This window comes from Mucilaginibacter sabulilitoris (assembly GCF_034262375.1).
GTDB lineage: Bacteria > Bacteroidota > Bacteroidia > Sphingobacteriales > Sphingobacteriaceae > Mucilaginibacter > Mucilaginibacter sabulilitoris.
The window spans coordinates 980,418-1,038,088 of sequence record NZ_CP139558.1; the positions used below are offsets into that span (position 1 = coordinate 980,418).

Annotated in this window: 60 protein-coding genes (2 of these 60 cut by a window edge); 44 read left to right on the forward strand and 16 right to left on the reverse strand. The window is 43.3% G+C overall.

All coding sequences use genetic code 11. The features are described 5' to 3' along the window. The 4 genes from SNE25_RS04345 to SNE25_RS04360 form a co-directional block, all read left to right on the forward strand. A protein-coding gene (locus SNE25_RS04345) for a glycoside hydrolase family 2 protein (RefSeq protein WP_321563865.1) crosses the window boundary here: on the forward strand, positions 1 to 1,334 show its final stretch. Its footprint begins 2,008 nt before the window's first position; 1,334 of the gene's 3,342 nt are visible here — the last part of the coding sequence; its start codon lies off the left edge, out of view; it ends in the stop codon at positions 1,332 to 1,334. A gap of 14 nt (positions 1,335 to 1,348) precedes the next feature. Then, entirely contained in the window at positions 1,349 to 3,589 is a 2,241-nt protein-coding gene (locus SNE25_RS04350; RefSeq protein WP_321563866.1) for a GH92 family glycosyl hydrolase, read from the forward strand. Continuing rightward, entirely contained in the window at positions 3,586 to 5,238 is a 1,653-nt protein-coding gene (locus SNE25_RS04355; RefSeq protein ID WP_321563867.1) for a hypothetical protein, read from the forward strand. Before SNE25_RS04350 ends, SNE25_RS04355 begins: the two co-directional genes overlap by 4 nt. A gap of 181 nt (positions 5,239 to 5,419) precedes the next feature. Then, complete coding sequence (locus SNE25_RS04360) at positions 5,420 to 6,985, forward strand: SGNH/GDSL hydrolase family protein (RefSeq protein ID WP_321563868.1); 1,566 nt, start codon at positions 5,420 to 5,422, stop codon at positions 6,983 to 6,985. A gap of 231 nt (positions 6,986 to 7,216) precedes the next feature. Here the strand turns inward: SNE25_RS04360 and SNE25_RS04365 are convergent, their stop codons facing one another. From SNE25_RS04365 to SNE25_RS04380, 4 genes are read right to left on the reverse strand one after another with little or no spacing between them, the layout of a single operon-like run. Beyond that, positions 7,217 to 8,749 (reverse strand): E2 ligase fold family C protein, encoded by a 1,533-nt coding sequence (locus tag SNE25_RS04365; RefSeq protein WP_321563869.1) that lies wholly within the window; start codon positions 8,747 to 8,749, stop codon positions 7,217 to 7,219. Continuing rightward, complete coding sequence (locus SNE25_RS04370; RefSeq protein ID WP_321563870.1) at positions 8,740 to 9,288, reverse strand: hypothetical protein; 549 nt, start codon at positions 9,286 to 9,288, stop codon at positions 8,740 to 8,742. The genes SNE25_RS04365 and SNE25_RS04370 overlap by 10 nt, the downstream gene beginning before the upstream one ends. Then, the gene (locus SNE25_RS04375) at positions 9,285 to 9,953 is read right to left on the reverse strand and encodes a putative metal-binding protein (RefSeq protein ID WP_321563871.1); all 669 of its coding nucleotides are present in this window, start codon (positions 9,951 to 9,953) and stop codon (positions 9,285 to 9,287) included. Before SNE25_RS04375 ends, SNE25_RS04370 begins: the two co-directional genes overlap by 4 nt. Before the next feature lie 4 nt (positions 9,954 to 9,957). Further along, the gene (locus SNE25_RS04380; protein WP_321563872.1) at positions 9,958 to 10,338 is read right to left on the reverse strand and encodes a DUF2604 domain-containing protein; all 381 of its coding nucleotides are present in this window, start codon (positions 10,336 to 10,338) and stop codon (positions 9,958 to 9,960) included. Positions 10,339 to 10,429: 91 nt separating this feature from the next. On the opposite strand from SNE25_RS04380, the gene SNE25_RS04385 reads away from it, so the two are divergent. The 3 genes from SNE25_RS04385 (at position 10,430) to SNE25_RS04395 (ending at position 13,389) form a co-directional block, all read left to right on the forward strand. After that, the gene (locus SNE25_RS04385; RefSeq protein ID WP_321563873.1) at positions 10,430 to 11,062 is read left to right on the forward strand and encodes a V-type ATP synthase subunit I domain-containing protein; all 633 of its coding nucleotides are present in this window, start codon (positions 10,430 to 10,432) and stop codon (positions 11,060 to 11,062) included. Next, positions 11,046 to 11,753: a hypothetical protein gene (locus SNE25_RS04390; protein ID WP_321563874.1), complete on the forward strand. Its 708-nt coding sequence runs from the start codon at positions 11,046 to 11,048 to the stop codon at positions 11,751 to 11,753. The genes SNE25_RS04385 and SNE25_RS04390 overlap by 17 nt, the downstream gene beginning before the upstream one ends. A gap of 346 nt (positions 11,754 to 12,099) precedes the next feature. Further along, positions 12,100 to 13,389: a spondin domain-containing protein gene (locus tag SNE25_RS04395; protein WP_321563875.1), complete on the forward strand. Its 1,290-nt coding sequence runs from the start codon at positions 12,100 to 12,102 to the stop codon at positions 13,387 to 13,389. A 222-nt stretch (positions 13,390 to 13,611) separates the two neighbouring features. Here the strand turns inward: SNE25_RS04395 and SNE25_RS04400 are convergent, their stop codons facing one another. The 4 genes from SNE25_RS04400 to SNE25_RS04415 all read right to left on the reverse strand — a co-directional run bounded on the left by SNE25_RS04400 (position 13,612) and on the right by SNE25_RS04415 (position 15,874). Continuing rightward, positions 13,612 to 15,063: an IS1182 family transposase gene (locus SNE25_RS04400; RefSeq protein WP_321563730.1), complete on the reverse strand. Its 1,452-nt coding sequence runs from the start codon at positions 15,061 to 15,063 to the stop codon at positions 13,612 to 13,614. Positions 15,064 to 15,203: 140 nt separating this feature from the next. After that, entirely contained in the window at positions 15,204 to 15,479 is a 276-nt protein-coding gene (locus tag SNE25_RS04405) for a putative quinol monooxygenase (protein ID WP_321563876.1), read from the reverse strand. A gap of 17 nt (positions 15,480 to 15,496) precedes the next feature. Further along, positions 15,497 to 15,697 carry an SDR family oxidoreductase gene (locus SNE25_RS04410; RefSeq protein ID WP_321563877.1) on the reverse strand — a complete coding sequence of 67 codons (201 nt, stop codon included), beginning with the start codon at positions 15,695 to 15,697 and terminating at the stop codon, positions 15,497 to 15,499. A gap of 27 nt (positions 15,698 to 15,724) precedes the next feature. Continuing rightward, positions 15,725 to 15,874, reverse strand: coding sequence for an SDR family NAD(P)-dependent oxidoreductase (locus SNE25_RS04415; RefSeq protein WP_321563878.1), 150 nt, complete (start codon positions 15,872 to 15,874; stop codon positions 15,725 to 15,727). A 160-nt stretch (positions 15,875 to 16,034) separates the two neighbouring features. Between SNE25_RS04415 and SNE25_RS04420 the strand changes: the two genes are divergently transcribed. The 9 genes from SNE25_RS04420 to SNE25_RS04460 all read left to right on the forward strand — a co-directional run bounded on the left by SNE25_RS04420 (position 16,035) and on the right by SNE25_RS04460 (position 20,828). Beyond that, positions 16,035 to 16,238, forward strand: coding sequence for a hypothetical protein (locus SNE25_RS04420; RefSeq protein WP_321563879.1), 204 nt, complete (start codon positions 16,035 to 16,037; stop codon positions 16,236 to 16,238). A 48-nt stretch (positions 16,239 to 16,286) separates the two neighbouring features. Further along, entirely contained in the window at positions 16,287 to 16,961 is a 675-nt protein-coding gene (locus SNE25_RS04425) for a peroxiredoxin-like family protein (RefSeq protein ID WP_321563880.1), read from the forward strand. A gap of 8 nt (positions 16,962 to 16,969) precedes the next feature. After that, entirely contained in the window at positions 16,970 to 17,425 is a 456-nt protein-coding gene (locus SNE25_RS04430) for a thioredoxin family protein (protein WP_321563881.1), read from the forward strand. Between the two features lie 108 nt (positions 17,426 to 17,533). Continuing rightward, positions 17,534 to 18,139 carry a sigma-70 family RNA polymerase sigma factor gene (locus SNE25_RS04435; RefSeq protein WP_321563882.1) on the forward strand — a complete coding sequence of 202 codons (606 nt, stop codon included), beginning with the start codon at positions 17,534 to 17,536 and terminating at the stop codon, positions 18,137 to 18,139. 1 nt (position 18,140) lies between these two features. Then, positions 18,141 to 18,428, forward strand: a complete 288-nt coding sequence (locus tag SNE25_RS04440; protein ID WP_321563883.1) for a hypothetical protein — start codon at positions 18,141 to 18,143, stop codon at positions 18,426 to 18,428. A 23-nt stretch (positions 18,429 to 18,451) separates the two neighbouring features. Beyond that, on the forward strand, positions 18,452 to 19,135 hold the full coding sequence (locus SNE25_RS04445; protein WP_321563884.1) for a cytochrome b/b6 domain-containing protein: 684 nt from the start codon (positions 18,452 to 18,454) through the stop codon (positions 19,133 to 19,135). Continuing rightward, entirely contained in the window at positions 19,122 to 19,901 is a 780-nt protein-coding gene (locus tag SNE25_RS04450) for a molybdopterin-dependent oxidoreductase (protein WP_321563885.1), read from the forward strand. Before SNE25_RS04445 ends, SNE25_RS04450 begins: the two co-directional genes overlap by 14 nt. Before the next feature lie 4 nt (positions 19,902 to 19,905). Continuing rightward, complete coding sequence (locus SNE25_RS04455; RefSeq protein ID WP_321563886.1) at positions 19,906 to 20,310, forward strand: hypothetical protein; 405 nt, start codon at positions 19,906 to 19,908, stop codon at positions 20,308 to 20,310. A 50-nt stretch (positions 20,311 to 20,360) separates the two neighbouring features. Next, positions 20,361 to 20,828, forward strand: coding sequence for a DoxX family protein (locus SNE25_RS04460; RefSeq protein ID WP_321563887.1), 468 nt, complete (start codon positions 20,361 to 20,363; stop codon positions 20,826 to 20,828). A gap of 424 nt (positions 20,829 to 21,252) precedes the next feature. On the opposite strand, the gene SNE25_RS04465 is transcribed toward SNE25_RS04460, so the two are convergent. The 6 genes from SNE25_RS04465 to SNE25_RS04490 all read right to left on the reverse strand — a co-directional run bounded on the left by SNE25_RS04465 (position 21,253) and on the right by SNE25_RS04490 (position 24,791). Continuing rightward, entirely contained in the window at positions 21,253 to 21,957 is a 705-nt protein-coding gene (locus SNE25_RS04465) for a hypothetical protein (RefSeq protein ID WP_321563888.1), read from the reverse strand. Beyond that, positions 21,941 to 22,480: a carboxymuconolactone decarboxylase family protein gene (locus tag SNE25_RS04470; protein ID WP_321563889.1), complete on the reverse strand. Its 540-nt coding sequence runs from the start codon at positions 22,478 to 22,480 to the stop codon at positions 21,941 to 21,943. The genes SNE25_RS04465 and SNE25_RS04470 overlap by 17 nt, the downstream gene beginning before the upstream one ends. Before the next feature lie 19 nt (positions 22,481 to 22,499). Continuing rightward, a complete protein-coding gene (locus SNE25_RS04475; protein WP_321563890.1) occupies positions 22,500 to 23,030 on the reverse strand; it encodes a DUF417 family protein in 531 nt (176 codons plus the stop codon). A gap of 595 nt (positions 23,031 to 23,625) precedes the next feature. Next, positions 23,626 to 24,207: a carboxymuconolactone decarboxylase family protein gene (locus SNE25_RS04480; protein ID WP_321563891.1), complete on the reverse strand. Its 582-nt coding sequence runs from the start codon at positions 24,205 to 24,207 to the stop codon at positions 23,626 to 23,628. Then, positions 24,197 to 24,517 carry a hypothetical protein gene (locus SNE25_RS04485; protein WP_321563892.1) on the reverse strand — a complete coding sequence of 107 codons (321 nt, stop codon included), beginning with the start codon at positions 24,515 to 24,517 and terminating at the stop codon, positions 24,197 to 24,199. The genes SNE25_RS04480 and SNE25_RS04485 overlap by 11 nt, the downstream gene beginning before the upstream one ends. A gap of 43 nt (positions 24,518 to 24,560) precedes the next feature. Beyond that, the gene (locus SNE25_RS04490; RefSeq protein WP_321563893.1) at positions 24,561 to 24,791 is read right to left on the reverse strand and encodes a hypothetical protein; all 231 of its coding nucleotides are present in this window, start codon (positions 24,789 to 24,791) and stop codon (positions 24,561 to 24,563) included. Between the two features lie 227 nt (positions 24,792 to 25,018). Here SNE25_RS04490 and SNE25_RS04495 point away from each other — a divergent pair, with 227 nt between their 5' ends. The 15 genes from SNE25_RS04495 (at position 25,019) to SNE25_RS04565 (ending at position 40,170) form a co-directional block, all read left to right on the forward strand. Next, positions 25,019 to 25,873 (forward strand): AraC family transcriptional regulator, encoded by an 855-nt coding sequence (locus tag SNE25_RS04495; protein WP_321563894.1) that lies wholly within the window; start codon positions 25,019 to 25,021, stop codon positions 25,871 to 25,873. Positions 25,874 to 26,006: 133 nt separating this feature from the next. Beyond that, positions 26,007 to 26,543: a DUF417 family protein gene (locus SNE25_RS04500; protein ID WP_321563895.1), complete on the forward strand. Its 537-nt coding sequence runs from the start codon at positions 26,007 to 26,009 to the stop codon at positions 26,541 to 26,543. A 44-nt stretch (positions 26,544 to 26,587) separates the two neighbouring features. Continuing rightward, positions 26,588 to 27,121: a carboxymuconolactone decarboxylase family protein gene (locus SNE25_RS04505; RefSeq protein ID WP_321563896.1), complete on the forward strand. Its 534-nt coding sequence runs from the start codon at positions 26,588 to 26,590 to the stop codon at positions 27,119 to 27,121. 76 nt (positions 27,122 to 27,197) lie between these two features. Further along, a complete protein-coding gene (locus SNE25_RS04510) occupies positions 27,198 to 27,557 on the forward strand; it encodes a hypothetical protein (protein WP_321563897.1) in 360 nt (119 codons plus the stop codon). An 8-nt stretch (positions 27,558 to 27,565) separates the two neighbouring features. Beyond that, complete coding sequence (locus SNE25_RS04515; protein ID WP_321563898.1) at positions 27,566 to 28,786, forward strand: bifunctional alpha/beta hydrolase/OsmC family protein; 1,221 nt, start codon at positions 27,566 to 27,568, stop codon at positions 28,784 to 28,786. Between the two features lie 18 nt (positions 28,787 to 28,804). Next, positions 28,805 to 29,047, forward strand: coding sequence for a hypothetical protein (locus tag SNE25_RS04520; protein WP_321563899.1), 243 nt, complete (start codon positions 28,805 to 28,807; stop codon positions 29,045 to 29,047). Between the two features lie 161 nt (positions 29,048 to 29,208). After that, on the forward strand, positions 29,209 to 30,168 hold the full coding sequence (gene trxB, locus SNE25_RS04525; RefSeq protein WP_321563900.1) for a thioredoxin-disulfide reductase: 960 nt from the start codon (positions 29,209 to 29,211) through the stop codon (positions 30,166 to 30,168). A gap of 693 nt (positions 30,169 to 30,861) precedes the next feature. After that, positions 30,862 to 31,413, forward strand: coding sequence for a TetR/AcrR family transcriptional regulator (locus tag SNE25_RS04530; RefSeq protein WP_321563901.1), 552 nt, complete (start codon positions 30,862 to 30,864; stop codon positions 31,411 to 31,413). 89 nt (positions 31,414 to 31,502) lie between these two features. Next, positions 31,503 to 32,042, forward strand: coding sequence for a TetR/AcrR family transcriptional regulator (locus SNE25_RS04535; RefSeq protein ID WP_321563902.1), 540 nt, complete (start codon positions 31,503 to 31,505; stop codon positions 32,040 to 32,042). 38 nt (positions 32,043 to 32,080) lie between these two features. Beyond that, the gene (locus SNE25_RS04540) at positions 32,081 to 32,947 is read left to right on the forward strand and encodes an alpha/beta fold hydrolase (protein ID WP_321563903.1); all 867 of its coding nucleotides are present in this window, start codon (positions 32,081 to 32,083) and stop codon (positions 32,945 to 32,947) included. Positions 32,948 to 33,184: 237 nt separating this feature from the next. Next, positions 33,185 to 34,054, forward strand: coding sequence for an alpha/beta fold hydrolase (locus SNE25_RS04545; protein WP_321563904.1), 870 nt, complete (start codon positions 33,185 to 33,187; stop codon positions 34,052 to 34,054). Between the two features lie 32 nt (positions 34,055 to 34,086). Beyond that, entirely contained in the window at positions 34,087 to 35,283 is a 1,197-nt protein-coding gene (locus SNE25_RS04550) for an MFS transporter (protein ID WP_321563905.1), read from the forward strand. Positions 35,284 to 35,327: 44 nt separating this feature from the next. Then, on the forward strand, positions 35,328 to 36,338 hold the full coding sequence (gene egtD / locus SNE25_RS04555) for an L-histidine N(alpha)-methyltransferase (RefSeq protein WP_321563906.1): 1,011 nt from the start codon (positions 35,328 to 35,330) through the stop codon (positions 36,336 to 36,338). Between the two features lie 17 nt (positions 36,339 to 36,355). After that, complete coding sequence (locus SNE25_RS04560; RefSeq protein ID WP_321563907.1) at positions 36,356 to 37,126, forward strand: SDR family oxidoreductase; 771 nt, start codon at positions 36,356 to 36,358, stop codon at positions 37,124 to 37,126. Between the two features lie 23 nt (positions 37,127 to 37,149). Continuing rightward, positions 37,150 to 40,170 carry a lantibiotic dehydratase gene (locus tag SNE25_RS04565; RefSeq protein WP_321563908.1) on the forward strand — a complete coding sequence of 1,007 codons (3,021 nt, stop codon included), beginning with the start codon at positions 37,150 to 37,152 and terminating at the stop codon, positions 40,168 to 40,170. Here SNE25_RS04565 and SNE25_RS04570 read toward each other — a convergent pair. Both SNE25_RS04570 and SNE25_RS04575 read right to left on the reverse strand, forming a co-directional pair. Then, positions 40,164 to 40,898: a LytR/AlgR family response regulator transcription factor gene (locus SNE25_RS04570; protein WP_321563909.1), complete on the reverse strand. Its 735-nt coding sequence runs from the start codon at positions 40,896 to 40,898 to the stop codon at positions 40,164 to 40,166. The two genes, SNE25_RS04565 and SNE25_RS04570, sit on opposite strands and share 7 nt — an antisense overlap. Further along, positions 40,895 to 41,995, reverse strand: a complete 1,101-nt coding sequence (locus SNE25_RS04575; RefSeq protein ID WP_321563910.1) for a sensor histidine kinase — start codon at positions 41,993 to 41,995, stop codon at positions 40,895 to 40,897. The genes SNE25_RS04570 and SNE25_RS04575 overlap by 4 nt, the downstream gene beginning before the upstream one ends. 343 nt (positions 41,996 to 42,338) lie before the next feature. Between SNE25_RS04575 and SNE25_RS04580 the strand changes: the two genes are divergently transcribed. The 13 genes from SNE25_RS04580 to traJ form a co-directional block, all read left to right on the forward strand. After that, positions 42,339 to 43,502, forward strand: coding sequence for a hypothetical protein (locus tag SNE25_RS04580; RefSeq protein ID WP_321563911.1), 1,164 nt, complete (start codon positions 42,339 to 42,341; stop codon positions 43,500 to 43,502). Between the two features lie 93 nt (positions 43,503 to 43,595). Then, on the forward strand, positions 43,596 to 44,429 hold the full coding sequence (locus tag SNE25_RS04585; RefSeq protein ID WP_321563912.1) for an RteC domain-containing protein: 834 nt from the start codon (positions 43,596 to 43,598) through the stop codon (positions 44,427 to 44,429). Between the two features lie 150 nt (positions 44,430 to 44,579). Continuing rightward, the gene (locus tag SNE25_RS04590; RefSeq protein ID WP_321563913.1) at positions 44,580 to 45,176 is read left to right on the forward strand and encodes a hypothetical protein; all 597 of its coding nucleotides are present in this window, start codon (positions 44,580 to 44,582) and stop codon (positions 45,174 to 45,176) included. After that, positions 45,157 to 45,498 carry a DUF4134 domain-containing protein gene (locus SNE25_RS04595; protein ID WP_321563914.1) on the forward strand — a complete coding sequence of 114 codons (342 nt, stop codon included), beginning with the start codon at positions 45,157 to 45,159 and terminating at the stop codon, positions 45,496 to 45,498. The genes SNE25_RS04590 and SNE25_RS04595 overlap by 20 nt, the downstream gene beginning before the upstream one ends. A gap of 10 nt (positions 45,499 to 45,508) precedes the next feature. Beyond that, entirely contained in the window at positions 45,509 to 45,982 is a 474-nt protein-coding gene (locus SNE25_RS04600; RefSeq protein WP_321563915.1) for a hypothetical protein, read from the forward strand. After that, on the forward strand, positions 45,955 to 51,513 hold the full coding sequence (locus tag SNE25_RS04605; protein WP_321563916.1) for a helicase-related protein: 5,559 nt from the start codon (positions 45,955 to 45,957) through the stop codon (positions 51,511 to 51,513). The genes SNE25_RS04600 and SNE25_RS04605 overlap by 28 nt, the downstream gene beginning before the upstream one ends. Positions 51,514 to 51,542: 29 nt before the next feature. Then, positions 51,543 to 51,857 carry a DUF4133 domain-containing protein gene (locus SNE25_RS04610; RefSeq protein WP_321563917.1) on the forward strand — a complete coding sequence of 105 codons (315 nt, stop codon included), beginning with the start codon at positions 51,543 to 51,545 and terminating at the stop codon, positions 51,855 to 51,857. A 2-nt stretch (positions 51,858 to 51,859) separates the two neighbouring features. Further along, positions 51,860 to 54,313: a TraG family conjugative transposon ATPase gene (locus SNE25_RS04615; protein WP_321563918.1), complete on the forward strand. Its 2,454-nt coding sequence runs from the start codon at positions 51,860 to 51,862 to the stop codon at positions 54,311 to 54,313. Between the two features lie 14 nt (positions 54,314 to 54,327). After that, positions 54,328 to 54,699 (forward strand): hypothetical protein, encoded by a 372-nt coding sequence (locus SNE25_RS04620; RefSeq protein WP_321563919.1) that lies wholly within the window; start codon positions 54,328 to 54,330, stop codon positions 54,697 to 54,699. Between the two features lie 52 nt (positions 54,700 to 54,751). Then, positions 54,752 to 55,426 (forward strand): conjugal transfer protein TraI, encoded by a 675-nt coding sequence (locus SNE25_RS04625; RefSeq protein ID WP_321563920.1) that lies wholly within the window; start codon positions 54,752 to 54,754, stop codon positions 55,424 to 55,426. Between the two features lie 46 nt (positions 55,427 to 55,472). Next, positions 55,473 to 56,105 (forward strand): hypothetical protein, encoded by a 633-nt coding sequence (locus tag SNE25_RS04630; RefSeq protein WP_321563921.1) that lies wholly within the window; start codon positions 55,473 to 55,475, stop codon positions 56,103 to 56,105. Positions 56,106 to 56,111: 6 nt separating this feature from the next. Then, a complete protein-coding gene (locus SNE25_RS04635) occupies positions 56,112 to 56,759 on the forward strand; it encodes a TerB family tellurite resistance protein (protein WP_321563922.1) in 648 nt (215 codons plus the stop codon). A 9-nt stretch (positions 56,760 to 56,768) separates the two neighbouring features. Then, positions 56,769 to 57,671: the 5' portion of a conjugative transposon protein TraJ gene (gene traJ / locus SNE25_RS04640; RefSeq protein WP_321563923.1), read on the forward strand. It continues 294 nt past the right edge of the window; the window shows 903 of its 1,197 coding nt (coding positions 1-903); it begins with the start codon at positions 56,769 to 56,771; the stop codon falls past the right edge of the window.

Here is a 57,671-nt window from a genome sequence, read left to right on the forward strand (position 1 = left end):
ATGATCCCGGGCTCCCCTTGTATAGAACCTGGCCGCTTTTTGAAGCCATTCGGGATGCTTCAGCGGACAAGCCCGGACCTTCCAGATGGGCTAAGGTGGAAGTATTAAAGCAGGTCACTCAGGCGCCGGATCGCAGCAAGACATTTCGTGTAATGGGCGGTGAGGGAAGTATTTTAGCGGAGCAATTAGCTACCGTCGGGCTGCTGACAGGGCAACAAGCCAACGGTAAAGAAGACCTCCTAATAATTGACGGACTGAATCCGCCAGGTAAAAAAATACTGAATGAGGTCAGGAGGATCCTAAAGCAGGGAGGAAAGATCCTGGTATGGGGAGGTGACCCAAAAAGCCTTTCAAAGCTAAACATGTTGCTTCCGGCACCGATGACGTTGGTGCCACGCAGTGCCTCTTCCCTGCTTATCAGAAACACTCATACTGCGGTTGCGGGCATGGGGCACGCCGATTTTTATTTTTCGGAACAAAGTCCGGCAGAGCTGATTGTCAATGGCATAGGCGGGCCACTGGTTCAGGGCGCAAAGGTTATCCTCGAAGATTGTAATACCGACTGGCTAAAATGGAATAAGCAGCCGGAATATGCTAAAACTGCTATGATCCTGCGTTCTGAACGGGAGAAAAAACCGGAAGGGCTCGTACTGCTAAGCCGGCAGTCGGGACAGGGTGAGTGGCTGATCACTACTTTTCCAACCGATTCACGACTACTGAAGGTCCAGCTTGCAATCCGGAAAATATTGGGCAATCTGGGACTTCCTTTAAATCAGGAGAATGCCGCTGCCGGCGCTTTAAAGGAAGGAGCGCTGGTTCATGTCCTGCGTTCGGATATATTAGAGGCTGCAAATACCGGTGAAGCCGTTAGCAAAAACCTCGTTGATTTTAATAAGGCGGCCGTGTTGAAAAATGGTGCAGCGATAGGTAATGGAAAATGGGCGCCGGTCTATAATGCCCAGGGCCGGTTCACTTTTGGTGGCTCTCCCGCCGGATCCCAAACCAATGTTATTTACCTGAGCTGCTGGATAGACAGCCCACGCTCACTGGAAGACCTGTTACTGGAACCTAACCTGCCGACTGTCAACCTGGAAGTAAACACTAACGGCATCACGCAAATCTGGTTGAATGGAGCAGTCGTTCTTCAAAATGTGGTCAAGGGAAGCCGGCTCCCGGTAAAATCACATTCATCGCCTTTGAAATTGCGTCAGGGCTGGAATCATCTGCTTATCAAACTGGTTCAAACACAAGCGGATTGGCAGTTTTCAGGAAAACTTTTGAGCAATCAGCCGGATTTCATCAATACATTGCAATCGGCTATTGAAAAACCCTGATGTAAATGAATAAAATGAGATCAATTAAATTTAATCTAAAATTAATGGTGGCCACCTGCGGGGTAATTTTCGGTTTGTCGAATTTTGCCAGTGGGCAGCAATCATTAAAATCTTATACGTCTTATGTTGATCCCTATATCGGTTCGGGCGGTCATGGACACGTTTTCGTTGGCGCCAGCGTACCATTTGGTGCAGTCCAGCTGGGGCCGGAGAATTTTTATAAAGGCTGGGACTGGTGTTCCGGGTACAATTATGGAGACAGCGTGCTGATCGGCTTTTCCCATACCCATTTAAGCGGAACCGGCATCGGTGACCTGTCAGATGTTTTGCTCATGCCTTATACCGGTTCAATAAAAACTGATAAAGGTCTGGAAACCGTTCCAGGGAGCGGTTACGCAGCGCACTACAGGCACAGGAATGAAAAGGCCAGGCCCGGATACTATGCTGTAAAGCTGGATGATTCTAACATCGATGTGGAACTAACCGCAACGGAACGGGTGGGATTTCATCGCTACCGTTTTCCGAAGGGTAAAGAAGCACATGTGATCATTGATCTGAAGGAGGGTATCAATGACAGTAGTACGGAAACTTTTGTCAGGCAGCTCAGCGCGACCACCTTGGTGGGTTATCGGTTTTCCAAAGGCTGGGCAAAAAATCAAATGCTGTTTTTTGCACTGGTAAGTTCTGAACCCTGGTCGAAACTGGAGGTCTTTGATGATAAGCAAAAGTTGGATGGAACGGCCGGTAAGGGTAGATTTATCAAAGGCTTATTGAGTTTTGATAAGGCGCCTGCGGACCTTAGACTTAAAGTTGGCATCTCTCCGGTGAGCAGCGAGAATGCCCTGGCGAATATTAAAGCCGAAATCCCGGGTTGGGATTTTGAAGGTATTGTTAAAACAGCTGAACAGAAATGGAACCATGAGCTGGGGAAAGTAGAAGTTACCTTGCAGACAACTGCACAGCAGAAGGTTTTTTATACTGCCCTGTACCACACCATGATCGACCCCGCGCTGTTCAACGATCATAACGGCGATTACCGGGGGGCTGACAAAAAAATCTACCATGCCGAACATGATGTTTATACGGCATTTTCAACGTGGGATACTTACCGGGCCGAAAATCCGCTTCTTGTTCTTACTCAGCCAAAACGTACTGCGGATATGGTCAATACCCTGGTCGATATCGCCAATCAACAGGGGAGGTTGCCGCTCTGGCATCTGATGGCAAATGAAACGGGTACAATGGTAGGGATCGCGAGTCGCCAGATCATCGCAGAAGCTTATTTAAAGGGAATAAAAGGGTTCGATGCCGATAAAGCGTACCAAGCACTGCAGGTCACTTCCCGCATGGATACCCTTGGCATGGCTTACGTGAAAAATTTCCGGGCTATCCCTGTGGAAAAGGAGAGCCGGTCTGTGGCGAAAGCTATGGAATATGCAATCGGTGACGGCAGTATTGCGTTGATGGCAAAAGGAATGGGGAAAATGGATGACTACCTGTATTATAAACAACGATCAGAGAACTACCATTTATATTATGATCCGACAGATGGATTTTTCAAAGGAAAAATGGCTGACGGCAGTTGGATAAAGGACTTTAACCCCCTCGCCAGTAAAAACAACCCTTATGCTGAGGGCAATGCCTGGCAATACCTGTGGCTGGCGCCACAGGACATCCCGGGGCTAATCAGGCAACAAGGCGGTGAGCAGCGCTTCACCAGACGACTTGACGAATTCTTTCAGCTAAAGTCCGGGGAAGAAGGCCCCTTAGCCGACCTGACGGGATTAATCGGACAATATGCACATGGAAACGAGCCCAGTCATCATATCGCTTATTTATATAATTACGTCGGCCAGCAGTGGAAAACAGCTGAAAAAGTCCGGTTTATAATGGAAACCATGTACAAGGATTCGCCGGACGGGATTATCGGGAACGAAGATTGCGGCCAGATGTCGGCCTGGTATGTTTTTTCAGCTATGGGCCTATATCCGGTTTACCCGGCTTCCCTGCGGTATGCGATCGGCAGCCCGCTGATAAAAAAGGCGACTTTGCATCTTTCAGAAAAAGATTTTACCATCACTGCGCGAAACAATAAACCTGGAAATATTTTCATCAAAAATATATTATTTAACGGGAAGCCTTATTCGAAATCCTACCTGACGCATGCGGACCTGATGAAGGGTGGCCACTTGCAGATAATAATGGACAGTCACCCTAATAAGAAATTCGGTTCCGCCAAAACATCAAGACCATGAAAAAACGCTCAATCATCAAACACCCCGTCAGATTACTTGGCGGCTGCATTTTACTTACCCTATTGTATCCTACCGGGTTAATTGCCCAGACAGTTGATGCCACCACAATGAAAGATAAGGTTCTTGCCGGTTACCAGGGGTGGTTCCGGACACCTGGTGATGCACATGGCAACCTGGGTTGGGCGCATCTTTTTAACGGACGACCACTGCCTGAGAAATTGGCTTTTGATACCTGGCCGGATATGAGCGAACTATCCGCTGAGGAGAAATACCCTGTTCCGGGGTTTAGCTATGGGGACGGCAAACAAGCATATCTGTACAGTGCCCAGAATTACCAAACAGTGCTGCGCCATTTCCGATGGATGAAAAAATATAAGCTGGATGGTATCTGGCTTTCTGAGTTTTGTGGTCATTTTCCGGGCGGGCGGGCACAATCCGATAGCTCGGCAGTACTTACGGTCATGCGAAATGTACAAAAGGCAGCCCGTGCGACCGGCCGTACCTGGGCATTCATGTGGGACATGAGCGGGATCAGCACCAACCTAACCAGGCAGCAGGTATTTGATATTATTGTCAACCAATGGAAAAAAATGGTTGACGGAGGAGTAACTACAGATAACAGGTACCTACATGAAAATGGAAACCCAGTTTTGCTGATCTGGGGATTTTTTCCAAACAGACCGGCATCTCAGCCGGATTACATGAACCCGGTCATTGATTTCCTGTTAGGTCCCGGTAAGTACCAGGCAACTCTGGTAGCCGGAGTTGACCCCAACTGGAGGGCGGAAGGAACTCCCGCGTTTCAGGCCATGTTGATGCGGATGCAAGGACTTCAACCGTGGAGTGTCGGCAGGCGGATCAGGGACCCGAAGACCGGATATGATATTCAAAATACGACTTTATGGGAAGGGGATATTCAAAAATGCCGGGAAAACAATGTGCTTTTCATGCCGGTATTTAATTCCGGAACCCATATAGCGGGACCGCCGCCGCCGGCAGGTACGCCCCAGACGGTACCGCGGCGAATGGGCAATTATCTTTGGGAACAATACATCAAAGCCTCGCACCTCGGGCTGAAGAGTGGCTTTGTGGCAATGTTTGACGAGATCAATGAAGGAACACAGATTATGAAGATCGATCTGCATCCCCCGGTCCAGGCGAACTTCTTTACCTATGATGGGGCAACATCGGACTTTTATCTGCGCTTAACCGCCAAAGGTGCCCAGCTGCTCAAAAACGGTCGGCCCGTGTCGCCGGAGCTGCCGGTATCGCCATTTGATGATAAACGCCGTTATCTCTTAAAAAAGGGAGGTACAGGAAATTTCCTTAAAGATAGTTCGACAGGGTTTGATTTGACGATTGAAACAACGGCTGCGGAATGGGAGATCCGGTATGACACCCGGGGTTTTTATTTATTAAAAAACGCAAAAAGCGGTAAATATCTAAGCCAGTCAAATGGGGGAACCCTACAAGTTAAAAAAGACCAGGTTGATGCAGCCGAATTGCGGTGGCGGCTTGAATGGGATGGAAAGGGCTGCAGAATGTTTTCCTATGACCGGAAAAGCGTATGGGTGATCAATGATGCAGGAATACCGGAAATGACCGCTGACATAACCAGGCCATTCAGATGGGAGGTCATTCCTGAATAATGTAACATAGTTACCTTAAAACGGGTATTGTATTTTTGCAAGTTTGTCTTCCTTACAAGCAATATTTCATATTGGTATAGGCGGTTAAGGCAGGGTTAAGTATTGGTTAATGTTGCCCGGTAGTTTCGTCTTCCAGCATATCGCTGCGATAAACAAATTATGTACTTAACCACCTTAAATCATGAAGACAACCCTACTATGCGGACTTTTGTTCCTTTCCGGCCTGTTTACCGGATGTAAGAAAAATGAAACAGCGGAACCAGCCGGCCATGCTGAACACTCATTAAGTTCCCATTTAAAAACCAACGCCATTGCAACAGTCTTGCCAGGAAGCCCTGATGATCCGAATATCCTTTATTTCGGGCGTTGGGATAAATCCAATTCGCTTCAGTATAACAGTGCCTGGGGCGGCGCTTATCTCAAAACTCAATTTACCGGTACAACTGTAAAGATCAAGGTTGGTACGACGGTCACGAATTATTATTACCGGATAGATAATGGCCCGTGGGTGATCAAAGCCGGGGTAAGCGGTACGGTGGACTTGACGCCATCTCCGTTATCTGCAGGTCCCCACTCCCTGATCGTGGCGCAGGGAAAAGATTACAGTTATGTTTTTACCTTCCAGGGCCTCGTGCTCGACCCCGGGGCATCCACAAGCGCTCCTGCAGTGGGTGTTGACCTGATCGAATATATTGGAGACTCCATCACTGCCGGCTACTTTAACACCATGGCCGAAGTTTCCGATTATGCGTGGATCGCGGCTGAACAACTCGGCGCGGAACATACCCAGATCGCCTACCCCGGAATTGCTTTGGTAACCGGGTACGGCGTTAATGCCGACAAGACCGGTATGGATATGCAATACTTCAAAACGCAATCTCTGGCGTTTCCTTCGTCGCCGAACTGGGATTTTAGTAACTATTCCGCAAAGATCGTGGTGATCAACCTGGGACAGAATGACGGCAGCTCAGCTGAGCCGGACAGTCTTTTCCAAAGTCACTACGCTACCTTATTAGCCGAAATCAGGACAAAATTTCCAAATGCGCACATCTTTGCCCTGCGGACGTTTCTGGGCGGACGTGCCGCACCTACTCAAGCTGCTGTGAATTCCCGAATTGCGGCAGGTGATGATAATGTCTATTTCATTGATACCAATGGCTGGCTGACACCCAACAGTCCGGATTACCGTAATAGTAACGATGTACACCCGAGCGACGCCGGCCAGATAAAAGCGGCTAATAAGCTTGCGCCGATCCTGTCTTCCTTCCTGACAGGCGGTACTACACCATCACCGTACATAGTGGATAATTGCGATGCTGCAACAAACTGGACCTCACAAAACACGCTTACGTTAAATACTACAGATAAGAAAGAAGGAAATGCAGCCCTGCAATCCCTTGGATCGGGTACACTGGAGTTTCAGAAACATTTTACGGCATTCAATCCGGGAGCAACCACCGCCAACGGAGGCGCTATACAATTTTGGTATTACGTATCGGACGTTAGCAAACTCAGTTCTTCCAACCAGATCGAATTAGGCAGTGGCGGGAATGCTGACATTAATGAATATAACTGGAACATAGGTCCTTTAGTAAATGGCTGGAACTTTATTTCCAAGACATTTGCTTCAGCCGGAACAACCGGCGGAATACCAGACATAACCGCATTAAACTGGCTTCGGATCTACCATAGTAAAACGGCTTCGGTCACCACCAGAATTGACGGAATCCGGATTGTCCACTATTAAGGCCAAAAACGAATGCCTGGTCACTGCCGGGCATCTATTAACAATCCTTGCCAATAAAATACTGTGTAAGATTATAAATTATTCATTGTTTTATAATCTTACATATTATTCACTGGAAGGCACAAACAAGTTTTGATCTTGCATCGCAATGTTTCGTACTCATTAAAAATCTATATTTGAAGGTAGCGCCGGAAAGGAGATTGTTCATGCCGCTGAATCCCAATGATTGTTTTAAATATCCCCGGCGTATTTTCTGTAATATTGATCTTTAAAGTCGTCATCGCAACATATACAAGTCCTATCCTGTGGCTTTAATACGGCTTCATTTAGGTAATCACTTAAAGGTTTCAATAGGTTGATCCGCGTCATTGAAACCATTGGCTCTGTTCGGATATCCGCGCTTTTAATTATCAACTCTGAGGCAAGTAAGATTCCTGCAAGGGCTGATTGAAAAGCCATAGGCGTCTCCACCTGGCTGTTGCTCTCATGACCTATTAAAACCCCACCACAAAAAACGGCATGATAAAATTCTCTGATTGGCCTGCCTACATATGGAGTTAACAGATCGATAGGGACAGATTTGCCTGCAGCGATCTTTGCAAGCCAGATCTCGTCTATTGCGGCATTATTATACAACATTTCCCTTATAGTAACCTCCTCTTGCAAGAGTCCGAAAGACTCCGCGATCAGTACGGATTCCGATTTTGACCCTGATTTTGGGGGATAAAGGCAAGCCAGGCAGGCGTCTTTCAAAAAATCAAAATGGCGCGAGATTCCCAAATCGGTTGGTTGAGTCCAAGCATTGAGAATGTATTTTGGCAACGAACCTTGTATGTTTATTCTGTCAGGTGCATTATCCACCGCAATTAATACCGTATCCATATGCCAATTATTCCGATCAGCTAAAAAAGATGACCAGTCGCCAAAATGGGGGACAATATTCAGCGTGGTCTCTTTCAGATAATCCGCTGCAAGTTCCGTTTTACACCGATCCTTATCATTCTGTAGCGCCATAATATAACGCTGTAAATTAGATAAATCTATCTTCTCCGGATCAATTAAATGAACTGTTCCTTCCAGTAAGGGTATTTTGGAAAGCGCCCATACAGCGCCATTACCTACTGCCCCCAAACCAACTAAAATTGTTTCAGGCAGGGCAAGGGCCGCGTCGCCGATGTCATTGCTTGAGGTTTCGCCGGAATCATTTTTCTTTTCAAAATCAACCAGGGACAAATTAAATGCTGTATCGAGTTGGGCATTTTGCAATTGGTCCGCAAAGACATGTCTAAAAACATTAGCTGCGCCGAAGCAGGCTGCCGCGCCGGCAGCAAAAGGATTTAATGAGTCGGCTGAGCCGACTGGTGCAACTGGTGAGAACCGAACATTCCATCCATCCGAACCAATGTAAAAAACAGGAGTTGTTCTCGTAATAGGAGTGTTTCCTACCGCTATCGTGGCCACAAAGGCCTCGGCTTCAAGTTCAATTTCAGGATTGATGGCTTGCGCCAGTGCTATTAACCGATGTTTGTAATCTGCAGTATCAGGTTCCAACTCTGTGAACACAATTTTCGGGTACAGCCGCGCCAATATTCTTATCGTCAATTCCAGTGTTGCTATTCCCTCGCCGCTTTTTACAGCATTTCCGTCAAATGTAACTTCGATAGCGGATGTCAATAACCTGTTTTCAAATTCGGTCCTGTCGTATCCCTGTAATATTTGTGACGCCGCCAAGGCGGATTTATCAAAAAAGTTTGCTAAAGCCATAACCAGAATTTATACCATTTGAGAGCATTTTTTTGCTCCGGGAGGTCTTCGATAATTTCAAAATAATTTTCTTTTTCACGTTGCGCCATTTCAGTCCACCCTGTTTTCGGCAACAGTTGGTAAATGGCCCATTCCTTAAGATTTACACCGCCACGGGCAAAGTTCGGTACGACTATTGAAATGCCGCCGACTATTGTAACAATAGGATAGGCATCGTCTGTGTCCGAATGGTAGGCCGCTCCGGGATGACTGTGTATTTGTGCAAATAATTGCAAACCGTTATCAAAGAGCTCCAATCCAATACGGTGTAATTCGTCACCCTCAACCACATAAATAAGACCGCCTTCGACATTTCCTGCTTTTTGCTCGGGTATAATTGTACGTTGAATGTTAAATATATTACCCTCGCGGACGCCAGCAAAAAGCGCTACTCCTTCTACCCGGCGGGTCCCTGCTTTATAAAGCCAATTAATGGCCACTTGGGCGCAGCTTCGGGGAAGCCGCACCTTTTCAATGTCTAGGAATCCTGACTTTGTCATAATGGAACACTGGCTATGTCAATAGTAAATATTAATCCTTGTGATTGTACCTGCACCACACCGGGAGCGGGTTGCTGCACATTGAAGCTTTGGGGACAGTATCCATTGATTGGATGCGTGCCATACTGATGTAATTGGTCGATCAAAAATCCGAGCGTCCCTTCTCCCATTCTACGATGGCTGAACCAGGGGTCATTTGAATGGTAAGGGTGATGATGGTATTCCCTCACGCCAGGCAGGCATACAAATGGAATTTGATGAGGCTGATGAGCTTGAATCAGGTAGCTAATGTTGGGTGCAGCCTGGGTTTGTCCCGCAGTTCCTGTACCAGGAGCTTTTCTGGGCATAAAGCTTCCCAATTGATTAAGCTTTACTGGCGCCTCCGTTAGCGGATCTATAAACTGCACAGATGGCGCTTCCAAATCATAATTAGTAAAATTTATCTTTACTGCAAAAACGGTCATCAGGGGCCGCATCCGGGCAGCAGTAAAAGCTAGAAGAATATCAGGGAACGAAGCTCTGAGTAAAATGATACCCCGTTCCCTGTAATGGGTTTCGACTTGCTTAAAGTTTCCCAATTCCCTTTCAAATTTCGCCCGGGATACTTCAGGATCGACAGTTTGCCGGCTATTGATCGCTTGCGATATACTCTGTGGATCAGCCATATTATTATTTTTGTCCGCCAACTCCAGCTGCCAGGCTCATAACCAATTGCGCCCCGTCCACTAGACCATAATCCTCAACAGTTTTATTCAAATCTAAGATTGCACCATCTCTGGTTTTTAAAGTCCAGTCGCTCAGTGGCCTTCCCGTATTGCCGGTCTGTTCAAGTGCCTTTTGGGCAATGACTTGCATCTTTTGTTTAGGGTTAGCCTCTATTGTGGTAGCGGTGCCGCTTACGATAACCGTTATAGATATTTTTTTGTCCCCCTTTGGGTCATTGCCGTTGTTGTCATTGCCATGCCCATTATTTTCTTTTCCTGTTTCGGCGTTATTTGAAGGCGCATCTTTTTTATCAATTCCCGAATTTTCCTTGTCTTCGCTAATCATATTCAAATTATTATTTTAAATTGTACACCGAAATTACCATGAAGCGTGACATCCCATATGTCACGCTTCATGGTATCTTAATTGTAAACTTTTGTTAACCCAAACGGAAATTTATCAACTCTCAGATATTAAATTGCTTGAGCTACTATGTTCGAGCGACGACGATCACTTATTGTATGAACAATTTGTTAATCGGTTTTTGAAAGATGTCCAGGATGAATGTAAACGTTTATGTGAAAGACGAAAACTGGATACGCACATAGGCATTCAGATTGCTCACGAGACCTTTGAAAGGCTGAAGAAATATAAATCATTTAAGACAGATCGGATCAAACTTGTCGATGAACGCAAAGCTATTCTTTCTTACTTAAATAGAATATCCACTACCTTATTTAACACTTACCATAAACATAATGAGGACAAGGGCACAATTCACAAGACCTATTTTGACGATATACTTGGTGGCACGGACTGTTCTGCTACAGATGCAAAAGTATTGAAGGAGAGAAAGGACCTGGCAATTTTTATATTTAAAAAGCTTAATATTAAAGAACAAAAGATAATTTTGGCCGACTTGGAATATAAAAGACATCATAAATACCTACCGGATGACGTTATAGATTCATTAGCGGAGGAGCTTAACATTAAACGGGACTCGGTACGCAAAATACGGGAGCGAGCGATTGAGAAAATTAAAAATGCCATCAATGAAATCAACCAATAAAGAAAACATGAGATTCTCTCTGGAAGATTTTGAAAAAGGGCTAATGCTGGCAGGCTATTTAATGCCTAAATCTGTAGCGGAGTTAAATGAACGTGAAGCCGTCGAGGCTTATGAACAGGAGACGGAAATTAACCCAAAAAAACTTTACTTCAAAAGAGTTGTATTGGCTGCAGAGATTGTCTCCAAGCTAAATCAGGAACCAACGCTCGGGAGAATCAAGTTTCAAAAATTAGTTTATCTATGTGAGAATGCGGCAGAAATGCACATGGAAGGCAGATATCAAAAGCAGGCGGCAGGGCCGTTTGACAACCGGTTTATGCATACGATTGCCCGAGAATTTGAGAAAAACAAATGGTTTGCAGTTGAAAGAGAGTTAAACGGAAACTACGCTCGTTCCAAATATATTCCTTTAGAGAATGCGCAGGGGTATAAGAAATATTATGAAAATTACTTCAAACAGGAGGATGATAAAATTCAATACATTATCGAACTCTTCAGGAAGAAAAGTACTGACTATACGGAAATGGCTACAACCATTTTTGCTTGCTATTTAGAACTAAAGAAGATTAACAACGTCCGGTGGGAAAGTTTAATCAAATTATTCTACGATTGGTCAGACAAGAAAAAAAGATTTCCGGAACAAGAAGTACTTGCCTCGTTTGAATGGCTGGAAGAGCACGGGGTAATTTAATAAAAAGCTACTCCATTAATCACCTGTAGGACGAATTACACCACTTTATTACGCAAGCTGTCGGTCAGGACCACCTGCACGATTTAATGGACAGTACCAGCCACTTATACTTTTTCATGAGGTTGCAGATGATATGTTCCTCAGGATACGAAATGACGGGAGCAGATGTACAGTAAACCAACCTTAGCAACCTGGTCGGGCGAACCTTTAAAATACCTAATTGCTCCGCTCATCCTTTATTGTCATCTTAAAGTCACGGTTTGTTTTTTTGGATGATTGTTGTAAGGGGCGGGTCTTCTATTCGACCAACCCGATAAATTATAACAACATGAATCAATTGAAAAACATGAAGACGTGGGTATTCGCGGCCCTCATTCCGGTAAGCCTCGCGGCCTGTAAAAAAGACGATAAAAATAAGGATGGTGACAGCCCCCAATCCACTACCCTAATGGTAGAAAACGTCCTGAAATCTCAACCACTAGTTGAATCGGGAACGTTTCAGGGAAACGGAACTCCAGCGCTGATCTTTCCCGGACAATCAACAACCATCACATTTTCCGCTGCCAAAGGGGAAGCACTTTCTTTCGCGACCATGTACGGCTGGTCCAATGACCTTTTCTTTGCTCCTGCTAATCCGGGCATCAAAGTTTATGACAACGATGGCAACCCGATCGAAGGGGACGTTTCCGCACAGGTGAAGTTATGGGATAACGGCACGCGGATCAATCAGAAACCCGGTGCAACTGTTAATCATCCGGGCACCGCTGATAACAAAAACATTACCGAAGTAACCGGAGCGGATGCGCAGGGTAACACCTATTTAGAAGCAAGTAAACTGGTCAAAGCTACCTTGAAGTACAATGGAAATTCGCAATTCACCCTGACTTTGCAAAATACGAGTGGCGGCACCACCAACGAAACTCCCTTAAGCCCTGGTGTTTGGAGCGTTTCGTATATTGTCGGCGGAAATTTACTTGCCCCAACCCCACTTTATGAAAGTGGCAAGCCGACAGCAAATGGATTGACAAATATCGCAGAGGCAGGCGACAACGTGGCACTGAGTGCTTATGTCAAATCGATCACCGGCATATTTACACCTTTATCTCCTGTTTTAGCTGTAGTATACAATGGCATAGAAAACCCGATCTACAAAGTCGGTGAGAAAGATCGTGGAAAAGGATTGACCTTGATCGCACAACAGGGAAATGCAGCTACTCTTGCCGCATATCTGAAAACCTTTCCTGGCGTAAAAGCGGTTTATGTGCTTCCAGCACCTACAACCACTGTATTGCTGCCGCAGGTAGGCAATACTCCCGGAGGTATTGTTTCGCAGGAACTAAGTGTCAGTAAGGGTGACCGTCTGGCTATTGCCACTATGTATGGCTTTTCCAATGACTGGTTCTTTTCATCAGTAGATAATGGTGTTGATGCCACCCAAAAAGGCGATATTTCCGGATCGATCAAATTATTTGATGACGGAACAGCGATCAACCAATTCCCAGGCGCCGGCCTTACGCAATTTAACCTTGCCGGTACACCGCTTAAAGAAGATCAGCCAATTGCGGCAGTTCCGAATCCAAACGCATTTACCACATTGCCGGAAATCAGCAATATCATAAAAGTTACTTTGAAATAGGTTTTTTTGTTTGTAATAAAAAGGGCCCGTACGTTGGTAGAGGGCACTGAAAAAGTAGTGCAATAAAACGAATTACGAAAAGCGATCAAGAGAAAAGGCAACTTTTACTTGGTCGCTTTTTTGTTCTGATTGCTTTTGTGTGGGTGATTTAATGTGGATAATACGGGCCTATAGGAGTTTGGGGAGTGCAAAAAACGGCTAAATACCTCTTTTTATTGTTTTTTAGGCGATCAGCTTGATGATCCTTTTCAGATTGACAGTAAAGATGGCCAATGCGCCCTGCATCTGCATGTTTTCGATACCATAAGCTATCGCCCGGTCATAACCATGAACGTTTTTTAGTTCACTGTTTTTGGCTTCGATCTTATACCTGTGTTTGATGCTTTCCTTATATTGTGTCGTTTCCTGAAAAGCCATCTGTTGTTGGTGCAGGTCTGACTTTATGCTTACAGAATAGGTCTTGGTTTTTGCCCCAGGTTTGTAGCAACCCTCCCTAAATGGGCAGATTTTGCATTTTTCAACATCAAAGTAATACGTGTCTGTCTGATTTGTTCCAACGTTCTTTTTTCCCTGTCTTGATTTTCGTATGGACAAATGCCCTGCAGGGCAAACGAACATATCAGCGTCTTTGTTATAATTGAACTTATCTTCTTCTTTTCTAAACCCCTGGGTAATGGTTGGGTTTAGTTTGGCTACCACCTTAATATCCTGTCCGTTCATTAACGCAAGGTTCTCTTTTCCTGAATAAGCCGAATCGCCGATGATCCTTTCTACTTCAATGCCGTTGTTCTGACTGATCTCCAGAAGCTTGGGAAGTTCCGGCCCATCACCTTTTTCACCTGATGTTACTACCGCAGCGGTAATGATGCGTTCTTCGGTCATCGCCAGATGGGTCTTGTAACCAAAGAATGAGTTGTCAGCTGATTTATGCCCTGTTTTGGCATCCCTGTCTTTAGATAATGTATAATGATCCTGCGTATCCGCTACCGTTTCCTTCAGCAGGTTCAGCTTTTCCTTCACCGCAGGTATCTGGCTTAACGTTTGATCAGCTTCGATGTGCTTTTCCAGCGCGCTGCAATAAGCCAGTTCCTTTTCCAGTTCGTCGGCTGTGTTCTTTTCAGGCATACCGGCCTTCATGTCTTCATCGATAGCATATACCGCTTTGCGGAGCAGTTTCGAGCGTTCCCGCAATACTTCCAATGCTGAATATGGGTTTGACCGTGACAGGGAATGCGTAGCATCAACAATGATGGATCTGGACCGGATGACCCCTTTTTCAATAGCGATAGCGACCGTTTTACCAATGAGCAGGTTTAACAGATCATTATCCTTTAGCCGCAGCTTTCTGAACTTTGTTAATGAACTGGGATCAATAACTTCTTCTTCAGGCGACATATCAAGGAAATATTTGAAAGACATATCATACTGCGAACGCTCAACCACATCAACGTCTGAAACCGTATAAACCGTTTTCAACAACAGATACTTGAACATCCGTACAGGGCTTTCTGCTGCCCGGCCGTTAGTAATGCTGTATTTGCTGATCAGTTCATCATAGATAAAGGTAAAATCTACCAGGTCATTGATCTTCCGCAGAAGATTGTCTTTAGGAACGATCAGGTCATATAAGCCCGAAAACGCGCTAAAATGGATCTTTTGTTGTTGAACGAGCATCTTGTAGTGGCTTTCTTTTGACACTTCAAGATACAAAAAACGGGGTTGAAAAACTAATTTTTCAACCCCGTTTTGCCTATTTAGACTTTTTCAGTACCCTCACGTTGGTACGGCCCTTTTTTTATTTAACGGCGATCAGGTCAACCTTTTCGATGACAGGGTCGCTGGGCAAGTAATTCAGGCGCCCTGACCATTAATGCAGCGGCGATTTGTCCGTTCAAATGCGCGGTTCTACCTTCCTCGGCAGCAAAGGTATCAAAGATGCCAAAGGTTGATGCCGATAACTGCAGGGCATACCACCTTACGGTTTGCTCCTCCTGTTGTGCCAGTGCTAGCGCATTTTTGAGCAACCCAGCTACGTCCTTTTCTTTACCGGGCTTTGCCTCCAGGCGCGCAAGTAATGCGAATTTTTCCATTTTAAAATATATTAAAGTTAAAGAATGTTTATGGTTGCACCACCATCTACGGAGAGGTTTTGGGTTATATAGGCAGCTTTATCCATAGCCAGAAAGGCAACAGCAGCGGCGACCTCATGGTCCTTTGCGATGCGGCGCAATGGTATACGTGCAATGATTTTTTTAATTTCTCTGGCTGGCTTAATAAGCCACTTGTGAGCGGCGTTTCGGTAAACCACGGAGACACTGTATTAACACGTATTCCATCAGTTGCCCATTTCCGAACGGGCATCAACCAATTCCCGAGCATTGCAAGAGGTGAAAAGCACTTCTGCACCGAGCTCTGCCAATTCTCGAACGATCGCTTTACCAATCCATTTTGATCCGCCTGTAACGAGCGCTTTTTTGTTTTTCAAATATCAGTTGTTCATATGTTATCACGAAGGCAATTATTAGCCTTAACAATTGGTTGTGGCAAACCAAACTCTTACATGAAATTTGAACAAAATATTTTTACGAATAACTGTAAGGTTTAGTGATCTGTCCCTACTAAACAATAAATAATCAAATCGAAAAATGAAAGCAATCAATTTAAAAGCCTTTGGTATTGCAGCAGCTGCGATATTATTCCTGTCTGTTGGCACTCAAGCTCAGGACAAAATGAGTAAAATGAAAAAGGATACCACGAAAATGTCCAAGATGTCCAAAATGGATCATAAAAAGGGCCATAAGAAAATGGACAAAATGGATAAAATGAAAAAAGACACTGGTAAAATGTAATTAACCAATGCCGGCGGGAATAATACCGCCGGCTATTAAAACTATCAAATGAAATTTCCTATAGCAAAAATTTTTACATTCATAACCCTGACAGCAGTTTTGGCGACAGGTAGTTTAAAGGCAAACGCCGAAATTAACCAACCTTTCAGCAGGGATACATCAAAAGCGATGTCTTATCCGGATAAATCCACTGACATAAGCCCGCTGCTTATTGGCGAATCTATCCCGGCGGTCAAAATTCCTGCATCAGACGGCCAGTTATATGATCTTAATGCCAGTATTACTCAAAAGCCGACGATCTTGGTATTTTACCGCGGCGGTTGGTGTCCGTTCTGTAACAAAGAATTGGCGGGTATTCAAACGATTCAAGCGGATCTGGTCAAAATGGGTTACCAGATCATTGCGATCAGTACGGACAGCCCGGAAAACCTGAGCAAGTCAATCGATAAAAACCAACTTACTTATAAGTTGCTTTCAGATGCGGACCTCGCAGTTTCCAAACAATTTGGATTGGCTTTCAAAGCCCCCGCGGCGTATGGTAAAACCCTCGAAGCCGGATCAAACGGCAAAAATATAGATAAGCTGTTGCCGGTACCTTCGGTGTTCATACTGGACAAAAAAGGGGTTATTCTGTTTGAATATATCAATCCTGATTTCCGTCAGCGCATCAGCCCGGAATTAATGCTATCTGTAGCAGCCTCATTAAGTAAGGTAAATAAGTAAATCGCACCATGAAATACAACAAGCGGTTTTATGTCATAATCTTCATTGTCGGGGTAGCTATGGTGCTTGGATTCCAGGTCTCCAAGGTTTGTTGCCAGGACAGAAAGCCAAAAATGACAGGTATTACTTTTACAGATAAAACGTGGAAAGAAATTCTTTCACTGGCGAGGCAGCAGCACAAGCTCATTTTTCTGGATGCTTACGCAGATTGGTGTGCACCTTGTAAGCTATTGAAAGAGCGTACCTTCAAAGATCCTGCTGTGGGTGCTCAATTCAATCGGCAATTCATCAATGCTTCAGTCGACGTAGAAAAAGGCGAGGGCTTGGTTTTAGCCGAACAATACGATATCACAGCCTATCCGACCCTGCTCTTTCTAGATAGTGACGGTAAGGTCATCTTCAAGTCAGAAGGGTTTGTGAACGCAGATCAATTGGGTGCTTTTGCAAAGTCAGTGGTTAAGTAACTAATAGCAAGTAAATTAAGTTGCAAAAAAAATATCATTTATTTTGTAAGTTTTATCAACTGTTTACGACTAATGACGATAAAACTCTGTAATTGATATTTCGCACTTATGCAAAACAGAATTAGTAACGAAGATATAGTTGGAAACCAGGCTGGCACCCTACTGGAGCCGCATTTGTGGGTAGAACGATATGCTGATTACCTGTACAAGTATGCTTTCGGACGTCTGAATGATGAGCAACAGGCTCGGGACTTGGTACAAGATACTTTTTTAGCAGCGCTGGAAAAGACCGGGAATTTCCGGGGTGATAGTAATGAGCGAACCTGGCTGACCGCTATTCTGAAATACAAGGTAATCGATGTTTACAGGAAAAAATCCAGCGTCCTTGTTGTCACCGACCAGTTTGGGTCGGCAGCAGATGAAGACGAATATTTTGATCCCGAATTGAATAACTGGAAGCGGGAACACTGGCCGCAGCTATTTGGCGTTGAAGAAAACGATCCGCTTCATAACAAGGAATTTATGGGCGTCCTGCAGCAATGCCTGAAGCGCCTTCCGCCACTTTGGATGTCGGTATTCCGGTTAAAACACCTGGAAGATGAAATAACGGAAACTATTTGTAAGGAAATGAAGATATCATCTGCTAACTTTTGGGTGATCATACACCGTGCAAAAGTAAATCTGCGGTCATGTCTGCAAAAAAATTGGATATGATATGAAAAAGATATTGAAAACAGAGGAAGATAGGATTGCTTACAACTGTAGAAAGGCAACCTATTTAATCGAAAAAAAACAAGACGAAGAATTAATTGTACGTGAACAGATGGAGTTGCAGCTTCATCTGGCCGGTTGCTATATATGCAGGGTTTATGAACAGCAAAGCATCATGATCAATGGAATGATTAAAAAACTGCTTAGCGAACCGCACGAAGTCGAATTAGGTCAAGAATTCAAGGAAAACATGAAAAAGAAAATAGAAGAAAAAATTGCCAATAAGCATTAAATAAAGTAAACGCCAGGAGACGAATGAAAATCATCAGAGAAAAACATTCACTTGTTATGCGGTGGACACATTGGATCAACTTTCCCCTGCTGGGGATTATGATCTGGAGTGGTTTGCTGATCTATTGGGCCAATGACGAATATCAAATATCCATCTCTGGCCATACGTTTTTCCATTTCTTTTCCCAAAGGTTCTATGATGTTTTGAAAATACCACACCGATTGTCGGAGGGAATGGCTTTTCATTTCCTTTTTATGTGGTTCTTTACCCTGAATGGGATTTTCTATACGTTCTATACGCTAATATCCGGAGAATGGCGAAGCCTTTGGCCTCAAAAATCATCATTCCGCGAAGCCTGGCTGGTTTTGTTACATGATCTTCATATTAGCAAATGCGCACCGCCGCAGGGTAAGTATAATGCAGCGCAACGAATTGCTTATTCTGCGATTATCCTGATGGGCGCAGGTTCTGTGCTGACAGGGCTGGCTATATATAAACCGGTGCAGTTGAGCTGGCTCACATGGGTAATGGGTGGTTATCACCTGGCCCGTATCTGGCATTTTCTACTTACGCTGGGTTATGTCTTGTTTTTCATCATTCATATTGTTCAGGTCATCCTGGCAGGCTGGAATAATTTCGGGTCGGTAGTATCAGGATTTGAAATAGCCAGCAAACCTGTTAAAACCATTTCCCATGAAGAAGAATAAACTTAATAATCCGCTGACCCTAGAACAGAAGATAAAGCGCCGGAACTTTTTGTCTTTTGGCATCTTTGGAGTGTTAGGCGCCGCCGCTTATGGTAGCTGGAAATGGTTGTATCATTCGCCGGAAGAAACGGCCGGAATAACCGCCGGGACAAAAGCACCGCTACGTAGGGCGCTGAACAAAACGGAGATTTTTTTCAGGCGACTTACCTTTAATGAAAATCATATGGTTAAAACCTATCCGGTTGAAATGGCGGCTAAGCAGGTGCGGCATAATTCTGATATCGGATCGGAAGATGAAATTGATAGTGAGCAATGGCAGCTAAAAGTTATCAGAAAAGATAAAAGTCAATTGAACATTTCTCTGAATGAAATTAAGAAACTGCAGAAAACTGACCTGGTTTTTGATTTTAAATGTGTAGAAGGCTGGGACCAGATCCAACACTGGGGGGGACTTCGCTTCAGGGACTTCATGGAACACTTTGGTTTAGAGGAAGAAGCGAAGCCGAGTTATGTAGGTTTGATGACGCCCGATAAAGAATACTATGTAGGTATCGATATGCCCAGCGCCGTTCATTCACAAACCTTATTAGCCTATGAAATGAATGGGAATCCCTTACCGGAACAACATGGAAAACCACTGCGCCTGATTATCCCTGTCAAATATGGCATCAAAAATCTGAAGCGCGTCGGTACTATCACATTTAGTGACCAAAGGCCGCCGGATTATTGGGCCGAACAGGGTTATGATTATTATTCAGGTTTATAGAGAAATGGTAAAGAAGCATGATTTATTGGCGTCCTGTAATTCAGCTTTAAGCATGAAGGGCTTTAAGGGTTTGCTTGTACTTTTCTTTTTTATCGCTTTGGGATTTTGTCCCTTACGTAACACCCTGATTGCTGTCATTACGCATCATCCGGTAAAACGTTCGATCAACCGTTCCGCCTGGCCACAGCGCGATGGTAATATTCGGTGCAGTGGAATTGATGCCGGTTGGCTGACTTCCGGCAAAACTTCGGAAACAGTACCAGCTGCTGGGATCCTGTCTGAAATAAATTTAAAAAACAGACAATCATTTTATACACTTATCCTGGTGCGAAATTTCGTGACTTCGCGCCAAAACACTACTTACCAAAAAGTCCCCATTTATTTGCGAAAACGTTGCTTCCTGATTTGACCGATATTAATTTTCTGTAACTCTTAACTCATTAATTTAATATCAAAATCATGATAAAAACAACATTTTCCATTAAAGGTAAGGATTACCGGCAATGGGCACCATTCGTACTACGTGTAATCACGGGTCTCGGCTTTTTACTTCATGGCTGGGCAAAGCTTAGCAGGGGCCCTGAAGGCTTCGCGAAGTTATTAACACAGCTGCATATTCCTTTTCCGGATATCATGGCCTGGATAACCACACTTACTGAAATTCTTGGCGGAGCAGCCTTGATCGCAGGTATTGCTGTCAGCCTGATCGCCATACCTCTAATTTGTACCATGTTGGTAGCGATGTTCGGCATTCATATCCATTACGGGTTCAGTGCAGTCAAAACTATCGGCCTCACTCCTGGTGGGCCTGTCTTTGGGCCACCTGGTTATGAGATCAATCTTATCTATATTGCTTCATTGATCTCGTTAATGCTTACCGGTGGAGGACGCTGGTCGGCTGATTCTTTTTTTGCGAAAGAAGAATGACTTTACAATCAGCGCCGACCAACCGGCGCTGATTGCTTGAATGCTATAATGGGGCCTTGAGGAACCATTCCTGATTACTGGTTCAAGAGGCGCTTCTAATTTGTATGATTTAGTTCTCTGGAGGAAGAAGAATTCCCTGTTATTTCAATTATAATTTGTTGCTTTGAACTGATTTTACAGAATAATAACCGCCTGTTGTGGCGGGTGATGATCTAATTCTGATGGCTTCCTCTGTTGGCATCCCAAAGTTCATGTTTGGTTTCATCTGCAACCAACTACCCTGTTACATCGAGAGCACGACCGCTTTGTTCGCCTGTAACGAAATATTGATCTAATCGTAGACCAGTAACAGCCCAGCATTGGTTTGGATCCGCCATTGATTTCACTCAAGAAAAACCAATGATTCACAAATCGACGGTCGATTTCAGCAAATACTTTCGGGATTATTGCCATCTGCAGGATGGTTCTTCAGTTGGCGCAGAAACGAAAGGAAAACCGGGTAAACCCTGCTTATGGTAAATATCATTAAAACTAGACCGGTCACAACATTGACAAATTCCTGAAACGCACCGAAATGCCTGGCAAGTAACGCTCCCAGGAAGAAATAAGACACCGCTGACAAAACTGCTCCAAAGCCTACGCCGGCCACGTATACTTGATGAGACCCGCTAGCCAGCAGATTTTTGCATTTCAACAGGGAAATCTGCTCCTGCAAAGCAGGAACCCTAACTGTAGAAAGAAGGGTCATCAAAATTCCGCTTAGCACAATAAACCCGCATTGGCTTTTCAGATCTGAAAAATAAAACGGTTCCTCGGTTCCGGCGCCGAGATAACGAATGGCCAAGAAAGTTGTTGTTGCCGCGGATAATAATACGACAACCATATTGAATTTTGAGAGCCGTTCTCTTCTGGATAAAAAGTGCAGTGCTGCTTCTGCAGAAACGATTTGTGTCAGGATAGCTGCCATACCAAACAATATTACGCCCCTGAAATCATGTGCGAATGCCAGTCGTGCCACCCTTAGATTGGGTGGTACGACTGCTACCGATTGGAGAAAGGTAAGATTAGTCACCCAAAAGAATATTTTCGCATTGGCATTCATAAAAGATAGACTAAGCGTGATTTTCATTGCCGCCGGGGATGTCCAGAGGAACACCCATGCTGCAGGTAAGAAAATTGGTAAACGTTGTATCTGCAACGCATACGATCATATCGACCATATTTTCCACTGTATACCCCGCCTCCAAAAATCGCTGGACAGTCTGTTCCCTCGGCCTGCCTTTGCCAACGACAATTTCTGTTACCAAATTAGCCAAAAAGTGATATCGTTCATTAAAAATGATGGTACCTTCAACAATCTGGTTAATCTCCTCATTGCTGAGGCCATTCAATTTGCCAACCATGATATGCGAATCCAGGCAATAGGGAGAATTATTAAGGGATGCCACCACGATGCCTACGATCACCCTTTCAATCGTGTTCAGACTTAGGGCATGGTGGTGAAGCGAGTAGTAAGCATCCAGGGCTTGCTCGGAATGAGCGAGCATACCGTATAGATTCGGTATGCTGCCCAGTTTGTTATTAAAGTGGTCGAAATATTTCCGGTTTACGGCACTTACTTCGGCGTATTTGATTAATGGGAACTGTCTCATGACTTTACATTGTCGGATGTTATTTTGATTTGTTTTCTTCCAGTATGGCCCTGTGCCCGAACTGTGTAATCAGGTAAAAGGAGGCGCCCATGCTAATGATGTCTTTGAAAAGGAATAATCCAAGAAAGCTCATGTAATTTAAACCGTTCACACCCACTAATGAACCTGGAGTAGTAATCACCATGGTGCTCGTCGTAAAGAACATGACTACGGCCACGGCGCCACCGAAAATGCCAAATTTGGGTTTAAATTGTCCGATGATGATCAGGACAGCCGCTATCACTTCGGTTACACCGATCAGATCAGAGCCAATATAAGCACCAAACACCTGGAAATGCCAGCTGATCAGCGGACTATTATTCACTAATGGAATAATACCTTCTGCTCCCGGAGCTGTCATTTTGTAAGATCCTGCCCAGAGGAGCATCACTACCATTCCAATAGTTATAATTTTATGTCCTAATCTTTGCTGAGATACCCAGCTTGAAAATTTCAATACAATGTTTTGATTAACTGCATTCAGGTTTGTTGATCGGTGTAATGTTTTCATTTTTGATTTGTTTTGATAACTCAAAGGTCGGACGAAATAGGCAGGTATGAAACGACTGGATTTCCCGAACGGTGGACTGGATTTCCCGAATTGTTGCTTTAATTTATTGTCGGCCGATTAACTGAGATAACTCGTCACCTGCGTTTACCAGATCCATAAAAAAATATAGGTGTCAAATGCTTAAACTTCTCCCTTTTATAGATGTTAAGCTAGTGCCTGATTTTTACACTGTATCGTGATGCCCCGATAAAACCTCACATAGAAACCGACCAGTAGCCACACCAACGAGGAGAATTGTCTTCTCAGTCTTAATAGCATTAACGATATCATAGAATGGGAAATAAAAGTATTAAATGGTGATGATAGCTCAAATCAACCAACCCTTATTGATGGTTGACTGTCTGTTAGAAATGCCTCAATACAGCAGTATCTGGGAAGGTTCTACACCCGAACCGGTCGGCTAAAAACCAGGGAGCCGGTGCGTCAAGCATATGTAGCGTCTCCTCAAGCAGTTTACAAATGTGTTTTTACTAATAGCTGGGAAATTCTTCCTGGCCACACATACAACATTCTTCCTTCAGCAGCAAGGTGTTTGTTAAGCATAGCCACGTTTAAGCAAGTATTTTGCTCCGGCCTCGAAAGCCTCGTCTGTCGGTACAGAAAATCCAAAGGAATCTGCTAGCCGGTTGGTTACATTAAAAGCGAAGCAGACTGCTAGGGCGTCCTCGATCTGTTGGGGACTAACTCCCGCATGGATAACAGTTCGCATATCTGCAGCAGTGACCGCATTTTCCCTGGTGAGTTTGCTTATCATTAACAAAGTGGTGAGTAGCGCGGGTGTTATGGGGGCGTTTTCAATATCCATTAATACCTGGGTAACTTTTTTTGGGTCTTGGTATGCACCGGCGGAGGTAGCTGTATGAGCCTTGACGCAAAACGCACATTTATTTTGCCGGGACACGTAGGCAGCCATCAGTTCTCTGTCACCTACTGACCATTCGGAAGGACCGCGCATCGCGGTTTGGGTAAATGCCTTAGCCGGGGCACCGTAAAAGTCGGGCCGGTAAAAAACGAGCCTGGCGGCATCTGGCAGCGGAAAGCCTGAAAAAAATTTAATCATGCCGAATAATAGCTTAGTACCAAAGCTATAACCATTGTTCAATACCTCAAGACGCATGGCTGCCCCCTTCCATTACAACTTCGGCCAAAGCGGACAATCCATTATAATATTGCCGGGATGCTTGCCCGACTGCACCACAAATGATCAATTCAAACAACTGATCTTCGCTGTAGCCGGCCGCTTTTGCCACCGAGATATCATTATCGGTCACCTTGTATGCATTATGCGCGACTTTATTGATCAGAGAGTTCAGCGCACTAGGTAAGTCTGCGTTTTCAAACGCCGCTTTGCGCTGCTGCAGTTCGCTTTGGCCATCACCTTTGAGAATCCGGTCGATCAAGCTTTGGTAAAGTTGTTGATATTTCATTGGTTATCATTTGATAGTTTAGAAAGAAAAACGCTGAACCGTGTTAAATGGTGTCCTGATAGTTGGTAATGCCTGACATCTTTTCTGAATTCCTGGCCTGTTTGCTGGAAGGCTGCTTCAGAATATTGTCTGACCGGCAGGGCACTGCACTGTTCCAGGCTACTCTCCGGGTAAAGGCTGTCTGGGAATCGTTTTTCAAATCCAATGATAATTGTTCGTCAACAGCAGGGTTTACATGCGGCTCATTTATTTGCTCTGTTCCTAAAGACGTCATTAAGGCATCGGATTTAAATTCAAGCTAATATAAATGTTACAATAATAAAATAAAAATTAAAACAAGGTGGTCTGTTTTATTATGTTTACTTTTATATTTGTATCAAGAAAGTATAACAACGAGATCTTTTAAAACCGATTGGCATAAAATACAGTAAATGTTGCGCCTTGCCTGTAAGTAATTGAATCAGAACAAGACTAAGATGTAAGGATTGATGCACTAAACTAATGATACACCAGTATTTCAACGAACAAACGAGCGCGCTCTTCAGGATGGTCTATAATGAGGCCGTTTTCAGCCGTGACTTTTATGGGAAGGATCAAAAGGAAAAATTGCTGACAATTGCATGGAATCGCGGCGCAGAACAAGTGATTACCATCGACAATGCACTTTATAAATTTCCTGCAAATACCATTCACTGCCTGATGACCAGTGAAAATTTTCATTTTGAACATCCAGAGCATATTGTGGCCTGGCAGTTCAGCCGAGATTTTTATTGCATCGTTGACCATGATAAAGAAGTAAGTTGTGTGGGTTTTATCTTTTATGGCCCTCCTCAAAAAATGTTCATTTGTCTCTCAGGTACTGATCAGATACGATTGGCCTCTTTGCTGGAGATGTTCAAGGATGAATTTGAGACCAGCAATCAAATCCAGGGGGAAATGATGCAGGTCTTACTTAAGCGCCTTATTATTATCATTACGCGCCTGGCAAAGGATCAGTTTATTAATAAGAATGAATTGCCCGGTGATAAGCTGGACATTATCCGAAGGTATAATTTCCTGGTGGAGACGTATTACAAAAAGGAGCACCAGGTAAGCTTTTATGCGGACCAGCTGTTCAAATCACCTAAAACCTTATCCAATCTTTTCGCCCTATATAATCACAGAAGTCCCCTTCAGATCATTCAGGAGCGCCTGGCGCAGGAAGCCAAACGCTTATTCTTCTATACGGATAAAACGTCCAAAGAAATTGCCTATGAACTGGGCTTTGAGGACGCGGGACATTTCGGTAAATTTTTTAAAAGAATGACCGGCCAAAATGTTTCAGAAATCAAAAAGAGCAATGTTTTAACGCGCTAAGCGGCTTTTTATAGCGGATTTGATCATTCGGGAAATTCAGACCACTTATCGGGCAGTCTGGTCGTTCCCCGAACGGGCAAATTGCCTGACCTTTGAGATATCAATTCATCAAAACACTAAAAAAATTATTAACATGAAAACTACGGTACTGAACACAGAACAGCTACACAACCACGACAGTCAAAACATCGCGATCAAATTCGCTTCATGGGTAAGCCGGAAAAATGTTCCATTTTTAATTATCACCACAGGCATGGTGGTGATGCTCCTTTGGGCGGGATCTTACAAAATGACCGCTCCGGGTGCAGAAGGTATCGTGCCTTTGGTTGACAACAATCCGCTGATCAGCTGGCATTTCAAATTATTCGGTGTTTACCCCGGCTCAGATATGATTGGTCTTACGGAATGGATAGCGGCCATATTTATAATTATCGGTTTATTTAAACCGCAGGCCGGCGTGATCGGTGGCGCAGTGGCCGTAGTTATGTTTTTTGTAACCAGCACGATGGTGATTACAACTCCCGGGGCATTGACTCCTGTAAATGGAATTAACTACATGAGCTTCCTTGGATTATTCCTTTTTAAAGACATCATCAACCTTGGGGCTTCGTTTTATTTGATATCCAAATTCGGTCACAAGGCTATACTGGAGCAAAATAAAGCCAAATAATTACTATAGAAATTTATTAATCAACAATTTAAATACACTGTATAATGAAAACAATTGCAGTTCCAACAAGAGAACAAATATCACCAGCAAATCAGGGATTATTTGATACCCTGAAAAAAAATATTGGCACCGTTCCTAACCTATACGCAGTTTACGCCCATTCGGAAAATGCCCTCGGAACCTACTTAGCTTTATCCGGCGCAAAAACATCATTACATCCCAAAGAAAAGGAAGTTGTAAACCTAATTGTTAGTCAGGTGAACGAATGTGCCTACTGCTTGGCTGCGCACACCGCCATTTCTAAAATGCAGGGTTTTACTGAGGAGCAAATCATAGAGATTCGCAAAGGTGAAATTACCTTCGACAATAAACTGGATGCGTTAGTTAAGGTATCAAAAAGCATTGCCGAAAATAAGGGGCATGCTGACCCGCACTTGGTAGAAAACTTCTTTGCAGCGGGTTATAATGAAGGTTCACTGATCGACGTCGTGATGGTTATAGGCGATAAGACCATTACCAATTACATTTTTGCCTTAACAGCTGTTCCGATCGATTTTCCGGCTGCACCAGCTATTTAACTTATTCAAAGGCCCGTGCCTAAAAAGTACGGGCATTTTTACTTGTAACACATTTGCCCAAACAATCACGCGAAGTATGGGAGCGGAAAGCGAAATAGATTGGAAACAATATATAGTTGAAAACTTCTTTTCCACCTGGGAAAAGCTTACATCGGTGGATTTGACAGATTATGCATTCTTGATCCGACATCATTTTGATGTACCTGACATCGCGGAGCAGATAGGCAACGTGATTGAGGACGCCAATGATCCGGCGACGCTGATCAAATATCACAAAGGCAGAATCTGCAAATTGATCAGGGATTTCATCGATGCATTACTAAACATTTCTGACGATGGTAAGCATATCACCAACAAGAATATTGAACAGGCCAAAATCGTAATGCAACAAGGTGAAGACTGCATTTATTCATGTCCAACAAATAATCTTAAGTAGAAAGAAGCATGCAAAGCCGAAAACTTGAAATACTAAACAAACAAGGCTATAAGCTGAATGCCTACTTGGAGTTACCGCCAAATGGTAAACCTACGCATTACGCAATTTTTGCGCATTGCTTCACCTGCAACAGCAATCTGAACGCGGTACGTCATATCAGTGCGGCCCTGGCCGTACACGGCATAGGCGTAATCCGGTTCGATTTTACCGGGCTTGGACAGAGTGAAGGAACGTTTGCTGAAAGTCACTTTTCGGCGAATGTCGGCGATCTGGTAGCGGTAGCACAATATATGAAATTGCATTATGCGTCACCTGCGCTATTGGTTGGTCATTCCCTTGGCGGTGCCGCAGTTATTGCTGCGGCCGCAAGGTTACCCGAAGTCAAAGCAGTAGCCACAATAGGCGCACCGGCAAGAGTCGACCACGTTAAAAAGCATTTCAGACTCGAGAAAAATGATAGAACCGGAGATCTGGAATGGGAAGTTAATATTGGCGGCCGTCCTTTTATGATTACCAAAACATTTTTGGAAGAAATAGAGAAAGTGGATTTGCATGCCATTTTAGGACATCTGCATAAAGCAGTACTGTTTCTTCATGCCCCGGGTGATAATATCGTCGGCATCGAAAATGCACAATCACTCTATGAGGGCGCGGTACATCCCAAAAGTTTTGTATCTCTTGATGATGCAGATCATCTCCTTACCCAAAAAGAAGACAGTACTTACGCTGCTAATATTATCGCCACTTGGGCATCGCGATATATTCCAATTGAGCCCAACAAAATGCTCGACACCGCTGGTGAACAGCTGGTTGGACATCTTAACCTTGAGGAACACAAGTTTACTACCATGATGCAAACAGTGCATCATGCGTTAATTGCAGACGAACCGGAAGATGTTGGCGGTGAAAATCTCGGACCATCGCCTTATGATTACCTGAGCGCCGCACTGGCAGCCTGTACCACCATGACAATCCGTTTATATGCAGAAAGGAAAGGCTGGGAGTTGAAAGAGATATTTGTTTATATCACCTACGCCCGCAGACATGAAGATGATATGAAGGAAGGACCGGGCGAACCAGGTCATTTAGAAACCTTTTCCAAGAAACTGCGATTAATCGGTAATCTCGATGAGGCACAAAAAGAACGATTAAGGGAAATCGCGGCGAAATGCCCTGTTCACCAGACTCTAAGTCTGCCTGTGCATGTCGAAACCACATTAATTAACTAACCATAAATCTAAAAAATTATGATCAACCCAGAAGACATTATCCCTTTAGATGACCAGGAAGGCGAAGATAAATCAGACCAGCAGAGTCAGCAGGACATACATTCTAATGGCCTGGATGAAGAAAACGTTCCACGTGCCGAAAGCACAGAACCACCGTTAGATTTGCTTAACCAATCCTACAGGGCTGCGGATTCTGCTTATTTGCCCGGCGAAAAACCCGGTTCGGATTATCGCATTAAACGCAAAAGAAAGCTTGAGTAGTCACGGGGGAGGGCTGCCCGCCCCTCCGGTTGATAGCATTTGATTTCTCTCGAACCTAAAGTAATCCCGGAATTTCAGATAAGCTTCTCGGGAAGCCGGACATGTTTTTTATCGATTATACTTTTAACACTACGAATAAAGATCGAACACAAAACCACATTATGACACAAGAAACAGAACATGTTAAATGCCTGATTATCGGATCAGGACCGGCGGGATATACTGCTGCCATATATGCTGCCAGGGCCGATTTAAAACCTGTCCTATACACGGGAATACTAGAGGGCGGTCAATTAACCATGACCACCGAAGTAGAAAATTATCCGGGTTACCCAGAGGGAATTCAGGGGAAGGACATGATGAAGAATTTCCGTGATCAGGCTGAGCGACTCGGGGCGGATATCCGTAGAGGCTACGTTACCTCGGTAGATTTTTCAGGTTCGCCATTGGCGGTTGTTATTGATGAACAAAAGATTGTAACAGCTGATGCCATTATCATTTCAACGGGCGCTTCGGCTAAATGGCTGGGGTTGGAATCAGAACAAAAATACAATGGTTTTGGCGTTTCTGCTTGCGCAGTTTGCGACGGTTTCTTCTTCAAAGGACAGGATGTAGCTATCGTCGGCGGCGGAGACACGGCAGCTGAAGAGGCGACCTACCTAGCCAAACTGGCACGAAAAGTTTATATGCTCGTTAGAAGGGACCAGTTCCGTGCCTCTAAGGCCATGGTCAACCGCGTACTAAATACCCCAAATATAGAGCTTATCTATAATTCGGAAGCGAAAGAGATTCTTGGCGACGGCCTAAATGTTACAGGGTTAAGCATTATCAACAACCAAACGAATTTAGAAAGTAAATTGAGCATAACCGGATTTTTCGTTGCGATTGGACACCATCCCAATACAGACATTTTTAAAGGCTGGCTGGATATGGATGAAACCGGCTATATCATTACTAGTCCTGGCAGTACGAATACCAACATAGAAGGCGTCTTTTGCTGCGGGGATGCGCAGGACCGGATTTACCGCCAGGCGGTGACTGCAGCTGGTACTGGCTGCATGGCTGCGTTGGATGCTGAGCGCTACCTCGCTGCCAAAGAAGATGCGACGCTTTTCATCTGATTACTAAAATGAGATAATAAATAAACCAAAAATGACCTGCCAAATGCAAACATGGAACTTCAGTGTTTTTCCTCTAAAAATGTAAAACAATTCACCAGAAAATTCTTGTCCGACACGATTTCTTTTCCGCAGCTGATGAAAGGCGATCACCCGGTTCTGAATTCGTCCGCGTTGAAGTCAGGTAGCCGATATATTAGTCTTCAGAAAGGGTGCCGATTTTGTTTTCATGGGCCGAAAGAATCCAGGGATCACTGGTAAGTGTTACCAGGCATTTGGAACGGTTCGGGACTTAGCTGGTAAATGACAAGAAACCGCTCATTAAAATTACGCTTGCATTTGATAAAGTAATGGAAGTGCAACATCACTATTGCACGATATGTTTTCTGTGGTTCACAGTTTTTCTTGACCGCGCATTGCATTCAGCGGGGGCTGCCAGGGAACCCTATATGACCAACCTGAGCTGAAAGCTGTTGGGGCGGTACTGCAAATCAAGACAATTAAACAGCTTAATAAGCTAAAAGATATACTCCTCGTTCTTTATATCCTCCATTGCGCAACAAAGGAAGATACAACTTCAAAGCAAAAAGGGTTACCAGGAGAGTAGCCCTTTTTTTGTTTAAGGAAAGTAAAGTTATCTCTTAATTTTACCTGAAACAGACTTGTCGGTGTCTGAAAAACAGTTAGTTTTGCCATATGCGCAATGAGAGAAAAAATGGTGTTAGACAGGCCATTGTAGATACGGCTTCCCGGCTGTTCTATAAACAGGGTTATGTAAACACCGGGATCAACCAGATCATAGCTGAATCGGGAGTAGTAAAATCGACACTATACACTGCTTTTCGTACGAAAGAAGACATCTTAATGGAATATTTAGTGCAATCAGGAGCAGCAACTGACGCAGCTCTTAAATTAGCTGCTGAAAAAGGGAAAGATGACAAAGGAAAAGTATTGGCTGTGTTTGATTATTTGATTGATTTAGTACAGGAAAAGGAGTTTTACGGTTGCAATTTTCTGAACCTGATATCTGAAATCCCAACGGATGCTGAGCGGGTAATTAAACAGATTCAGAAACAAAAGAATGGTGTCCGAAAACTCTTTGCCAGTCTATTGGAGCCAATGGGCAAAGAAGAACTTGCTGACGAAATCTACATTTTATTCGAGGGGGCTCTCATCGCAAATAAAGTGCACAACAAAGTTTGGCCCGTTGATGCAGCTAAGAAAATTGCAGCTAAACTGATTTCTTAAGGATATAAAGCCAGTATAGGAAATATGAATTAATTAATTATTTTAAAACAGACTTGTCTGTTTTAAAATAATTTTTATACCTTTGAATTATGAAGAGGAATCAAGCCCGAGAATGTATTATTAAAACAGCTTCCCTGTTATTTTATAAACAAGGTTACTCGAATACTGGAATCAACCAAATCATAGATGAGGCTGGTATTGCCAAATCCACCTTATATCAACATTTTCGTTCTAAAGAAGATCTTCTGATTGCGTACCTGGAAGAGACCGGGGTGTTGACGTTAAAAGCATTAAAAGATGCTGCTCAATCAGGTACCACTCCTCTTGAAAAGTTGGTTGCCATTTTCGACTACTTGGAGAAGCTTGTTGGGATGGATGAATTTTACGGCTGCCACTTCCTGAATATTGTGTATGAAATGCCTAATAGGGAAGAACGGGCAAGGGAGCAAATCCGCAGGCAGAAGAATTTAGTCAGAAACCTGTTGGGAACTATCATCGAACCCTTGAATAAGCCAGAGCTTGCAGATGAAATATACACCTTATTTGAAGGCGCTTTGATTGCACATAAGGTACATGGAGCCAACTGGCCGATTAGATCGGCAAAGAACGCAGTCTTACAATTAGTATAAAAAATTTATTTTATTAAAAACAAACCTGTCTGTATTATATGAAAGCAAATAAATTAAAATATCTGTACGCCAACGTAGATGGCCTGAAGATTTTTTATCGGGAAGGCGGTAGCAAAAATAAACCACATATGATTTTGCTAAACGGTGTGCCTAATGCCTCCGGTGCCTTTCAGGACTTGATGAATGTTCTGAAAGAGGATTTCTACCTGGTGGCACCCGACTTCCCAGGATTTGGCTATAGTGACGCGCCGTCACCAGCGGAGTTCGAATATAGTTTTGACCATATATCGAAGGTAATTGAGCGATTTATTACAGTCGTTGGCTTACATGAACCGAGTGTTTATGCTCTTGGGTATGGTGGGCCGGTAGCTTTTAGGATTGCTGTACGTAAACCCGACTTATTCAAGACATATATTTTTCAGAACTCGAATGCTTATGAGGAAGGGCTGGGTCCGGCAATGCAGGGGGCAGCGCCATTTTTGACAAACCGAAATTCGGAAACAACCGAATTGGTTAAGCCCCTGTTAGCCATGGAGGGTTTACAGCTTTTTTTTACTGCGGGAGCAAAAGATTCATCTCTCATTAATCCTGACCATATCGAACAAGCCTTTTATCTTTTGAACCGGCCCGGCCAGGCGGAAATTCAACTGGATCTTCTTTATAATTACGGAAGCAATCTTGAGGAATATCCCGTTTGGCAACAGTTTCTGGTTCAAAGGCAGCCAAATATATTGTTGGTATGGGGTAAGAATGATCCATTTTTTCCATTGCCTGCAGCAGAGGCGATTCAAAGGGCCGTACCTTCAGCAGAGCTTTATGTATATGATACGAGCCATCTCGCACTTGAAGAACATTTTGATGACATTGCTGGCAGGATCAAAGAATACTTTAATAAACATGAATAACCCATTCATAAAACAATAACAGCTAAAACAGTTCTTAGAAATAATATTAAATGTTATTTACTGGTGGATAAGGTTTCCATGGTTGCAATAAAATTATCAATAATGCCTGGTGTAGTCTGGGCCTAAAAAGGTTTTAAATGCTAACATGGACAATAAGGCAATTAAAAAATAAAATATTAAAAACAAGCCAGTCTGTTTTATATCCCACTAATTACATATCTTTAAAACTATATAATCATGAAATCTCAAACAGTCAAACATCTTAAAACCAAAGTCCTGAATCTTAACATTTTTTACCGTGAATCAGGAGCAAAGGATGCGCCTGTTATCCTGCTGTTGCACGGATATCCTACATCATCACATATGTACCGCAACCTGATTCCGTTATTAAGTGATCGGTTTCGCGTGATTGCTCCGGATCTTCCCGGCTTCGGTTATTCAGATGCGCCCAAAAACACTGAATTTAATTACACATTTGATAATCTGGCGCAGTACATGCAGGCTTTTATTGACCAGCTAGGCATTAAACGGTTTGCCATGCAGGTATTTGATTACGGTGCACCTGTAGGTTATCGCCTGGCACTAGCCAATCCGGAAAAAATAACAGGCATTATTTCACAAAATGGCAATGCCTATGAAGAGGGCTTAAGTGACGGATGGAACCCGATCCAAAAATATTGGGCAGATCCCAGTGAGCAAAACCGCAATAACCTTCGTGCAATGACCACTTTGGAAACCACTAAATGGCAATATTTGACGGGCGTTGGTGATGAAACATTGGTTGCACCCGAGTCTTTTACACTTGACCAATATTTTCTTGAACGGGAAGGCAGCGTCGAGATCCAATTGGATCTTTTTAAAGATTATGCCAGCAACGTGGCCATGTACCCTGCATTCCATCAATATTTTAAAAAGTATCAGCCCCCATTTTTAGCGGTGTGGGGTGATAAGGATCCTTTCTTTTTACCGCCCGGTGCCGAGGCGTTCAAGAGAGACCTGCCTGATGCAACAGTAAAATTTTATGATACAGGCCACTTCGCATTGGAAACCCATGTTAATGAAATTGGGGAAGAAATTTTGACCTTCCTCAACAAACTGCCAGCATGATGAAAATCAAAAAGATCAGGTAAGCGATCTCCATGAAAGAAAATTATCAAATTAAAAATACGGCGGCAATGGCCGGAATTATATTTGTGGCACTTGCACTAAGGCCGGCGCTTGTCTCTCTCGGGCCGGCCCTTGTTGCAATTAGGAATGATTTCGAAATGTCTCATTTCGCTGCAGGGGCGCTGATATCAATTCCAGATCTTTTAATGGGACTGATGGCATTACCCACACCCTGGCTTATGAAAAAAATTGGCCGGGACAACCTGGTCTTTGCTTCACTAGGATTGGTTGCAATTTCCACGGTGGCAAGAGCCTATGCGCCAAATATTGGCTTCTTGCTATTGTATACCGCAGGGGTGGGTACGGGAATTGCAATTGCCGGAACCATACTGTCCGGTTTTGTCAAAGCAAATTTTCCCACAAGGACAGCGTTTGTAATGGGGATATATGCTGCCTCACTGTCAATAGGCAGTACACTTTCCGCATTTAGCACCGCTCCGCTCTTAAAAGTCACAGGCAGCTGGAGGATTGCCACCGGGGTATGGGCATTACCTGCAGTTGCGGGACTTGTAGCCTGGTTCATTGTAAAAGTGAAAGAAACTAAATACGTGAAATCACCTATAGTGTTCGACACACCAAAAATCCCTTGGAAAAACGGGCTCGCCTGGAGGATAGCGATATTCTTTGCTTGCGTAAACCTGATTTTTTATGCGATGATCACATGGACAGCGTCCATGTTCATTGAAAATGGCTTGCCGGGAAATATTGCGGGGAGTATTTTGGGATTTTTTACGCTGATCTTTACTTTATCCAGTTTCACCATCGGAGGGTTCAGTAAATCACGTGACCGCCGCACTTTGTTAATCGGAAGTTCACAAGTTACACTGGTCGGTTTTATTTTAATGTACTTTTTTACAGGAGCAGTAGCCATTGTATTTGTGGGTATTGTGGCCGCAGGTCTTGGCGCCGCATTTACGCTTGCTATGACACTCCCATTAGATAATACCTTGGATCCGGATGAAACGAATTCATGGACCGCATTTGTAATGACGATAGGATATCTGATTGCAGCGGCAGGCCCACTTTTATTGGGGTTAATACGAGACATGACCGGGGATTTTAAAATACCTGTGTTGACGCTTATGGGGGTTTCAATGGGAATGATTCTAATTGGTAATTCACTTAAACCCAGGAAACTCCGCTTTAGCGACCTTTACAAACGTTCGTGATTGCTTGGAACCTTCTATTAATTCGATAATTACCTAGAATAAATATGCTTGCTATTAAACAAAAGAGACCAAGAATTATAAAAACCGAGACGCCGGTTATAAGAGATGTGGCGTTTTATCAGGATGTGGTCAATGGTTTGACATCGGAACCCAAACAACTACAATCAAAGTATTTTTACGATAAAGAAGGCGACCGGCTTTTTCAGCAGATAATGAACTGCAGCGAATATTACCCTTTCCAATGCGAACTGGAGATCTTTAGCCAGCAAACAGAAATGTTAGCCAATGTGATCGCTAAGGCTGGAGCAACCGCAGATTTGATAGAACTAGGAGCAGGTGATTGCACCAAGACAAGGTACCTGTTAGCAGAATTGGTCAAAATGGATACTGATTTTACCTATCTTCCAATCGATATTTCTGAAAATATAATTGATTTTCTCAATGCTCAGCTGCCGTTGGATATCCCTGGACTCAAGGTAAATGGGATAACGGGTGATTATTTACAAATGCTCGGCCGGGCAGCGGATCATTCCGACAATAAAAAAGTGGTTTTATTCCTCGGATCCAATATAGGGAATATGTCCCCGGGTGAAGCCGCGGAATTCTGTATGAATCTCAGACAGCACCTAAAGCCCGGTGACCTGGTCATCATTGGCGTCGACCTAAAGAAAAAACCCGCCACAATTTTGGCAGCATATAACGATAAAGCCGGAATTACTAAAGAATTTAATCTTAACCTTCTCCGGCGGATAAATAGGGAACTAGGTGCAAATTTTGAAATCACTCAATTTGAACATTATCCTGTTTATGATCCTGATACCGGTGGCTGTAAGAGTTACCTGATTTCGTTAAAAAAGCAACAGGTAATGATACCCTGTGTAGACGGATCCACGTGGATCAATTTCGAGGAAAATGAACCGATGTTCATGGAGATATCTCAAAAATATTCAATTAAAGAAATCGAAGAGTTAGGCCGGAATGCCCAGTTTCGACCCGTTGCAAACTTCTTTGACAATAAAGGATGGTTTATGGATACTGTTTGGGAAGCGGTTTAAAACAAAGGATAGTTGAAATGGCAACAAGAATTGCAATTATAACCGGCGCCAGCTCCGGGATAGGTAAAGCGACCGCAATCAGGTTAGCTAAGGATTTTACAGGTTTGGTGCTGGTTGCCAGACGGGAAGACGAATTGGCCGAAACGGCCAAAATGTTGAAATTGCTGGGCGTCGAACCTTTGATTATTCCGATAGATCTCAGGCTACCGTCTGCAGGTGATACGGTGATCAAAAAAACGTTGGAAATGTTCGGGCAGCTACATACGCTGGTCAATATAGCGGGTGCTGTTCCGCAGATCCACCTGTTTGAAATGACTGACGAACAGTGGAACGATGGTGCGGAAATGAAACTGCATGGTGCCCGTCGATTAACGATCAAGGCATGGTCGCTACTGAAAGAGTCGAAAGGAAATGTTGTGTTTATTTCCGGAAATTCTGCCGAAGTCCCGAAGCCGGGTTTTGCAGCTGTCGCGACCATTAACGCTGCCATTTGTGCATTGGCTAAAGCTTTTGCTGAGGAGGGAATTCTATGTGGGATACAAGTAAACAGTGTACTGCCAGGTGCTGTAATGACGGACCGAAGAAAGAAATTTCTTGAAAAGTTTGCTGAGGCCAATAACCTATCCATGGAAGAAGCAAAGATGAAATTTCTGAGAGAGGCAAAGATTGAAAGGTATGGTGAACCGCAGGAAATTGCCGAACTGATCGCTTTTTTGGTCTCGCCGAGAGCGCAATGGATGACAGGAACTGCCCTAAGGATAGATGGCGGTGAAGTAAAGAGTATATAGAAATCAGAAGTTAGATAATTATAATGGGCATAGCCTTCGCACCCCAATTACTACTTCGGTTACCAGCTTATCCTGAGATACAATACGATCAGGACTTGCAATGTTTTTTGGACGATCCTTTTTTTCGGGCTGCCATTTTCCTGGCAAGTCCGGTTTTTTATAGGAGTTTAAAGGACTGCGATTTTAATACAAAAAAATTAACCGAAAAACAGCGAATTTCATTGCTGAAATATGTAAATCGGGCATGTTTCAGGCCCACCCCATTTGGACTGTTTTCTTCTGTTTCGCTGCTTGAATGGTCAAACAAAGATTCTATCCAGTTCGATGCTAAACAGCCGTTTTCTGTGAATATTTCCCCCGATCAAAGTTTACTGAATCTTGTTACCCGAATTCTTTACAGCCAAATAACTAAAATACAACGCTTTGAGGTCAACCCTACTATTTACCAATCCTTAAAAGAATACAGATTTGTTAGAACGGAAGTAGATCCGGAGGAAAAAAGGCAATACCGTCTGCAGTCGACAGCATATTCAGGAATGCTGAAAAATATTTTGAAGTTTTCGCGCCAGGGCCGCACATGTGAGGAAATTTTAGCCTACATATCAAATTTCGCCAATACCAATAAAGCCGAAAGTCTGGATTATTTTTTGTTTTTATTAGATGCGCAAGTCATAGTCGGACAATTAAGGCAAAATATAAGCGGCGAAGATTTTTTACGGCTATTAACTGAAACCGGACAGGTTGGCCCGGAATGGAATTTCATTTTTAAACTGACCGGGCAGCGATTTAATCCAGTAGATAAAACTGCCGAATATTTGCAAAGCATAGATCACCAAGTCAAATTATTACAACCGGCACTGAACGCTGAAAAGCCAGCGATCAGTGTGATCTTAGAGCGCAAATTGAGTGCCGATTGCATAGGTTATCAAATTCAAAGTCAGATTCGTGATGGTTTGTTTGCACTTCATTGCCTGAGTTATACTAAAGCAATGCCAACCATGGAAAACTTTTCCAAAGAATTCGAAAGACACTTTGGAGGGCAGCGATTACCATTATTATCTTGTTTTGATCCTGAACAAGGAATTAATTACCAGAAGCCCGCATTGGAAAGTCCCAATATTCTCCTGGAAACACTCCGGGTCAGGCACAAAGAAACTACTGACCAAAACGCGAACTGGGGTTCTGCGCATGTTTATTTGATGAACCGATGGATCGAAGCAGAAAGAAACTGCCGTCAAAATATTTGCTTAACTAAAGATGGTTTGCAAAAGTTAAAAAATGAAACCCAGAAGTTCCAGACTTTAGGCCTTTCAATTTTGTTCAGGCGGTCTGGTGATAAAATCTATCTTGAGAGCGCAGGCGGTACCAATGCGTGCGCATTACTCGGGCGTTTTACCGTGGCAAGCCCGGAGATGGCCGAAGCGGCAACCAATATGGCAAAAGACCTGGAGCAGCGGAACCTTCACCTGGTTTTTGCAGAGCTGCTACATCTAACTGACCCTCATCACGATAATATCAATAGACGTAAACACATTTGGTCCTATGAGATTCCAATAACCGCCGCATCCACTTTGCCGGCCGATCAACGGATTGAACTACGTGATTTGTATGTTGAAGTGATTAGCGGCAAGGTATATCTATGGTCTGAGGCTCTCAAGAAATATGTGATTCCAAGATTAAGCTCCGCCTATAACCATTCTCTGAATAAGTTGCCACTTTTCCGGTTTATGGTTGACCTTGGTTATCAATATGGTGATAGTGACCTTACATTTGATTTAAGTAGATTTTTCCCCGGGTTAGATCATTATCCGAGGGTTGAATATGAACGTTGCATTCTGAGTCCGGCTACCTGGGTACTTCGCGAGCCGGACCTATTACCCTTACAGGGTAAAGATGAAATGGAGGCACTTCACGCTTATAGAGAGCTGGCAGTTGAAAAAAATATTCCCGAAGTTTTCTTATTGACCGAAGCAGATCACCAGTTAAGATTATATCGTGACCGAGGTGATGATATAACCTTATTTTTAAAGTTCGTTCGTACACGCCGAGAGATAGTTCTATTGGAATACCTGGGTAACCATGACGAGACATCCCTGGTAAAAGATCCCGCCGGCCGAAGTTTTATTGCCCAATACAACACATTTGTGGTGCCGGATGAACCAATACCTTTTCCTGTTAGTATAGCCACTAATAGTAAAGTACCTTTAACCGTTCGAAAATTTATGCCCGGAACAGAATGGCTTTACCTGAAGATCTATACACCGGCCCAAAGGATGTCTAAACTGCTCGTTAACCTTTGGCCTTTCATTAGGAAAAATTATCATAACGGAACCATTGAAAATTGGTTTTTTGTCAGGTATGAGGACCATGCTCCTCATTTAAGGTTGCGTTTAAAAACGCATCCCAAAAACATCAGCGACATTTTGGTTGCGTTAAACGGGTTATTAGGTAAACAGGTGGAGCAACACATGATACGGGAGTATCACCTTGACACCTATCACCGGGAACTTGAAAGATACCAGGCGGCGGGAATTGCGCTGACAGAAGAATTTTTTTGGGCAAGTAGCGTGTTCACTATTGAACACCTACAAAGGGGTCGTAATTTCTTTCCGCCGTATTTGGTGGCAATCCGCACGGTTATAGCAATTGCAGAGATGTTTATTTCAGATCGTAAGGTTTTAGCTGATTACTTTAAGGATAGTTATGATGCACTGGCCGCAGAATTTGATGGGACGAAAAACAGAACTGAACTGGATTTAAAGTATCGTGAATTAAGTGGATTTATCCAACAGGTGTTCGATGACGAAGCGTTTGATGTTCGAAATCAATTTGGGTCGGCCTATAAGAACCTAATGATCATCGCAAAACAAATCAGCGAGGCTGTCGGTGAAGGGGATCATAATTCCTATTTGAATAGTATTCTCCACCTGCATATGAACAGGCTTTTTACTGATCAGCAACGTAAGCAGGAAATGGTCGTTTATTATATGCTGTATAAATTTATTAAAAGTGAAATTGCCAGAAATAAACAGGGTAATCATTGACCTCCCCTTTTCGATTTTACCAGATGTTGATCCATCAAATTAAGAAACTTTTGTTTATAATGATCACCCATTATCAGGGATTCTCCGCTTTGCATCCTTACCTGGGCACGTTCTATTATCTTAACAAAGCTGACATTAATGATAAAAGAGCGATGAATTCGGGCGAAAATATCAGATGGTAAATGACGCTCAATCTCCCGCATCGTTAGATAAGTCATGTGCTTTCCTTCTGTGGTAAATATCTGAATGTAGTTTACCGCCCCTTCAATATAAATAACTTCATCAAAACGGACTTTTATCATCCGACCTTTGATCTCACTTTTAATCGTAAAGAAACCCTCATTTGACGCATTGTCAACAGCTTTTCTCTTGATTTTACGTTTAGCACGTTGAATGCTTTTTAAAAAGCGCTCATAATTTATTGGCTTTAGCAGGAAATCAAACGCCTCATTGTCAAATGCTTGTAATGCATATTCCGGGAAAGCCGTAGTGAAAATTACTGATGTGTACAAATTAACCATTCCCGCCAATTCCAATCCCGTAAGCGGCCTCATATCAATATCGAGAAAGGTAAGGTCAGGCGCTGTTACGCCGGTTAACACATCCAACGCTTCCAGTGGATTTATAGATGCCCCGATTAACTTGAGGATGGGTGTTTGTTCGATATACCCCTTTATCAACTCTAAGGAATCAGGGTCATCTTCAACAATGTAGCAGGTAAAGATCATAAGTTTATGCTTATAGAGACGATAAAATCTTCGGTTTCATCTTTAATTTCCAAGGTGTATTTACCCGGATAAAAGTTCGCGAGCCTTTTTTCTATATTTTTCAGGCCGATTCCGGTTCGTGTATAGAGCGTACTGGTACGTTTTTCATTAATGGTTTTAAATGTCAAAAAATTTTCCTGGCTGTCAAGCAGGATCTTTCCCGGTTTGGTGACGTCGCCAACACCACCATGCTTGATCATATTTTCGACCAGGGTGATAAGGATTAAAGGCAGAATGTGAATGCCTTTTAATCTCCCTTTTTTTTGAAAGCTGATAAATATTTTGTGTTCGTGGCGGAGTCCACTGAGCTCAATGAGTTTCTCAATCTGCGCAACCTCGTCTAAAAGCGGCACCGTGCGGTTGTCCTCCGAATTGATCAGCGAATAGCGCATGATATCCGCAAGCAGCATTACGCAGTTTCCTGCCTTGGGGGAGACCTGATGAATAGCGTTGTAGATAAATGAAAGGGAATTAAAGAGTAAATGTGGACTGATTTGATTTTGTAAATAAGCGTTTTCCGCGGTGATGTATTTGTTTTCTAGTTCAAGTGTTTGAGACTTCTGAAGTAATTGTTCCTTTTCTATCGCATGGTTGCGTTCCTTAAACCTTATCATATATAACATCGACCAGTAGGCCGTGCTGAACCCGATGAAAAATATTTCTCTAAAAATATTACTTAACCATAGTTTCCCATGAGATAACGTGAACGATAAACTTAGCCAGCTTTCGCCATTCCAAAAGTTTTCACATTGCAGCTTTATGAGCAGATAAAAGACAATTTCTATTGCTATGAATATAGCTGCGACCAAAATCGATTTTGAGGTCTGGAAAAACGCAAAATCCAATATCACATGTGCATTAAAGTAAAAAAGCCCAATATTCAGCAGATAAAAAAATGCATAGTGTACTAATGAGGCATTAAGGCCAACCGTTAGCTCTATAAGAGAAAGCTCGTATGTTATAAAGATGGCCCAAACCATTATATGTCTGAGAATGAATGCCTTTTTTGTCCTTATTATTTGTCTCATCAGGTCATTTGAAGTTTCTGCATGTAGCAAATGCCTCTCGGCGTAATAAAGTTATCGGTTGCTTGACCACCTTATATTTTTGGTCAAAACATCGAAGCCATGAAAAATTTAAAATCGAAAAAATTACACAAACAGGTGGATACCATTTGTGATTTTAACAGGGAGGTGCTCAATGAAGGGTGGTCTGATACAACTACGGGATCCGACCCGACCACGGCTACAGTGACCATCATTATCACTACTGCAAATACGCAACAAAGGAGTAAAAAATTAATATAAAGTTAATATTAATTAAGCACTTCGCAACATAGGAACCATTTTCACAATCGCAAAAAATAAAATTTAAGCCATTGACCTCATTTATCATACTGTTTTGCTTATTTCAGCACTATATCATCTGGAAACAATTGTTAGCGAAGTCGTTAACTATAACGAAATCACCGGCGCCGCTGTGCGCCCGGAAGCTTTCGGCCGTTGGTCTGAACGCACAGCATTAGCTTGCAAACAGTTAAGTGCACAGTTACTACAGCAGCTTTTCAGCAACGTAAAAGACCATACTTTAGTCCGTTATATTCATTACCATCAGGCAACATTAATTTCCCTTTCTGATCAACTTTCAGGTAAGTTCTCCATTCATTCCAATCTGGAAATTGTCACTTATGCTCACGGACGGAAAGTAATAGCATCAATTGAAGGTATCCTTGACCTGCTCTTTACTAAATTCTACAAATATTGTGATCACGGCCATGTTGTTTCCAAGGATCATTTTGATATCGAATGTGCTCATTTGAATGCATTGTTGGTAGCTGTTTTAGATCAGCTTACGGTGTTAGAAATAAACGACGCCCTAATCTTGGCGGTTCAGGAATCAATTTCTGCCAAACTTACTGACGGCCGTTACTTTGGGGTAAGTTACCGGGAGTTCGATTATTTAAACAAGCTATTACGGACAATTGCGGATGATCTGGTACCGGGCACTCCCGGTACAGGCAAATTTGCTGACATTTTATACACCCATAATTTCAACAGTCCAATGTTTGTGCGTTGGTATCAAAATGAAATTCTGGTTTCTAAAATTAACTCGACGAAGAAAAACCGGAAGCAACTTCTGCAAAAGGAACTTGAACGTCTCGAACTTTGTCCTGTCAAAATACAGGAGTTCTTTGATGCCAGCCGTGTTTCTATCCAAGAGCTGATGGTAGATTGGATGAGGGACCAGTTAAACGGACGGGGGGCGTCTGCACAAACAGATTCGAAGTCATCCCCCACACAACACATGCCGTTGAACTTTTCTGTCAGTCAGTTTGCATTACTAGTTCGGCTCAGTTACCTGGAAGGCGCATACCATCTGCATAATATTTCTGCGATTTTGCGATTTTTCTCTTCTCATTTTGAGACCAAGAAGCAACTCCATATATCAGTCAAAAGTTTTACCCGTGCCTTTTATGGTACTGATCAAAAGACGGCAGCCGCCGTTAGGGACTTTTTACAACGGATGCTCAATATTCTTGATAATACCTATTTCCCCAAAACTTAATCATAGCCTATGAAAGATTGATACACACGAGTACTGTTAGAGACACTAACCAAGGATGGCTGGTGGCAGTACACTTCATTTAACTAGGGAAATATGATAACTAAATTTAGTGAACGTCTTTATGCGGATCTCAATAAGGATATCAACGCGCTTGCTCTTGAAGAAGGGCAGTTGATTAAGCGTTATGAAAAATCGATGCATGTTTGTATCAAGTACCTGCGGAGGCTAAAAGATTTTTGTAAGGTAAATGATCCCGGAACGCCATCAGAGGAGATCATGTTTTTTAAAAACATAAAGCCGAAGTTCAAGTCTCAACTTATTTTTTACCAATCCCTGCTGAACCTGGAAATTCGTAAACCAATCGGTGATGGGAAGGTGGCGGCGGATTATCTGAGTAATGAAATTAAGATCCTCCATCATTTTTTTGAAAGCAACCTTTCTTTCTATCAATATGTGAGAACAGAGGCAACTTACCTTGATGAATACTATTTCGTCCGGGGGAATTACGATGTACATCTTGATCCGGATCAGTGTGTAGTGGATTTTGATCCGGCTTTTAGCACCACCCATGATCACAAGCTTGCCCAGGTTTTAGCAAGTGAGTTAATGCAGGAACACCTGGAGCACTCTATCCAAAAAATCATGCAAAAGGATGCTATCATTCAAATCGATTCAGACTTTCGGGATTTTGATTGGAAGCAAACCAAATGTGCTTTGATAGAATTGATTTATTGCTGGCATGCCACAGATGCTTTTGGCAAAAAGAACCTCAAAAGCATTGTTAAATTCATCGAAAAATCTTTTAATATTTCACTGGGGAATTTTTACGACACCTATGACTGGCTTTCTAACCGGCCCAGTCCGACTGTTTATATTGATGAAATGAAAAGCGCATTTATGCTGCGCATACAGAAGAAGCTAAAATGATCAGATAAAGAGCGGCGTAACAGCCGCTTTTTTTATTTATTAAAAAATAGTTGTTGTCCGACTCGGACGAACTCGGATGGTTTCGCCGGCGGGTCTTTGGAACTTTGAATCGTCGAAGCAGCAATGCAGCTGCGGGAAAATATAAACGTTATGCTACATCAAATATCATGGTTTAATTATGCAGCTGCTATATTCCTTGTGGCGGTGGGCTATTATGGATATGTTGGATTGACCTTCTACATGTCGGAACTAAAAACATGTCTATACCGCATCAGCGGGAGAAATCCGAGGACGGCACCGTTATCTGGGGACTTACAAATTCCGGAATACGAAGTTGCTGGAGCTATTCAAAAAGAACATGTTGAATTTGTAGACCAGGAGGAACTTTTCTTCGCCCCACCAGAAAGTCCGAATGAGGATAGCCCAACCACGAGTGCCAACAATAAAATAGCTGATAAGGATGATCAATTGCTGACCGATTTTTCTGAGATGATATCGGAGGTTAAAACCCTTATCAAGGTCATCAATGAGTCGGAAGAATCAAAGGGGAACTTTGAAATGCTATTTCGACTGATCATCCAAAAATATCCGGCATTAAAGGGGACGGGTTATATGGAACAAATTAATAATTTCCTCCTGAGCGAGGGAATTGCGGAGTTTTCCTTTCCGCTGAACCTAATAGAGTTGCAAAATTATTGGCTGGACGCTGGTCAAACAGAGGAGTCTTATGAAAACGAAGCTGCCTAATTACAGGAAAGGAATTCTCCGCCTGGTGAGGTGGACCTCCACAGTTGTTTACTTGTTCCTTGCCTATCAGCAAGCCGCTTTCGCACAGGATGGAAACGCGGGGATCAATCAGGCGACCTCGCAGGTCAAAAGTTATTTCGACACCGGTACCAATCTCATGTATGCTATAGGTGCCATCATTGGGCTGGTTGGGGCTATAAAGGTGTATAAGAAATGGAATGATGGGGAACATGATACCGGCAAGGTTGCTTCCAGTTGGTTTGGCAGTTGCATCTTCCTGGTCGTGGTAGCAACGGTCTTAAAATCATTTTTCGGGGTTTAAATCAAATGTTATGCAAGAATTATTGAAACTTAAGTTACGGGATTTCCTGGCACAAAACCGTCCGGAAATACTCATCGGTTTGCAGGAAAACAATGCAACGGGAGATTATCTTGACGATAAGATCAGTCAGCTGAACGACTTGCCCGAGAAACTACTGGATGATGGAAAGCCCATGTATGAGATCACAGAATTATGCATGGCGGCACTTACCAGCGACCTTGGCCCCTCCAGGCTCCACCTCATAGCTGAAATCTTAGATGATGACTTTCTGCCCATGGCAGATATGCTTCGCCTGCAGGGCCTTCTGAATTACGAGCTGATCAACTTGCTCGATGCCTGCGAGCCTGTTTTCCAGGAACTAGGCGTAGATCAGAACAACCGCATACTGCGGTTTGCGATTGGCGGAGCAATTCAGGAATACGGACAAACAAATTGGACCGCTAAAAAAATAATGTTATGGCTTTCGCACCCAAGCAAAAATTAACAGATAATATCGCTGCGCTACAGGTTGCCTTCGGATTAAAATCCGGCCAAGAGCCAAGTACCGACCAACTCGAAATTCTTAAGCGCTATGCCGGTTTCGGTGGAATAAAAGCAGTTATGTATGGAGGTGGTACCAAGGAAGAATGGCAGGCGCAAGGAGCTACGGCGGAAGATCTTCGGTTGTATGATGGGCTTATGGAATTTTATCTGCTATTAAAAAGTGAATTGCCTGAATCCGAGTATAAGGAAGCAGTTGACTCTATCAAAAATAGCACGATGTCCGCTTATTACACCCCTCCATTCGTTCCTCAGGCGATTTACGAGGCCTTGGCAGAGATTGATTTGCAACCAACCAAGTTATATGAGCCAAGTGCCGGAGCAGGTGTTTTTATATCGGAAGCTGTTGCGGCCTTTTCAGGCCTTCAAGAGGTTATGGCCATTGAAAAGGATATACTCACCGGTAAGGTTTTGACGGCGATTACGTCCGGCATACCTGTAAACAGCGAGGTTCAGATCAAAGGTTTGGAAGAAACTGCAGACCATGAAAATGGTCAATATGATTTGGTAGCCAGCAATATACCATTTGGCAATTACCGAGTATATGATAAAGGGTATACCAATATGGCGCTTTCAGGTAGAATTCACACTTATTTTTTTGTTAAAGGGTTGGATAAACTTGCCGATGGCGGAATGCTTGCCTATCTGACTACTGATTCATTTTTGAACTCTCCCGCTAACCAGCAGGCACGGGAGCATCTGTTTGCTCAGGCCGATTTTATTGCTTTAGCAATGATGCCGGCAAATCTGATGAAGGATCACGCGGGGGTTGAGGCACCGACACATTTACTAATTGTACAAAAGAACACGAGCAAGGTTAACCTCTCTGAGGACGAAGAGCTGCTCATCCGGTCTGTTGAATTAGGTGGTGAGGCCGGGACGTATCAGTTGAACGCTTATGCCGAACGACACACCGACCTCATCTTTGGGGATGAAATTGTAGAAGGAACCAATCAATACGGACAGCCCGCTATGGTCATTTGGCATAACGGTCATATTTCTGATCTTCAAGAACCATTAACTGAAATGCTTAAAGATGCTTTTGAAGGCAGGTTGAACAAAAATTTGTTTTTAAAAGCCCAAAACACACTATCGCAAGAGGCTAAGAAGAAGCTGGAAAGACATGTAAAAACTGACCGGACCTTTACATTTTTACCGATGCCGGAGGATAAAATTACTTCATCCGCAGTACAGCTAGGTCTATTCGATACTGCGCCGGCTGAAAATATCAGCCGGGCCCAGGCTTACCTTAACGATGCCGACCTGGCCACTGTGATGAACCAGTCAGCGCGGCCCGTCAGCATCATCAAAATAAATGCTGAAACAAATCATGAATGTTTTGTGCTTGTGACTGCCAGAAGTAAATCCAATGGTCATTATTTGTATAAACTATACTCCAATATCCGTGAAGTCCCTGTTTCTGCCCGCTGGATGACGGCCGGTTTGTTGGGTCATGAACTCAAAGTATTGAGTGAGCAATTGCAAAAGTTTGACTATCAATATTTTTATCAGGGCGACAAGTCTCTCGAACCTGTATTCCTGTTATCGCCTGAAAATGTTCGTCCGCTTGCCGACCTTAAATCTTTTTACCGTAAGGGCACACTTGTTATCCATCGTGGCCAAGTAGGTATCATTGGACATCCCGAAAATGGCCGGGCCGCATTTGAAGCTTTTGGCTCGCAAAATGATCTATCGTTTTATGAACAGTATACCCATGTCCGGGATAGTTATCAGGAGTTGCAACTTAAGGAAAGTGAGAATGGAATCGAGTTCCCTGCCCTTCGCGATCAATTGAACCTTTCTTACGACAAGTTTCGAGAAGCATATGGCGAGCTCAATAAAAATGTAAACCGTGGCAGGCTACTGAACGACGAAGCATTTGGTTTTATTATTTTGTCTTCTTTGGAGCGAAAGGAAAATGACCAGATTTTAAAAGCAGATATTTTTCACTCACCGTTATTTCCGAAGACAGAAGTATTCAAAAGCGATGATGTTGTTGAGGCGTTAGCAAGGAGCTTGAATGATACGGGTCGTGTTTCTTTACCATTTATTTCAGAAGCCACCGGTAGGACCTCAAGCGAGATTGTTGCTGAGTTAAGGGGCCGGATCTATAAGAACCCTCAAACGAGCAATTGGGAAACCGCCGATGAGTATCTTGCAGGTAACGTAGTAAAAAAGCTGGCTGAAGCTGAACTTGCAGTGGCTGAAGGATCTGAAAATGTACAGTTTCAAATAAGTTTAAAGGCTATTCAAGGTATTCAGCCGGAAAGAATTCCTTTTGAGTTGCTGGATTTCAATTTAGGGGAACGCTGGATACCTACCTCTTACTACAGCAGGTTTGCCAGCAAGCTGTTCGAGCTGGACACTGAGGTGGCCTATTTCCCATCGCTGGATACTTTCAAGGTCGACTATAAATTCGGCAATGCGATCACTGATCAGGAATATAGTGTTACTCCTATGCAGGGTAATCGCATGACAGGCCATACAATGATGGAGCATGGGCTAGAAAATACTTCACCACATTTTACCTACACCGTTAGTATAGGTGAGGGTAAAACTATCAGGCTTCCCGATAATGAGGCCATACAGCTGGCCCATCAAAAAGTCGAAGCGATACGTACACATTTCCTGAATTGGCTTCAGGACCTCCCCAAGGAAGATAAAGACCTGTTAACAAAAACCTATAATGATACTTTTAACTGCTATGTGTTGCGCGAATATGATGGCAGCCATTTGAAATTCCCTGGGTTGGATAAACAAGGGTTGGGAATCACAGATCTCTATTCCTCGCAGAAAAATGCTGCCTGGAGAATCATACAGAACCGGGGGGCTGTCATCGACCATGAGGTTGGTCTTGGTAAAACGCTTACCATGATCGTTGCCAGTTATGAGATGAAGCGGCTTGGCATTGTACACAAACCAACAATTTTGGCTTTAAAAGCAAATGTTGACCAGATTCGGGACACCTACCGACTGGCATATCCTAAGGCAAAAATCCTCGCACCGGGGGAAAACGATTTTTCGCCCGCGAAACGGATGCGCTTGTTTCATGAGATCAAAAATAATAACTGGGATTGTATCATCCTCACCCACGACCAGTTCGGGAAAATTCCGCAATCAGAGCAAATTCAGCAGGAAATATTCCGCGAAGAACTGGATAATGTAGAACGTGATTTAGGTACAGCTGTACAGTTAGGTCAGAAGATCAGTAAAAAGATTTTAAAGGGTTTGGAAGTTCGAAAATCTAACCTGGAGGCGCGCTTAAACGATATTGCTGACCGGATAGAAAATCGAAAAGATAAAGATATTAGTTTCCAGGATTTGAACATCGATCACCTTTTTGTTGATGAGTCGCATAAATTCAAGAACCTGACCTTTACGACCAGGCACAGTCGGGTTGCCGGATTAGGAAATACGGCTGGAAGCCAAAAAGCATTGAATATGTTGTTCGCCGTAAGGACTTTACAGCAAAAGTTCGACAGCGATTTATGCTCGACCTTTCTTTCAGGTACACCAATATCCAATAGCCTGACTGAAATGTATCTTATTTTCAAATACTTGCGACCCAGAGAAATGGCGAGGCAGCGTATTGAGAACTTTGATGGGTGGGCTGCAGTATTTGCGCGAAAAACGATTGATTTTGAGTTTTCGGTTACTAACGAAATCATTTCTAAAGAACGTTTCCGTTATTTCATTAAAGTACCGGAATTGGCGCTTTTTTACAATGAGATCACTGATTATAAAACCGCCAAACATATCAATCTCGATAAGCCAAGCCTGAACGAACATCTGGTCAATATTCCGCCCACTCCGGACCAAAAAGATTTTATCCAGAAGTTAATGCAGTTCGCAAAGTCAGGTGATGGTACATTGATCGGCCGCGCGCCGCTAAGCCGGGAGGAGGATTTCGCCCGCATGCTCATCGCAACCAACTATGCGAAAAAAATGTCGGCGGATATGCGGCTTATTAATCCTGATTATGCGGATCATCCGGACAATAAGGTTAATGTTTGTGCCCGAAAAGTAGCTGAGATCTATGAACAGAGTAAATCATTTCGCGGTACTCAAATCATCTTTAGTGATATCGGAACGCCAAAGGCAGGGCAATTCAATATTTATGATGCCCTTAAAGCCAAACTCGTGGGCGACTTCAGTCTTCCGCCACATGAAGTATCTTTTATTCATGACTGGTCAGAAAAACAGCGACCTGAATTATTCCGGCGGATGAACAATGGGGATATCCGGGTATTGATAGGCAGCACCGAAAAAGCCGGGACCGGATTAAATGTCCAAAAGCGCGGGGTTGCCATGCATCACATGGACATTCCATGGAAGCCTTCTGAGCTGGAGCAACGCGATGGACGATTAGGCAGGCAAGGTAATTGGCTGGCCAAAGAACACTATGGCAACAAGGTGATGAATTTTATCTATGCTGTTGAACAATCATTAGATAACTACAAATTCAGCCTATTGCAAAACAAGCAACGTTTCATTAGCCAAATGAAAAATAATGAACTCCATATACGTACCATCGATGAGGGGGCTATGGACGAACAAAGTGGAATGAACTTCTCAGAATATATCGCTATTCTTTCAGGGGATACCTCATTGTTGGAAAAAGCTAAGATTGAAAAAAAAGTAGCTGGGCTGGAAAACCTTCGCACCGTATTTTTTAAAGAATCCTCCCGGTCGCGTTATCACCTGGAATCACTTACACGAGATAAAGGAGAAACCGAGCGGACATTAGAGAAGCTTCAAGCTGATCACCAAAAGTATCATATGCGGCTTAAACAGGATGCCGAAGGGGTCAAACTCAACCTGATCAGGCTCGAAGAGTTTCATTCAGTAAATGCAGAGAAAATTGGCGAATACCTAATTAACCTGTATAAAAGTTGGGAACCTGAAAAGGGGAAGGCTGATGAAAAGTTATTGGGCGAACTGTATGGCTTTGATCTTTACATCCGCCGTCAGCAGGAAGCCTGGGAGGAGAATGGTGTAAACCAGTACCGGTATATCAATAATTTTTATGCGGAAAGCCGGGACAGCGGGATCAAGTACAGCTATAACAAGGGAGCAATCAACATTGATAACCCGAAGACCGCTACGCGCCACTTTCTCAATGCCATTGATAGAGTCGATGCACTTACTGAAAAATATACTAAGGAATTGCGCAGCCTTGATCAGGAGATCAGCATGCTGGCGCTCATTGTAAACAAACCCTTTGATAAAGAAGCCGAATTGACAACCTTGAAGGGAGAGCTATCCAGGTTGGAAAAAGAAATTGCGCTGAAAATCCAGGATTCTCAAATCAAGCAAAATGGCTTGTTCAATACCCCTGCAGATGAGGTATCGCAGGATCAAACGCCCGTCAATGTGATGGATCTGAATATTGTACCCGAGCCGGTGCGGGCCACCTATCAGTTGGTGCCATTGGAACAAAATAAAAAAAGCCGAAGTCTTGGGCAACGGTTATAACCATTAAATAAAATAAGGAGAGTCAAAATATGCCAGTTTATCAAATCAATAAAGGAATTAACAAGCCAATTGAATTTAAGGGATTAAAAGCCCAATACATCGGTTACCTCGCTGGGGGGTTGGTCGGCTTACTGGTATTATTCGCTGTGCTCTATATAGTTGGTTTGCCGGTATATATCTGCCTGCTCGTTATCGGCGCTCTGGGATCCTTGCTGTTTCTGCAAGTCTACAAGTTAAGTCATAAATACGGTCAATACGGACTGATGAAACGGAGCGCGCGAAACTATCTGCCCGCCTTTTTAAAATTTAAGTCCCGCAAATTATTCACTTCATTAAAGCGCTAATTATGTCATTATTCAATAGTGCGGAAAAGATCTTTCCGATTTATAAGGTCGAGCATGATTGCATGGTATCTGTTCAAGGGGACCTTACGGTTGCCTTTCGCGTCCAAATGCCTGAGATATTTACGCTTTCGGAGGAAGAGTATGAGACTTATCATCAATCCTGGGTGAGGGCAATTAAGGTACTCCCTAAAAACAGTATATTGCATAAGCAGGATAAATATCTTAAAAACAATTATAACGGTGCTGAAGGTCTAACACAAAACTTCCTGACCACGGCGGCGGACCGTCATTTTAAAGGAAGGTCCTATCTTGATCATACCTGTTATTTGATGCTTACTCAAAAGGCGGCGGACCGTAAACAGGCGAATAGTGCTTTTTCAGGTATCATGCGTAAAACAATCGTTCCGAAGCAGACCACGGACGTGAAAATGCTTCCGGAATTTTTGGAAAAAGTAGGACAGTTTGAACGTATTCTTTGCGACAGCCGGCTCATAGGTTTGACCCGGTTGAAGGATGATGAACTTTCCGGTACTGCGCAACGACCCGGTATATTAGAACAGTATTGCTTTCTGCAATCAGCAACCGATTTGCCGATGCTCAAAGACATTCATCTGAAAGACCGGTTACAAATCGGCGATCAGCATGCGCAGTTGTTTACGCTTGGAGATGCAGAGGACCTGCCTGCTTTTTGCGGCAGCAGGATGACCTATGATAAGTATAGTACTGATAAAACCAAGTTTCCCATGGGTTTTACCACCCAGCTCAATTTATTGCTGGAGTGCAATCATATTTATAATCAATACTTGTTCATCGGGGATACGGGAAAAATCCTGAAAGCCCTTGAGGCGAAAAAGCTCCGCCTTCAATCCTTATCGGCTTACAGCCGTGAAAATAGTATTGGTCGGGATGCCACAAATGACTTCCTCAACGAAGCTATTAGCCAGCAGCGTCTTCCGGTCAAGGCCCATTTTAATGTATTAGCCTGGACCGATCAGCGAGAAGAATTACAAAATATCAAAAACCTGGTAGGTTCGGCAATGGCTCAGATCGGGGCCAGTAGCAAGCATGAGTCCGATGGAGCCGCGCAGATCTGGTGGGCTGGTATCCCAGGTAACGCTGCAGATTTTCCGGTTAATGATACGTTCGATACCTTCTTAGAACAGGGAACTTGCTTTTTAAACCTGGAAAGTAATTATCGCAGCGATCCGCCACCTGAAGGAATACGCTTTTGTGACAGGTTGACCGGCAAACCGGTGTTTGTTGACCTCTTTGATGCGCCAAGGAAAGCTGGTATTACCTCTAATATGGGCATGCTGGTTTGCGGAACTTCGGGGGGAGGTAAAAGTATGACGGTTAATCACATTCTACGAACCTTATATGATCAGGGCGCGCATTGCGTAACGGTAGACATCGGCGGGAGTTATAAAGGCCTCTGCGAGTTGGTGGGGGGTTATTACTTTACGTATGATGAACATACGCCTATACGTTTTAATCCCTTTTATCTGCCGGACGGGCAAGGTTTGGATACGGAAAAAAAAGAAAGCCTTAAGGCCCTACTGGTGACGCTTTGGAAGCAGGAAAATGAAAGTTTTATGCGCAGTGAATACGTGGCTTTATCGAACGCTTTACAGGGTTATTATCAGCACCTTGAAAAACACAACTCCATATTTCCCTGCTTTGATAGCTTTTACAATTATCTGCAGGACTATTATGTAGATATATTGAAGGGGCAGCGCGTGAAAGATAAGGATTTTGATATCGACAATTTTCTGTACGTCCTGCGACCATACTATCAGGGAGGTGAATTCGATTACCTGCTTAATGCAAAAGACAACTTGAACTTGCTGGAGCAGCGTTTTGTCGTCATAGAACTGGATTCCATTAAAGACCATCCGATTTTATTTCCGGTGGTCACCCTAATCGTTATGGAATTATTTCTTTCCAAGATGCGAAAGCTAAAAGGGGTCAGGAAAGTACTGACTATAGACGAGGCTTGGAAGGCGATAGCAAATTCCGGCATGGCTGGATTCATACAGTATGCCTTTAAAACGATGCGGAAATTCAATGGCGTGCCGAATGTTGTAACGCAGGAGTTGGATGACCTAGTTAGCTCACCCATTATTAAAGACGCAATCATCAACAACGCGAGCATTCAGATTCTGATGGATATGCGCACATTCATGAACAAGTTTGACAAGCTGCAGGATACATTGGGAATGTCCGACAAAGGCAAGGCGCAGGTTCTATCCGTGAATAAAGACAACCGTGAAATCTATATCAGCCTTGGTGGCCAGGTAATGAAAGTTTATAAAAACGAGCTTTCACCGGAAGAATACTATGCCTATACGACGGAAGGTAAGGAACGTGTCATGGTACAGGATTATGCAGCCAAATATGGCAGTGTAGAAAAAGGAATCGCCGTACTCGTGCGTGAAAAGCAAATGATCACTAAATAATTAAACACATATATATGAAACCATCAGCATTATTAATCATCAGCGGTATTGCATTACTAATAACAGGGTGCACAAACCTTGCAGACAAAGCCGTTTCAGGCGTCTATGTTACTACCTCAAAAAATGAATATACAATTCTCAGTGATACGCTCATTATTGAGGCGTATAACCTGACGGCAGGGACTTATCATATAGAAAAAAGGTCAGGCTACAATTTGATCAGAGGAGGTAAAGTCCTACCCAGGCAATTTAGCCAGAAAAGGTGGACTGCCACATTTGACAAAGAAAAGCAGGTTCTTTCTGAATCAGCGCTAGGCAAGCAAATCTATGTAAATACATCTGCTGGCACTGTTTCATCGGGGGCTACCTACGAAAAAATAAAATAATGTTAAATGATATCATGTAAATGATCTGCTGAACGGCGGATCCGGAGGAGCTATGAAAAATTTTAAACTGATGTTAATATTGAGTTTGGCAGTCTTCCTTAAACCAGTCAAGGTGAATGCGCAATTTGTCGCTGCGGAAGTTATCAAGCTAACAGTCAAAAAAGTCATAAAAGCAATTGACCTAAAGGTGCAGCGCATCCAAAACCAGACCATTTGGCTACAGAACGCACAAAAAGTGCTGGAAAACGAGTTATCTAAATTCAGGCTTACTGAAATTTCAGGATGGACAAGTGAGCAACAAATGTTATTTGGCACTTATTACGATGAATTGTGGAAGGTAAAATCAACTATTACTTACTACCAGCGAATCAAGCAACTTACGCTGGAGCAAATGGCGGTGATTAAAGAATATCAGCAAGCCTGGGCGTTACTCAAGCAGGATAGGCATTTTAATTCTGGTGAAATCAGTCACATGGCGTCCGTCTACAATGGAATACTTGTAGCGAGTGCTAAAAACCTGGACGAGGTCTTAAATGTGCTTAGCGCCAATACTACCCAAATGACGGATGAGCAAAGGCTTGAAGAAATTAACCGGGCAGGTGACCGGCTTGAAGAGAATTACAATGATATGCGCCGTTTCAACACAGAAAATGAAATTTTAAGTCTTCGTCGCAGTAAGGATTTGGCCGACACTAAAACAACCAAGCGCCTGTATGGAATCAATTAGCAATAAAATGATTTTCCCAGCAGGGTCCCGGAATCCATCACACAAAATGTTTGCATTAGGATTTGTGATCATCATTGGCTGCTTCTTTGGTTCGCCATGCCAGGCACAAACCTTTTCCGAATGGTTCCGCCAGGGCAGTACGCAAAAAAAATACCTTCTTCAGCAAATAGCGGCATTGGAAGTTTACAGGACCTATGTTAAGGAGGGTTACCAGATCGCCCACAGCAGACTTAGTTCAATCTCGGGCTACTTGAATACCGAAAACACCTTGCATGGCAACTATTATCATCGGTTAGATTTTGCCAGCGGTGCGGTTAAGAAAAATTACCAAGTCAGGGAAATTCTTGACTGGCAAAAAGACATTTTAAAAATATTAAAAGGCATAAACCAGATCGCGGGATTGACTTCCGCAGAAAAGGGCTATTTATTAAAAGTCAGAAAAGAAATATTAAAGGATTGCGATTACCAGATAGACATGCTTGATACAACGATATCGGACGGACAAGCAAAAATGAGTGATGCAGAAAGGATCATCCTGATCGCTAATATCCATCATGAAATGCTGGAAAATTACCGGTTTACCGCAGGATTTATCGCCCAGGCTAAAGTTTTCGGACAACAACGCCTTAAGGAATCTCAGGACTTGCGGACAAGCCAACAACTATACGGATTAAACTAATTTATTATGGAAGCAACACATTATAAAATATTAATAGGAGTACTGATGTGTGTATCGGTATTTCAACCCATCCCATCCCGGGCGCAATCGCAGGAACTACAGCAACTTTTGCTTGATATAGAGAAGCTAACGCAAATGAAAAGTATTCTGGCAGATATGAAAACCGGTTATCAAATTTATCAACAAGGTTATGGTACGATATCGTCCTTATCAAAAGCGAATTTCGAATTGCATGATGTATATCTCACCGGGCTGCTGGCAATCAGTCCAACAGTACGGAAGTATGGGCGAATAGCTGCTATTATTTCCATGCAAGCCAGTTTAGTAAGTGAATATAAAAGCAAGCTGGGGTTATTCCGGCGAAGCCGGACTTTCTCCATTAATGAGCTTGACTATATGAGTAGTGTTTATAGTCGCTTAGCTTCCGAAACGTTGAATGATGCTGAAAACCTGACCCATATCCTTACAGCAGGTGAATTACGCATGTCGGATGCGGACAGGATTAAAAGTATAGACCGAATCTACAGCAGCGGTTTTGACCGGCTGCAATTTCTCAGATCATTCAACAATCAAGGTATCGTATTATCTCTTCAACGTACCAAGGAGGTAAATGACAACCAAAATCTCAAACGACTTTATGGTATAAACCAATAATTCAAGCTTATGAAAAACAAATGGATAATCTCTGCTGTAATGGCAGTGACAGGGATACTTTTTCCCTTATTTTCCCGAGCGGAAGGCCTATCTGAGAACATCGAGGGATTACAGGGCACATTAAACGGGGTTTATAATGACATGCTACCCATGTGCGGACAGTTGATAGGAATTGGACAGGGCATAGCAGGTTTTGGGGCCCTATGGTATATCGCCGCCCGGGTGTACAGGCAAATCGCGAGTGCGGAGGCAATAGATTTTTATCCGCTCATGAGGCCTTTTGGCTTAGGCCTGGCTATCTTATTATTCCCTACTGTGATCTCTGTAATTAATGGCATCATGCAGCCGACAGTTAACGCGACAGCAGGAATGGTCAAAAACTCAGATGCGGCAATAGCCCAACTTTTAAAAGCAAAGGAAGCTGCGATTGAGAAGACTGACACATGGCAAATGTATGAGGGTGCCGGTGGCGATGGTGATCGTCAAAAATGGTATAAGTATACACATCCTAACGATCCAACGGGTGAAAGCGAGGGTATTCTGGAAAGTGTTGGCAATGAAGTGAAATTTGCAATGGCAAAAGCATCCTATACCTTCAGAAATACTGTGAAGCAATGGATGTCCGAAATCCTTCAAGTATGTTATGAAGCAGCGGCTTTATGTATAAATACTATTAGGACCTTTTACCTGATTGTATTAGCGATTCTTGGGCCTTTAGTCTTTGGTCTCTCAGTTTTTGACGGTTTTCAACATACACTTACCTCCTGGTTGGCAAAATATCTGAATGTGTTTTTATGGCTGCCAGTAGCTAACATCTTTGGTGCAATTATCGGCAAGGTCCAGGAAAATATGCTAAAACTTGATATTTCTCAAGTTCAAAATGCCGGAGATACATTCTTTAGTTCAACGGAT

Excerpts from the sequence above, each read along its gene's own strand:
- SNE25_RS04350 (WP_321563866.1), top strand. The coding sequence starts at position 1,349 with ATGAGATCAATTAAATTTAATCTAAAATTAATGGTGGCCACCTGCGGG.
- SNE25_RS04485 (WP_321563892.1), bottom strand. The coding sequence starts at position 24,517 with ATGAAATATCAACAACTTTACCAAAGCTTGATCGACCGGATTCTCAAA.
- SNE25_RS04600 (WP_321563915.1), top strand. The coding sequence starts at position 45,509 with ATGCAAGAATTATTGAAACTTAAGTTACGGGATTTCCTGGCACAAAAC.
- SNE25_RS04475 (WP_321563890.1), bottom strand. The coding sequence starts at position 23,030 with ATGAAAACATTACACCGATCAACAAACCTGAATGCAGTTAATCAAAAC.
- SNE25_RS04420 (WP_321563879.1), top strand. The coding sequence starts at position 16,035 with ATGAAAGCAATCAATTTAAAAGCCTTTGGTATTGCAGCAGCTGCGATA.
- SNE25_RS04360 (WP_321563868.1), top strand. The coding sequence starts at position 5,420 with ATGAAGACAACCCTACTATGCGGACTTTTGTTCCTTTCCGGCCTGTTT.
- SNE25_RS04430 (WP_321563881.1), top strand. The coding sequence starts at position 16,970 with ATGAAATACAACAAGCGGTTTTATGTCATAATCTTCATTGTCGGGGTA.
- SNE25_RS04515 (WP_321563898.1), top strand. The coding sequence starts at position 27,566 with ATGCAAAGCCGAAAACTTGAAATACTAAACAAACAAGGCTATAAGCTG.
- SNE25_RS04615 (WP_321563918.1), top strand. The coding sequence starts at position 51,860 with ATGTCATTATTCAATAGTGCGGAAAAGATCTTTCCGATTTATAAGGTC.
- SNE25_RS04465 (WP_321563888.1), bottom strand. The coding sequence starts at position 21,957 with ATGAAAATCACGCTTAGTCTATCTTTTATGAATGCCAATGCGAAAATA.
- SNE25_RS04460 (WP_321563887.1), top strand. The coding sequence starts at position 20,361 with ATGATAAAAACAACATTTTCCATTAAAGGTAAGGATTACCGGCAATGG.
- SNE25_RS04380 (WP_321563872.1), bottom strand. The coding sequence starts at position 10,338 with ATGATTAGCGAAGACAAGGAAAATTCGGGAATTGATAAAAAAGATGCG.
- SNE25_RS04585 (WP_321563912.1), top strand. The coding sequence starts at position 43,596 with ATGATAACTAAATTTAGTGAACGTCTTTATGCGGATCTCAATAAGGAT.
- SNE25_RS04595 (WP_321563914.1), top strand. The coding sequence starts at position 45,157 with ATGAAAACGAAGCTGCCTAATTACAGGAAAGGAATTCTCCGCCTGGTG.
- SNE25_RS04530 (WP_321563901.1), top strand. The coding sequence starts at position 30,862 with ATGCGCAATGAGAGAAAAAATGGTGTTAGACAGGCCATTGTAGATACG.
- SNE25_RS04535 (WP_321563902.1), top strand. The coding sequence starts at position 31,503 with ATGAAGAGGAATCAAGCCCGAGAATGTATTATTAAAACAGCTTCCCTG.
- SNE25_RS04435 (WP_321563882.1), top strand. The coding sequence starts at position 17,534 with ATGCAAAACAGAATTAGTAACGAAGATATAGTTGGAAACCAGGCTGGC.
- SNE25_RS04590 (WP_321563913.1), top strand. The coding sequence starts at position 44,580 with ATGCTACATCAAATATCATGGTTTAATTATGCAGCTGCTATATTCCTT.
- SNE25_RS04620 (WP_321563919.1), top strand. The coding sequence starts at position 54,328 with ATGAAACCATCAGCATTATTAATCATCAGCGGTATTGCATTACTAATA.
- SNE25_RS04540 (WP_321563903.1), top strand. The coding sequence starts at position 32,081 with ATGAAAGCAAATAAATTAAAATATCTGTACGCCAACGTAGATGGCCTG.
- SNE25_RS04610 (WP_321563917.1), top strand. The coding sequence starts at position 51,543 with ATGCCAGTTTATCAAATCAATAAAGGAATTAACAAGCCAATTGAATTT.
- SNE25_RS04520 (WP_321563899.1), top strand. The coding sequence starts at position 28,805 with ATGATCAACCCAGAAGACATTATCCCTTTAGATGACCAGGAAGGCGAA.
- SNE25_RS04480 (WP_321563891.1), bottom strand. The coding sequence starts at position 24,207 with ATGCGTCTTGAGGTATTGAACAATGGTTATAGCTTTGGTACTAAGCTA.
- SNE25_RS04560 (WP_321563907.1), top strand. The coding sequence starts at position 36,356 with ATGGCAACAAGAATTGCAATTATAACCGGCGCCAGCTCCGGGATAGGT.
- SNE25_RS04405 (WP_321563876.1), bottom strand. The coding sequence starts at position 15,479 with ATGGAAAAATTCGCATTACTTGCGCGCCTGGAGGCAAAGCCCGGTAAA.
- SNE25_RS04445 (WP_321563884.1), top strand. The coding sequence starts at position 18,452 with ATGAAAATCATCAGAGAAAAACATTCACTTGTTATGCGGTGGACACAT.
- SNE25_RS04495 (WP_321563894.1), top strand. The coding sequence starts at position 25,019 with ATGATACACCAGTATTTCAACGAACAAACGAGCGCGCTCTTCAGGATG.
- egtD (WP_321563906.1), top strand. The coding sequence starts at position 35,328 with ATGCTTGCTATTAAACAAAAGAGACCAAGAATTATAAAAACCGAGACG.
- SNE25_RS04450 (WP_321563885.1), top strand. The coding sequence starts at position 19,122 with ATGAAGAAGAATAAACTTAATAATCCGCTGACCCTAGAACAGAAGATA.
- SNE25_RS04570 (WP_321563909.1), bottom strand. The coding sequence starts at position 40,898 with ATGATCTTTACCTGCTACATTGTTGAAGATGACCCTGATTCCTTAGAG.
- trxB (WP_321563900.1), top strand. The coding sequence starts at position 29,209 with ATGACACAAGAAACAGAACATGTTAAATGCCTGATTATCGGATCAGGA.
- SNE25_RS04550 (WP_321563905.1), top strand. The coding sequence starts at position 34,087 with ATGAAAGAAAATTATCAAATTAAAAATACGGCGGCAATGGCCGGAATT.
- SNE25_RS04400 (WP_321563730.1), bottom strand. The coding sequence starts at position 15,063 with ATGCTCGTTCAACAACAAAAGATCCATTTTAGCGCGTTTTCGGGCTTA.
- SNE25_RS04625 (WP_321563920.1), top strand. The coding sequence starts at position 54,752 with ATGAAAAATTTTAAACTGATGTTAATATTGAGTTTGGCAGTCTTCCTT.
- SNE25_RS04370 (WP_321563870.1), bottom strand. The coding sequence starts at position 9,288 with ATGACAAAGTCAGGATTCCTAGACATTGAAAAGGTGCGGCTTCCCCGA.
- SNE25_RS04605 (WP_321563916.1), top strand. The coding sequence starts at position 45,955 with ATGGCTTTCGCACCCAAGCAAAAATTAACAGATAATATCGCTGCGCTA.
- SNE25_RS04630 (WP_321563921.1), top strand. The coding sequence starts at position 55,473 with ATGTTTGCATTAGGATTTGTGATCATCATTGGCTGCTTCTTTGGTTCG.
- SNE25_RS04440 (WP_321563883.1), top strand. The coding sequence starts at position 18,141 with ATGAAAAAGATATTGAAAACAGAGGAAGATAGGATTGCTTACAACTGT.
- SNE25_RS04470 (WP_321563889.1), bottom strand. The coding sequence starts at position 22,480 with ATGAGACAGTTCCCATTAATCAAATACGCCGAAGTAAGTGCCGTAAAC.
- SNE25_RS04545 (WP_321563904.1), top strand. The coding sequence starts at position 33,185 with ATGAAATCTCAAACAGTCAAACATCTTAAAACCAAAGTCCTGAATCTT.
- SNE25_RS04375 (WP_321563871.1), bottom strand. The coding sequence starts at position 9,953 with ATGGCTGATCCACAGAGTATATCGCAAGCGATCAATAGCCGGCAAACT.
- SNE25_RS04355 (WP_321563867.1), top strand. The coding sequence starts at position 3,586 with ATGAAAAAACGCTCAATCATCAAACACCCCGTCAGATTACTTGGCGGC.
- SNE25_RS04365 (WP_321563869.1), bottom strand. The coding sequence starts at position 8,749 with ATGGCTTTAGCAAACTTTTTTGATAAATCCGCCTTGGCGGCGTCACAA.
- SNE25_RS04500 (WP_321563895.1), top strand. The coding sequence starts at position 26,007 with ATGAAAACTACGGTACTGAACACAGAACAGCTACACAACCACGACAGT.
- SNE25_RS04425 (WP_321563880.1), top strand. The coding sequence starts at position 16,287 with ATGAAATTTCCTATAGCAAAAATTTTTACATTCATAACCCTGACAGCA.
- SNE25_RS04505 (WP_321563896.1), top strand. The coding sequence starts at position 26,588 with ATGAAAACAATTGCAGTTCCAACAAGAGAACAAATATCACCAGCAAAT.
- SNE25_RS04510 (WP_321563897.1), top strand. The coding sequence starts at position 27,198 with ATGGGAGCGGAAAGCGAAATAGATTGGAAACAATATATAGTTGAAAAC.
- SNE25_RS04455 (WP_321563886.1), top strand. The coding sequence starts at position 19,906 with ATGGTAAAGAAGCATGATTTATTGGCGTCCTGTAATTCAGCTTTAAGC.
- SNE25_RS04490 (WP_321563893.1), bottom strand. The coding sequence starts at position 24,791 with ATGACGTCTTTAGGAACAGAGCAAATAAATGAGCCGCATGTAAACCCT.
- SNE25_RS04390 (WP_321563874.1), top strand. The coding sequence starts at position 11,046 with ATGAAATCAACCAATAAAGAAAACATGAGATTCTCTCTGGAAGATTTT.
- SNE25_RS04395 (WP_321563875.1), top strand. The coding sequence starts at position 12,100 with ATGAAGACGTGGGTATTCGCGGCCCTCATTCCGGTAAGCCTCGCGGCC.
- SNE25_RS04565 (WP_321563908.1), top strand. The coding sequence starts at position 37,150 with ATGGGCATAGCCTTCGCACCCCAATTACTACTTCGGTTACCAGCTTAT.
- SNE25_RS04635 (WP_321563922.1), top strand. The coding sequence starts at position 56,112 with ATGGAAGCAACACATTATAAAATATTAATAGGAGTACTGATGTGTGTA.